Source organism: Allobosea sp. NPDC055594, from assembly GCF_053618995.1.
The window spans coordinates 164474-222144 of sequence record NZ_JBSHIO010000001.1; the positions used below are offsets into that span (position 1 = coordinate 164474).

A 57671-nucleotide genomic window follows, 5' to 3' on the forward strand; every position below is an offset into this window, starting at 1 on the left:
AGGCGCGAATGGCGCGCTCGGTGCGGAAGCAATAGCCCTGGGCCTTGTAGATCTCGTTGCGCTGGTACCAGAGATCCTCGCAGGTCTGGGCCTCGGCCGAGTGGATGATGACGAACGACGACAGGGCGAGGCCTGCGCCGACTGCCAGGAGCAGCGATCTCGGCATGGGACGGCGCGCGTTTTCAGTCACCATTGTGAAAGCCTCCTGCTTCGGGCGAGAATTGTTTTCGCTTCGCCGCCACGACCGCATCATGATCCTGCGGCAAAGGGCTGGCAAAACCGTGAATTGACGCCTCCGTCCGCCAGGAACGACAAGACCGCGAAGCCATGAATGCCGAACCTGCTATCGCCTTCCCACGTCTGCAAGCCCGCCGCCGCCCGGCGCGGACGCTTCGGCGCGTGCTGGTGGTGCTCGGTGGCGCGCTGGCAGCTTTCGCTCCGGCCCATGCCCAGGCCCAGAAGCGCTCGATCGCGCTGATCCGCGATGCCGAGATCGAGCAATTGCTGCGCGACTATGCGACGCCGATCTTCAAGGCGGCTGGGATCAATGCGCGCGGGACCCGAATCATCCTGATCAACGACCGCGCCTTCAACGCCTTCGTCGCCGACGGCAAGTCGATCTTCGTCAATATCGGCGTGCTGATGGATGCCGCGACCCCGAACGAGGTGATCGGCGTGCTGGCGCATGAGAGCGGCCATCTCGCCGGTGGCCATCTCGCCCGGCTGCGCCAGGAGATCCAGGGCGCGCAGATCCTCTCGATCGCCGGTCTGCTGGCCGGCGCCGGCGCCGTCGTCGCCGGCGCGCGCGGCGGCGGTGGCTCGATGGGCAATCCCGGTATCGGCGCGATGGGCGCCCTGACCGGGCCGCAGGAACTCGTCCGCCGCTCGCTGCTCGCCTATCAGCGCTCGGAGGAGCAGGCGGCCGACCGGGCCGCGGTGCGCTATCTCGGCGCCGCCGGCATGTCGGCGAAGGGCATGCTCACCGTCTTCGGGCGCTTCGCCGAGAACAGCGCCTTCCTGACGCGCAGCATCGATCCCTACACGATCAGCCATCCGATGCCGACCGAGCGCGTCGCCCAGCTCGAGACGCTGGCCAAGGCCAGCCCGCATTTCAACAAGGCCGATCCGCCGGAGCTGCAGGCGCGGCACGACCTGATGCGGGCCAAGCTGATGGGCTTCGTCGAGCGGGAATCGGGCGTCGCCCGGCGCTATGGCATGGCCGACCAGTCGATGGCGGCACGTTATGCCCGCGCGATCAGCGATTATCGCTCAGGCCGCATGGCGCAGGCCTTGGTGGCGATGGACAAGCTCAGCGCCGAGCAGCCGCGCAACGCCTATTTCCTCGAACTCAAGGGCCAGGCGCTGCTCGAGGCGGGCCGCGCCCGCGAAGCCGTGCCGGTGCTGCGCCAGGCGGTCGCGCTGGCGCCGCAGGCCGGGCTCATCCGGCAGATGCTCGGCCATGCGCTGCTCTCGACCGGGCAGGCGGGTCTGCTGGACGAGGCGATCCGCGAACTCTCGAACGCCGCTTCGCGCGAGCCCGATTCCGCCGAGGTGCACCAGCACCTCTCCAATGCCTATGCGGCCAAGGGCAACATCGCCATGGCCGAACTCTCGGCGGCGCAGTATGCCTTCGCCAAGGGCGACTGGACGGTCGCGCATACGCAAGCCAGCCGGGCGCTCGGCAAATTGCCGCAGGGATCGCCCGCGGCGCTGCGCGCGCGCGACATCCTCGACTATGTTCCTCCCGACAAGCAACGCTAGCGGCCGCCGGCCGCAGCCCTGAAAGGACCTACACCAATGCTGCTTTCCCCGCTCCGCCGCCTCGCCATGGCCGGCCTTGCCGCGGCCGCGCTCGGCTTCGGCGCCATGCCGGCCAAGGCCCAGGCCCCGGCGCTGACGTCCGAGCAGCGCCAGGCCGTGGTCGATCTCGTCCGCGAGACGCTGCTGAAAAATCCCGAGCTGATCCAGGAGGCGATGGTCGAGCTCGAGCGGCGTAACCAGCTCGCCCAGGTCGAGGCGCAGCGCAATGCGCTCTCGGCCGAGAAGGCGAGCCTCGTCGACCCCGCGACCTCGGTCATCGCCGGCAATCCGCAGGGCGACGTCACCATCGTCGAGTTCATGGATTACAATTGCGGCTTCTGCAAAAGGGCGATGGAAGACGTCAACACGCTCGTCAAGGCCGATCCGAAGCTGAAGGTCGTGATCAAGGACTTCCCGATCCTCGGGCCGGATTCGGTCGAGGCCAGCCGCGTCGCGATCGCCGCCAAGGCGCAGCTCCAGGGTCAGAAATACTGGGACTTCCACCTCAAGCTGATGGGCACCAAGGGCCGCATCAACGGCGCCAAGGCGATGGAGGTCGCCAAGGAGGCCGGCGCCGATATCGAGCGCCTGAAGAAGGACATGGAAGCGCCGGCGACCCGCGCCGTGATCGAGCACACGGTGGCGCTCGGCGACCGGCTCGGCCTGACCGGCACGCCGGCCTTCGTGATCGGCGACGAGGTGGTGTTCGGCGCGGTCGGCGCTCCGGCCCTGAAGCAGAAGATCGAATCGGTCCGCAAATGCGGCAAGGCGACCTGCAGCGGCTGAGCGGCAGGGCAGACCAGCTGGACGGGATCGGAGGCGGCGCCACGCCTTTCTGGGGCGCCGCAGGCGATTTTCGCCGGCAAACGGGGGGAGGCGGTCGCCTTCTCCCTTCCCCTGAACCGCCGTTCCGGCTAAGACCCGCCGACGCGGCGCGGCCGCCGGCTTGATCCGGCGCCATTCATTCGCATATCCGCTTTTCCTTCGGGACGTGCCGTCCCATCCATCGAGCTTACAAAGACGGTGAAGTCCGCCATGGCGACCAAGAGCCCCATCGATCCGGAACTCGTGCGCGAAATGGCGCAGCTGATCAACGAGACGGACCTGACCGAGATCGAGGTGCAGAAGGGCGATCTGCGCATCCGCGTGGCGCGCACCATCACCGCGACCGTGATGGCGCCGGTCGCTTCGGCGCCGGTCATGGCAGCCGCGCCGGCACCTGTCGCCGCCGCGCCGCTCGAGGCCAAGGCCGCAGCCGCGCATCCCGGCACGGTGAACTCGCCGATGGTCGGCACCGCCTATCGCCGGCCCTCGCCCGATGCCAAGCCCTTCATCGAGATCGGCCAGGAGGTTAAGGCCGGCGAGCGCGTGCTGCTCGTGGAAGCGATGAAGACCTTCAACGACATCGTCGCGCCGCGCGCCGGCAAGGTCATCGCCATCCTGGTCGAGGACGGACAGCCGGTCGAATACGGCGAGCCGCTGCTGGTGATCGAGTGAGGCCGGCGCCGGACGGGAGCGGGCTGAAGATGTTCGACAAGATCCTGATCGCAAACCGCGGCGAGATCGCCCTGCGCGTGCTGCGCGCCGCCAAGGAACTGGGCATCGCCACGGTCGCCGTGCATTCGACCGCCGACGCCAACGCCATGCATGTGCGCCTGGCCGACGAGAGCGTCTGCATCGGCCCGCCGCCGGCACGCGAGAGCTATCTCAACATTCCCGCCTTGATCGCCGCCTGCGAGATCACCGGCGCAGATGCGGTTCATCCCGGCTACGGCTTCCTCTCCGAGAATGCCCGCTTCGCCGAGATCCTCGAGCGGCACAACATCACCTTCATCGGCCCCAAGGCCGAGCATATCCGCAGCATGGGCGACAAGATCGAGGCCAAGCGCACCGCCAAGCGCCTCGGCATCCCCTGCGTTCCGGGTTCGGAAGGCGGGGTCGCCGATGACGAGGAGGCGCTGCGCATTATCAGAGAGATCGGCCTGCCGGTCATCATCAAGGCGGCGTCCGGCGGCGGCGGCAAGGGCATGAAGGTCGTGCGCAGCGAGGACGAGATATCCGTCCTGCTCGCCACCGCCCGCAGCGAGGCCAAGGCCAATTTCGGCGACGATGCCGTCTATATCGAGAAATATCTCCAGAAGCCCCGCCATATCGAGATCCAGGTGCTCGGCGACGGCAAGGGCCGGGCGATCCATCTCGGCGAGCGCGACTGCTCGCTGCAGCGGCGTCACCAGAAGGTCTGGGAGGAGGGGCCGTCACCCGCCCTCAATGCCGGTGAGCGTGACAAGATCGGTAATATCTGCGCCAAAGCGATGGCCGATATGGGCTATCTCGGCGCCGGCACGATCGAGTTCCTCTACGAGGACGGCGAGTTCTACTTCATCGAGATGAACACCCGTATCCAGGTCGAGCATCCGGTCACCGAGATGATCACCGGGATCGACCTGGTCAACGAGCAGATCAGGATCGCGGCCGGCGCGCCGCTCTCGATCCGCCAGGAAGACGTGATCATCGAGGGCCATGCCATCGAGTGCCGCGTCAACGCCGAGCATCCGTCGACCTTCCGGCCGTCTCCGGGGAAGATCGCCTCGTTCCACACGCCGGGCGGTCTGGGCGTGCGCGTCGATTCGGCGGCCTATCAGGGCTATGTCATCCCGCCGCATTACGACTCGCTGGTCGGCAAGCTGATCGTGCACGGCCGCAACCGCGACGAATGCCTGATGCGCCTGCGTCGCTCGCTCGACGAGTTCGTCGTCGACGGCGTCGACACGACCCTGCCGCTGTTCCGCACCCTGGTGCGCAACCAGGACATGCTGAACGGCGACTACAACATCCACTGGCTGGAGAAGTTCCTGGCCAATGGCGGCATGGGGCAGCCCATCGAGGGGTGAGCCTTTCCTTCTCCCCTTGCGGGAGAAGGTGGCGCGCAGCGCCGCATGAGGGGTCGCGCCAGGCTTTCCGCTTCGGCATGATGGCGAGATTGCAAGGTCGCGAAACCCCTCACCCCAACCCTCTCCCGCAAGGGGAGAGGGGCTGGTCGCGACCCTGGTTTGACAGGCTGGCGCGCCCGCGCTCCCATCACTGCATGAAGGCCCGTTCCAGACCCGTGCGCGCGCCCATGATCACGCCGGAAATCCTGCTGCGCGCCTATGCCGGCGGGGTCTTCCCGATGGCCGAGAGCGCCGAGGATCCCGGCCTGTTCTGGGTCGAGCCCGAGATTCGCGGCATCATCCCGCTCGATGCCTTCCACGTTCCCGGCAGGCTGCGGCGCACCGTGCGCTCCGATCGTTTCGAGATCCGCGTCGACCACGACTTCGAGCCGGTGATCGCAGCCTGCGCCGAAAGCCGCCCGGATCGCGAGGAGACCTGGATCAACCGGCGCATCCGCGCGCTCTATGGCGAGCTTTTCGCTCTCGGTTTCGTCCACACCGTCGAGTGCTGGCGCGAGGGACATCTGGTCGGCGGCCTCTACGGGCTTTCGCTCGGCGGGGCCTTTTTCGGCGAGAGCATGTTCCATCGCGAGACCGATGCCTCGAAGGTAGCGCTGGTGCATCTCGTGGCGCGGCTGCGGCGGGGCGGCTACCGGCTGCTCGACGCCCAGTTCCAGACCGCCCATCTCGCCCAGTTCGGTACACGCGAGCTGCCGCGGGAGATCTATCGCAGCTTGCTCGAGCCGGCGATCGCCAGCGAGGCGCAATGGTGGAGCTGGCCGCGGGAGAAGCGCGTCAGCGGCAGCGAGGCGCTGGCGGAACTGGAGAGCGTGCCCGGCGCGCACTGAAGATTCGGCAGTCACGGGAAAAGGATGGACTCGCGGCAAGGCGAGGGGCTTGATCTTGGCCATGTCACGCAACATATGAAGTTCCATGAAGCGCGACAGCCGATTGTCCGGGGTGCTGCATGTCCTGCTGCACATGGCGGAACAGGATGGCCCGGTGACCTCCGAAGTCCTCGCCAGGGCGATGGCGACCAATCCCGTGGTGATCCGGCGGGTGATGGCAGGCCTGCGCGACCAGGGCTATGTCCGCTCCGAGAAGGGGCATGGCGGCGGCTGGACCATTGCCTGCGATCTTTCGAAGGTGACATTGTGCGACATCTACGACGCGCTCGGCAGCCCCTCGCTGCTGGCCATCGGCAACCGGACGGAGGCCCCCGGCTGCCTCGTCGAGCAGGTGGTGAACGCGGCGCTCGACCAAGCCTTCGCCGATGCCGAGGCCCTGCTGCTCGCCCGCCTCGGCGAGGTGACGCTGGCCGGACTGAGCGCCGGCTTCCATGAGCGGCTCGTCGCCCGTGGCGGCCGCCACGATCTGGAAGCTTCCCATGGTTGAAGCAGTCTGCCGTCGCCTGGCCGGATGGCAGTGGAGCGCTGGTGCTCGCCGCTTTCAGCAGCCGAAGACGAGGCCGATCTCATGAACGCATCGACGGCGCCATTCTCGGACCCCGCGGCGGTCGCTCGCTATGCGGAAGGCCCGCCGCGCTTCGTGCCCGGCTTTCACGATCTCCATAAGATGACCGGCATCCTGCTGGCGGAACGGGCTCCGGAAGACGCCCGGGTGCTGGTCCTGGGGGCAGGGGGCGGGCTCGAGCTCAAAGCCTTGGCGCAGGCCCGGCCGGGCTGGGTCTTCGACGGTGTCGATCCGGCGGCCGAAATGCTGAAACTAGCCGGCCAGACGCTGGGGCCGCTCGGCAGGCGCGTCGATCTTCACGAGGGCTATATCGAGGATGCGCCGGAAGGGCCGTTCGATGCGGCGACCTGCCTGTTGACCCTGCACTTCCTGGCGCCCGAAGACAGGCGGCGCACGCTGGGCGAGATCCATCGCAGGCTGAAGCCCGGGGCGCCCTTCGTCGCCGCTCATGCCAGCTTCCCGCAGGGGGAGGGCGAGAGGGGACTCTGGCTCTCGCGCTACGCCGCCTTCGCCAAGGCTTCGGGGATGGACCCGGCCAAGGCGGAGAGCGCCCGCGCGGCGGTCGCAGCGCATCTCCAACTGCTCAGCCCCGAGGAGGACGAGGCAATCCTGCGGGATGCCGGGTTCTCGCAGGTCGGCCTGTTCTACACGGGCTTCAGCTTCCGCGGCTGGGTCGGCTACGCCTGATCCTCAGGGGTAGGGAACGCTTCCGGCGCGGGCTGCCAGAGCTCGATCGGATTGCCCTCGGGATCATGGATGCGGCAGAAGCGGCCAACCTCCGAATCCCATTCGGGACGGCTTTCCACCGCGATGCCGGCGGCCTTCAGCGCGGCCATCATCGCGTCGAGATCGTCGACGCGGAAATTCACCATCCATTGCTGCTCAGGCCGGCCGAAATAGTCGCTCGTCGCGGCAAAGGGGCCGAAAATGGTCGGGCCTGCATCCTGGCGCCAGACCGCCTTGGCGAGGTCGTCGATGCCGAGATGACGTTCATACCAGGCGGCGAGAGCCTGCGGGTCACCAGCGCGGAAGAAAAGACCGCCTATGCCGGTGACGCGCGCCATGGTTCAGTTTCCGCCGGTCGGGTCGCGGCCACCGCCGGCCGGGTTGGTCGGGAAGAAGCGCTGCGTCGGGGCGCGCGGCTGCACTGGCACGCCCTGCGGCGGAGCGACGTCGATGCGCTGATTGCTGCCCGGCGCGCCCGGGGGCGGGGTCTCGCGGGCCGGACGCACCGGGCGCTCCGGACGCTGGCCCGCGGTCGGCGGCGGGGTGGCCTCCGGCTCCTTGGGGTCGACGACCAGTTCGGTGCCGCCTTTGCAGTCGGTCAGCCAGACATCGTAGATCGCATGCTCGACGCCGTGCAGGCCGGGGCTCGCCGCATACATCCACCCGGTGAAGATCCGCCGGTATTCGTTGTTGAAGGTGACCTCGTCGACCTCGGTGAAGCTCGTGGTCTGCGGCGCCTCGGTCGGCGGCCGCGTCCAGCAGACGCGCGGCGTCAGCTGCAGGGCGCCGAACTGCACGGTCTCGTCGATCGCGACCTCGAAGGAGATGATCCGACCGGTGATCTTGTCGAGCCCGGCAAAGACCGCGACCGGATTGCGGATGCGGTCGGCCTTGGCCGGGGCCGCCAGCACGAGCGCGGCGCCGGACAGGGCGGCTAAGGCGAGGCTTCTGCGGAGCGAGGGCATGCTGGCTTGCGATTCTCTTCCAGCGCGGCCGAGCCGCGACGGCGCCGGAGTAGCACGGCAATCGCAGCGGAAAAAGGGCGGAAGCCGGGGGCCAGGGTGGCGGCGCCGCGGCCATGCGCATGCGATCGAGGGCGAGTGACCGACGCCCGGCCGGTAGCCTGCGCCTGTGCGGTCGGGTCGGAAGGCTCTTCGGCCAAAGAAAAACGCGCGACCCGCCAGGATCGCGCGCTGCTCGATGGCTTGCGGGCGCTCGTGGGCCGCTCAGCGGCCCGGCGTCCAGGCCTCGTAATCGCCGGTCGCCGGCGGGCGCTCATTCTCGGCCAGGGTCGAGCCGGAGGGGCGATAGGCGAGGGCGGTGCCGGTATGGTTCGGCTGATGCGGCTGCTCCCAGTCGCGCGCAGCGTACTTCTCTTCGGAGGGCGCGATGTCGACGGTGTGGTGCAGCCAGCCGTTCCAGCCGGACGGGATCGTCGAGGCCTCGATCGGGCCGTTATAGACGACCCAGCGGCGCTGGATGCCGAGGGCCTTGTCCTTGGCGCCACCCTTGGTGCGGTAATAGACGTTGCCGAACTGGTCCTCGCCGACCTTCTCGCCGAAGCGCCAGGTGTGGAAGCGCGTGCCGAGGGTCTGGCCGTTCCACCAGGTGAAGATCTGAAGCAGGGTCTGGTTCATCGCTCTTGTCCGGAGGCGCTCGGGCTCGCGCGACTTATGTCGTCCAGCGCCCGCGATGTCCAGTGCGGCCGGGCGCAGCAGGCATGCATGGCTACGGCGCTGCCGCCACGATCCGCCGCAGCAGGCCGATGAAGTCCCGGGTGCGGGTTCCTCTTCGGCTGTTCCCGGATTCGGCTGTCTGGACCACCACCAGGCGCTTGCCCGGGACGATGGCGAGCAACTGCCCGCCATAGCCGGACGCGAGCGCCGCGCCCTTGCCGAAACCGTCTTCCGGCAAGGTCCACCACATATAGCCATAGCCACGCGCCGGCCGATCGGTCGCGGCATGGGAGGTGGTCGATTCGCGCACCCAGGCTGCCGGTACCAGCTGGCGCCCGTCCCAACTGCCGCCATTGGCGAAGAGCACGCCGAAGCGGGCGAGATCGCGCGCGCTCATCCGGAACGGATAGGCCGGGTGCCGGGAGGCAGGCGATTGCGCATAGCGACCATCCGCGGCCGAGAAGTCCTGCATGCCGATCGGCGCGGCGATACGGCGGGCGAAGCTCTCGAAGATGTCCTCGCCGGTGCGCTGGCGATAGATCGTGCCGAGCGCGTTGAAGTCCCAGTTGTTGTAGAACCAGAAGGTCCCAGGCGCGTGGCTGCCGCGGGCCGGCCGCTTCTCCCTGATCTCGGAGGTCTCGTGCGCCGCCGGGAGATAGATGCCGGAGCGAGCGGTCAGCAGGTTGCCGACGGTCGCGCCCTTCTCCTGCTCCGAGAGCCCAGGCGGCTTCTCGTCGATGCGGAGTTCACCGAGCGTCGAGTCGAGGTCGATCCGTCCTTCTGCGACCGCGATGCCATAGAGCGCGCTCAGCAGGCTCTTGCGGACCGAGGCGACGCCGACCTTGCGGGCCGGGTCGCCGAAGGAGGCGATAACGGCGCCGTTCTGCACCAGCAGCAGGGCGGTCGGCTTGCGCAGGTCGGCATAGTCCCGCAATGGCTGCAGCGCGGCTGCGGGCCAGCCTGCCGTGGCGGGATCGGCGGTCCGCCACTCCTTGTGGGGCTCGGCCCGTGCTGGCAACACCCAGAGACAGAGCACGATGATTGCGAGCAGGCGTTGCATCGGTTCGGCTCCTGGTGTCCTGCGCGCATCAGGCGGGGCAATCCCGGCGACTATGCGGTGCCGAAACCGGCCATCCAGACTCAGCGCAGCAGCGAGCGTGCGGTCGGGATGAGGCGGGCGATATCCGGGGAGCGGCCGCCGCCCACCGAAATCTCGCGCAAGGCCGCCTCGAGCGCGGGGATCGTCTGCGAAACCGCTGGCCGTACGAGCGCGACCGCGACGCATTCTCCTTCGCGCACGGGGAGGCGCGCGAATCCGTTCCTGCTGCGGTCGCTGATCATGCTGGCAAGAATCTCGCCGCCTTCCGCGCGAACCGCTTGCGCAACCAGATTTGCGCTCTCGGCCGCTTCGGTGTCGCTACTCGTCGGCGCGAGATGGTGGATGGCGACCAGATGTGTCCGCCCGTCTTGGCGATCGACGGTTCCCGCGGGCAATCGCCCGAGTCCACTTGGGTCGAAGCCAAGGCCGGGTGCGGCAGGCTTTAGCATCAGCGCGTTGTGCCATGCCAGCATGGTCTCGTTCGCGGCGGGGCCGTGCTCCGCCCAGACCGGCCCACCATAGAAGGCGGGGAGGGCGCGGCTGCGGGCGTCCTGATCGGCAAAGCCGCGGAACCAGACGAACTGGTCGGGCGCCGCGGGATCGCGGAACTGCGCCACGACGCTCATCCCGGCCGCTTCCTGCGTCTCGACGAGGTAAGTGTCGAAGACGCGGATCAGGGTTTCTCGTGCACCGGGCTTCAGGCTGTCGCGGCGCAGTTCGAAGACGGTGTCGGTCATGGCGTTCCTTTGGCTGGCGTTCCCCTGGCTGGTGCTTCCGCTAGGCGGAGGGGCAGCCCAACTCCGTCAGCAGCGTCGTCGGAGCCTTCGCCACGATTCGGTCACGGTTCGGGAGGCGTCCGCGGCCGGTTGCGGGTTCGCGCCAGCCGGCCAAGCGTCGCGCGGATTCAAGCACTTGTGGCGGCTGCCGCAGAGAACGCTTCCAGTAGTGGGTCAGGCGGGCCCCGGTTGAGGGCAGGTTAACCATGGTCCGGTGGATTTTAGGGATTTCGCGAGGCGGCGGGTCGTTGCAATCTGGCAACGCAGCGCCGATTCCCCATGCGATTCCTTGGGTTTAGCCGGCTCCTTGAAACTTATCCCCATGATCCACATCTTCCTACCAGATGTCGTGTCCACACTCTTTGTGGCGCACTAATCCTTGACGGCGCGGTCCGATCGGGACTAAATTTTGAGGGTCGCGAGACGGCTGGCGGAGACGCCTTCGATCCCCGCGAACGAGTTCCCAGACGGGTCGAAGTGATCACCGCGGCGCGCCGATATCGGCGACGGCGAACGGCGACCTGCGGCCCGGCTGGTCGCATCCGGAGTTTCGATGGCGGGGTCACACCGCTGCGGGACCCAGGGCATCAAACCGAGTTGGGCTGACATCAGGAGCCGGTGAGCAACCGGCCGCGCGTGGCTTTCCCGAGCCCGCGGCACGCATTGGGGATGAAGACATGCGCATCGAGCGCCGCCACACCGCCGCCGGCCAGTCGCCCTATCAGGCGATCCCGTTCCGCTCGGCCGTCAGCGAGATTCGCAATCCCGACGGTTCGATCGTGTTCCGGCTCGAGGGCATCGAGGTTCCCGAGGCCTGGTCGCAGGTGGCGAGCGACGTGCTCGCGCAGAAGTATTTCCGCAAGGCCGGCGTGCCGGCAGCGCTGAAGAAGGTCGAGGAGAACGACGTCCCGTCCTTCCTCTGGCGTTCGGTTCCCGACGAGGCGGCGCTCGCGGCTCTCCCCGAAGACAAGCGCTACGGCTCCGAGGTCTCGTCCAAGCAGGTCTTCGACCGGCTCGCCGGCTGCTGGACCTATTGGGGCTGGAAGGGCGGCTATTTCTCCTCCGAGGAGGACGCCGCCGCTTTCCATGACGAGCTGCGCTTCATGCTGGCGACGCAGATGGTCGCGCCGAACTCGCCGCAATGGTTCAACACCGGCCTGCACTGGGCCTATGGCATCGACGGGCCGAGCCAGGGCCATTTCTACGTCGACTTCAAGACCGGCAAGCTGGTCAAGTCGAAGTCGAGCTATGAGCATCCGCAGCCGCATGCCTGCTTCATCCAGGGCGTGCAGGACGACCTCGTCAACGAGGGCGGCATCATGGATCTGTGGGTGCGCGAGGCGCGCCTGTTCAAATACGGCTCCGGCACCGGCTCGAACTTCTCGATGCTGCGCGGCGAGGGCGAGAAGCTCGCCGGCGGCGGCCGTTCCTCCGGCCTGATGTCCTTCCTGAAGATCGGCGATCGGGCCGCCGGCGCCATCAAGTCGGGCGGCACGACGCGCCGCGCCGCCAAGATGGTGGTGGTCGACGTCGACCATCCGGACATCGAGACCTATATCGACTGGAAGGTGAAGGAGGAGCAGAAGGTCGCGGCGCTCGTCGCCGGCTCCAAGATCGTCCAGAAGGCGATGAAGGCCGTGATGAAGGCCTGCGTCAACTGCGAGGCCGCGGACGATGCCTGCTTCGATCCCGAGAAGAACCCGGCGCTGAAGCGCGAGATCAAGCTCGCCCGCAAGGCGATGGTGCCGGACAACTACATCAAGCGCGTCATCCAGTTCGCCCGCCAGGGCTATACCGACATCCAGTTCGACACCTATGACACCGACTGGGATTCGGAAGCCTATCTAACCGTCTCCGGCCAGAACTCGAACAATTCGGTCTCGCTGACCGACGATTTTCTGCGCGCCGTCGAGACGGACAGCGAGTGGAACCTCGTCGCCCGTACCACCGGCAAGGTGACGAAGACGCTGAAGGCCCGCGATCTCTGGGAGAAGATCGGCTACGCCGCCTGGGCCTCGGCCGATCCCGGCCTGCACTTCAACACCACGATGAACGACTGGCACACCTGCCCGGCCTCGGGACGCATCCGCGCCTCGAACCCGTGCTCGGAGTACATGTTCCTCGACGATACCGCCTGCAATCTGGCCTCGGCCAACCTGCTGCAGTTCTATGACCGCCAGACCAAGGCCTTCGACGTCGAGGGCTACGAGCATCTCTGCCGGCTCTGGACGATCGTGCTCGAGATCTCGGTCGCGATGGCGCAGTTCCCGAGCCGCGAGATCGCCGAGCTCTCCTATGAGTACCGCACGCTCGGCCTGGGCTACGCCAATATCGGCGGCCTCCTGATGACCATGGGCCTCGGCTACGACAGCGACGAGGGCAGGGCGCTCGCCGGCGCGCTGACCGCTGTGATGACCGGCGTCTCCTATGCCACCTCGGCGGAGATGGCGGGCGAGCTCGGCCCGTTCCCGGGCTACAAGAAGAACGCCAGCCACATGCTGCGCGTCATCCGCAACCACCGTACCGCCGCCCATGGCCAAGCCGACGGCTATGAGGGGCTGCAGGTCACGCCGGTGCCGCTCGACCATGGCACGCTGGCGCGCCTCGGCGGCTCCAGCATCAAGCTCTCCGAGCGCGCCCGCATCGTCTGGGACGAGGCGCTGTCGCTCGGCAAAATGTATGGCTACCGCAATGCCCAGGCGACCGTGATCGCGCCGACCGGCACGATCGGCCTCGTGATGGACTGCGACACCACCGGCATCGAGCCCGACTTCGCCCTGGTGAAGTTCAAGAAGCTCGCCGGCGGCGGCTATTTCAAGATCATCAACCGCGCCGTTCCGGACGCGCTGCGGGCGCTCGGCTATCGCGAGGCGGACATCGCGGAGATCGAGGCCTATGCCGTCGGCCACGGGTCGCTGGCGCAGGCGCCGGGCGTCAACCATGGCTCGCTCAAGGCCAAGGGCTTCCCGCAGGACAAGATCGACGCGATCGAGAAGGACCTTAAGGCCGCCTTCGACATCAAGTTCGTCTTCAACAAGTGGACGCTGGGCGAGGATTTCCTCACCGGCACGCTGAAGGTCCCGGCCGAGAAGCTCGCCGACATGTCCTTCGAGCTGCTGCCCTTCCTCGGCTTCACCAAGGCCGAGATCGAGGCCGCCAATGTCCATGTCTGCGGGGCGATGACGCTGGAAGGCGCGCCGCACCTGAAGAAGGAGCACTACAACGTCTTCGATTGCGCCAACCCCTGCGGGCGCATCGGCAAGCGCTATCTCTCGGTCGACAGCCATATCCGCATGATGGCGGCAGCGCAGCCCTTCATCTCGGGCGCGATCTCCAAGACCATCAACATGCCGAACGACGCGACCGTCGAGGACTGCAAGAGCGCCTATCTGCTCTCCTGGAAGCTGGCGCTGAAGGCCAACGCGCTCTATCGCGACGGCTCGAAGCTGTCGCAGCCGCTGAACTCGGCCCTGATCGCCGATGAGGACGATGATGCCGAGGACGCGGTCGAGGCGCTGCACCAGCATCCCATGGCGGCGCGCGCCACGCAGGTCGCCGAGAAGATCGTCGAGCGCATCGTCGAGCGGGTCGAGCGGGTGCGCGACCGCGAGAAGATGCCGGCGCGCCGCACGGGCTATATCCAGAAGGCGGTGGTTGGCGGCCACAAGGTCTATGTCCACACCGGCGAATATGCCGATGGCCGCCTCGGCGAGATCTTCATCGACATGCACAAGGAAGGCGCGGCCTTCCGGGCGATGATGAACAATTTCGCCATCGCGGTCTCGCTCGGCCTGCAATACGGCGTGCCGCTTGAGGAATATGTCGAGGCCTTCACCTTCACCCGGTTCGAGCCCTCGGGCTTCGTCCAGGGCAACCAGTCGATCAAGAACGCGACCTCGATCCTCGACTATGTCTTCCGCGAGCTGGCGATCTCCTATCTCGGCCGGCACGACCTCGCCCATGTCGATCCCAGCGAGATCGGCCATGACGTGATGGGCGGCGGCGTCGAGCAGGGCAGGGTGGCACCGGACGCCGTCGCGCCGATCACCACGACGCCGCTGGCCTCCTCGGGCTTCCGCCGTGGCAAGCCGATCAACCTGCTCGCCATCCAGGGCGGCTCCGCGGCGAATGACGCGGTCGCCCGCTCGGGCGGCAGCGTCACGGCGCTCGCCACCGCTGGCGCGACCGCGCTGAAGGAGGAGCCGGAGGCCTATGGCGAGGCGGAGATGGCCAAGCTCGGCTTCGCCGCGCCTGCCGCTCAGCCGAGCGCCTCAGAGCGCCGGGCCGAGGCGATCATGAAGGGCTATGTCGGCGACAGCTGCGGCGAATGCGGCAACTTCACCCTGGTCCGCAACGGCACCTGCCTGAAGTGCAACACCTGCGGCTCGACGACGGGCTGCAGCTGATTGGTCCGAGTGGCCTTGTGAAGTGCAGGCGCTCCGGAAGTTCGGTTCGATTCTACCCGAAGCGTGTCCCAATGTGCGGGGAAGTCCGCCTCAACCTAGAAAATGCCCTGCCGCGTTATCGCGGCGGGGCAAAGGATCGAAATAGGGCTTTCATCGGCCCTCCACCCCCAAACTGAGTTCGATCGCCCCTGGGGCTTCAGCACCGTTACGGGAGTCGTATGTCGTTGGAGAAGGAACGTGTCGACGCTGCCGGGGACCTGCTGAAGAGCGTGATACCTCGCGATAGTTTTCGAGCGCCGGAAGTTGTCGAGGCCTTCACGATCGCCAATGGATGGCGCGAACGGCATCTTGATGCGATCAGGCAGATCCGAGCTCAGCTCGCAGCCGCCAATCGCGCGCTACAAACAGGCGGTGTCACAGCCGCGCGTCTTAAGCGCATGCCGGCGATCAGGAGGAAGCTGCGGAGGCTGAGCTACAAGCTCTCCGAACTCCAGGACTTGGGCGGATGCCGGGTCATCCTCCCAACCATCGACGACGTGAAACGCTTCAGTGACCGACTTCAACAGTCCGATCGCCACCAGCTCCGCGAGACCGATGACTACATCCTCCGGCCAAAGAAGGATGGATACCGCTCTCTTCATCTGCTGCTCAATCACGATGATCTGCGTTTCCCAGGGCAGCGGGGGTTGAGAATCGAGCTCCAGGTACGCACCCACCTTCAGCACGCTTGGGCCACCGCCGTAGAAGCGCTCGGCCTTTATCTGAGAGTGAACATCAAGGGCGGTGAAGGGAGTGAGGCATGGCGCCGCCTCCTAATGCTGATGTCCTGTGAATTCGCAGAAAGCGAGGGCTGCGCTCCAGTTCGTGGTGCACCGAGTGGAGGCGAGCGCCGCAGCCTGATCATCGAGCTCGATCGGCAGATTGGAGCTCGAGCTAAGCTGGATAATCTCGCCCATGGATTTCAGATCATCGACCGTTTCGTGTTCGATCGCTACGCAAAGCACCTTCTCCTCCGATACGACCATGCGGCCAAGCGCGTCGATGTCGAGGCGTTCACTGAGGCGCCTGCCAGCACCCGGGTTTACGGGGATATCGAACGCCGACTGGCTGTAGACAGCATCGATGATGAAGATCCATCTAGCGATACCGTCTTGGTCAGCCTGGGGCAGCTCAAGGACTTGAAGAAGGCGTTCCCAAACTATTTCGGCGACGTCCGGGTTTTCCGTGAGCAGCTCGGACACATCTGTCAGGGCCGTGGAGTGGCGACATACAACCTTCCGAAGCAAGCCCTCGCCCCTCCTCGGCCTCGCGAGATGGTCGATCCTGCTTGGCTAAGACGCCCTCGCTTCGACAAGCCAAGCGGCGCATGAGCTATGGAGTGCGCCTCTTGAGGCGGACATGGCGATGGCCAGCAATTGACCGGGAAGCTGGGCTTTCGAAGAATGACCGACCTCGGCCCAGAAGCGCGACTTGGGTCCGTCGTCACCGCCGCCGCGACATCTCCGTCGCAGAAGGATGCCGGCTGATGGGGATCATGCGCTCGACCTGCCACGATAAGCTGGCCGCTAGATCGCCGAGCCTTCCATCGGACGCGGTCACGGTGATCTATCTCATTGTTATCGCATCGGAGTTTTCCGAAAAGTGGATTCCACTTCTCGGTCCGATGCTCTAGCCTGCCCGGGTCGCCAGGAGATGCCGTGCATGCCATTACGCATCATCAATGAGCCGGGCTTAGCGGGGGAGCGTCGCACGGCGCCTGACCCGGTGCTTCCGGAACGGCGTTGAGCGCTCCGATCAGGAGTTCTCCGGCCGTCGCAATCGCAGCAGAATCCCGAGCGCGGAAGACAGTGAATTGCAGCCAGGGCCCCCTCTCCGATGATCAGCAACCCGATCCCCTGGCCGAACAAGGCCCGCTGCGCGGTCGCCTTCACCTTCGACATGGATGCGGAGGCCCTGCTCCACGTCAATTTCCGTGAGCAGGCGCCGGAGCGGGTCGCATTGGCCTCGATGCTGCGCTACGAGCCGCAGGTCGCCGTGCCGCGGCTTCTGGAGATATTCCGCCGTTTCGATCTGAGGCAGACCTTCTTCATCCCGGGCTGGTGCGTCGAGGCCTATCCGGAAAGCGTCGAGCAGATCCTCGCGGCCGGCCACGAGCTCGGCCATCACGGCTATCTCCACAAGCGGCCGAATGCGCAGAGCCGCGACGAGGAGGCGGACAGCCTCGGGCGCGGGATCGAGGCCCTGAAGCGGCTGAGCGGGCAAAGACCGGCCGGCTATCGCGCGCCGGCCTACGCCTTTTCCCGGCACACGCTGGAGCTGCTGCAGGAAAGCGGTTTCCGCTATGACAGCTCGCTCATGGGCGACGACCAGCCCTATCTGATCGGCAACGGCCGCGGCGACCTCGTCGAGCTGCCCACCGACATGTCGCTCGACGACTGGACGCAATATGTCTGCATCAAGGAGTTCGGCTACATGCTGCCGATCGCCTCGCCGGAGCGGGCGATGGAGGTCTTCCGGGCCGAGTTCGACGCCGCCTGGCGCCATGGTGGCCTGTGGAACGCCGTCTGGCATCCCTTCGTCTCGGGCCGGCCGTCGCGTGCCGACGCCTTCGCCGGGCTGATCGAATACATGCAGGAGAAGGGCGGCGTCTGGTTCGCTACCCTTGCCGAGATCACCGCCCATGTCCGCGGCCTCGCCGAACGGGGTATCTGGCAGCCACGGCGCGATCAGGTCCCGTTCTGGCCCGAGCCCCTGCAGGACAGGGAACTCTCCTGAGATCGGGAGCGGCGGCCGCGAGGTCAGGCCAGGATGCGGCCGCGGTTCAGGATTCCCGCCGGGTCGAGCGCGCATTTCAGCGTTCGCATCAAAGCGAGCTCGGAATCGGAGCGGCTATAGCCGAGATAGGGGCGCTTGAGCACGCCGACGCCGTGTTCGGCCGATATGCTGCCCTCGACGTCCCGAACCGTGCCGTACACCAGTTCGGCCAATCCCTCGAAGCCTGCTCCTTCGGGCGGATGGATCGACAGATGCAGATTACTGTCGGCGAGGTGGCCGAACAGGATCAGGGTCGCATCGGGCCTGCTTTGCGCAATCCGGGCATGCAGGAGATCGACGCCCTGCACCATCGCCGCGAGCGGCACACTGATGTCGAAATGCAGACCCGTCGACAGATTCCGGTAGAATTCCGAGCTCGCCTCGCGATAGCTCCAGAAGCGTGCCCGCTCACGACTCGATTGCGCGACGAGCACATCGTCGAGCAGCCCTTCCTCGGCGAGCGCGCCGAGAGCCTCCAGGAAGAGATCCGCATAGGCTTCGCCGGTGGGAAGCGCCGCCTCGACCAGCAAAGTGAGCGCTGGGCCTGATGTGAAGGGCGGCGGCAGCGCCGCATGGGTTTTCGCGGCGGCAAGATAGTCGCGCCACATCGCCTCGAAGGCGAGGAGGCCGCCCGGCAGCTTCGCCTCGAGCCGGTCGAGGACCTGCAGGGCCTCAGCGACGCCCGCGACGGAGCACAGCGCGGTGTGATGGCTCGGCACCGCCGGCTGCAGCGCCAGCAGGACGCGCGTGACGATGCCGAGCGTGCCTTCGCTGCCGATCAGGAGCTGGGTCCAGTCGTAGCCGGCGTTGTTCTTGATCACCTTGACGAGCGAGCTGACGATCCGCCCATCCGGCAGCACCGCCTCGAGGCCGAGCACGTTGCGGCGTGTCATGCCGTAGCGCAGGACCTGCACGCCGCCGGCATTGGTCGCGACATTGCCGCCGATGGTGCAGCTGCCGCGCGCGCCGAGATCGACGCCGTAGAGCAGGCCTGCCTCGGCCGCCCGTTGCTGGATCGCCTCGAGCGGCGTGCCGGCGAGGGCGGTCATCGTCCGGCCGAGCGGGTCGAGCTCCTCGATGCCGTTCATGCGTTCGAGGGAGAGCGCGATCTCGCCTTCGACCGGATGCGCGCCACCGGCGAGCCCGGTCAGGCCGCCCTGGACCACGACCGGCAGGCGGAAGCGGTGGCAGATTGCCAGAGCCGCCGAGACCTCGGCCGTGCTGCGCGGCAAAAGCAGCGCCGCCGGTGCGCAAGGCGGCATTCCGGCGCTGTCGGCGCGGTTGCGCGCGGGTACGGCCTCGCCGAGGCGGATTTGCTCCGCGCCGAGGGCGGCGGTGAGGGCCGCCAGCGCATCCGGGGGCAGGCTCACGCCGCGACGCCCTCGCGGCCATGGCCGAAGACCGCCTTGACCTCGAGGAAGTCCTCGAAGCCGAAGACGCCGCATTCGCGCCCGTTGCCGGACTGTTTGTAGCCGCCGAAGGGCACGGCGCTGTCGAGCGGCGCGCCGTTGAGATGGACCATGCCGGCCCGCATCCGGCGGGCGATGCGGCGGGCGCGCTCACGGTCGCCGGAGGTGATGTAGCTCGACAGCCCGTAGGGCGTGTCGTTGGCGATGGCGATCGCCTCCTCCTCGGAATCGTAGGGGATGATCGCCAGGACGGGACCGAAGACCTCCTCGCGCGCGATCGTCATCTCATTGTTCACGTCGGCGAAGATGGTCGGGCGGACATAGTAGCCGCGCTCCAGCCCGTCCGGCCGGCCGGGGCCGCCGGTGACGAGCGTCGCGCCTTCCGCGATCGCGATGCCGATCAGCTTCTGGATGCGCTCGAACTGGATCGCGCTGACCACGGGCCCCATGGTCGTGCCGGCGGCGTGGGGCGCGCCGACATGCACCGCCTCGGCCGCCTTGCGGGCGAGCGCGACCACCTCGTCATGGCGGGCGCGCGGCACGAGCAGGCGCGTCGGCGCGTTGCAGGACTGGCCGCTGTTGCCGAAGCAGCTGCGGACGCTGCGCGGGACCGCGCTGTCGAAATCGGCATCGTCGAGCAGAATGTTCGGCGACTTGCCGCCGAGTTCCTGATGGACGCGCTTGACGGTGTCCGCCGCCGCCTTGGCGACGAGGACGCCGGCCCGGGTCGAACCGGTGAAGGAGACCATGTCGATGTCGGGATGCCGCGCCAGCGCCTCGCCGGCGCCAGGCCCGTCGCCATTGATCATGTTGTAGACGCCGGCCGGGATGCCGGCGGCATGGACCATCTCGCTGAAGAGCAGCGCCGAGATCGGCGCGACCTCGCTCGGCTTCAGCACCATGGTGCAGCCGGTCGCCAGCGCCGGGCCGACCTTGCAGGCGATCTGGTTCATCGGCCAGTTCCAGGGCGTGATGAAGCCGCAGACGCCGACCGGCTCGCGCGTGATCAGGGCATCGTTGATGAAGTGGTCGAAGCGGTAGTCGCGCAGCACCGCCAGGGCCTGCTGCAGATGGTCGAGACCGGCCGCGGCCTGGGCCCGGCGCGCCAGTTCGATCGGCGCGCCCATTTCCTGCGAGATCGCCTCGGCCATCTCGTCATGGCGCTTGCGGTATTCCTCGATCAGCGCTTCGAGCAGCTCGATGCGTTCCCGGCGGCTGGTGAGCGCATAGCCGTCGAAGGCTCCCCGCGCCGCGGCGACGGCGGCATCGACATCGGCGGCGCTGGCCAGCGCGATCTCGGCGAAGGGCGTTTCGGTCGCGGGATCGATGACCGGCAGCATGGTGGCGCCGGACGCGGCTACCCAGCGGCCGCCGATATAGAACTCGCGATGGGATTTCACGGGGCCTCTCCTTGTGGAGCCTCGGCGAGCCGGCGGTCGTAGTCGAGCACGGCCTGGAGCAGAACCTGCGCGCCGGCGCCGCAATCGTCGAAGGAGGCGTCCTCCGCCTCGTTATGGCTGAGGCCTCCGGCGCAGGGCACGAAGATCATCGCCGTCGGCGCGATGCGGGCGATGTAGGCGGCGTCGTGGCCGGCGCCCGAGACGATGTCGCGCATGCGGTAGCCGAGATTGCCGGCAGCCTGGCGCACCGAGGCGATGCAACGGGGATCGAAGGGCACCGGCGGCGAATCCCAGATCCGCGTCAGCGTGCCGGTGACGCCGTGTTCGGCACAGATTGCCGCCAGGGCCTGTTCGATTGCTTTCTCGGTCCGCTCGAGCGCGCCGGAATCGGGATGGCGCAGGTCGATCGAGAGGGAGGCTGCACCCGGGATGACGTTGCGGGAGCCGGGATGGACCGCGATCGTTCCGACGGTGGCGACGGCGCCGGGGCAGGCGCGCGCCGCAGCCTGCACGGCCAGCACCAGCGCGGCCGCGGCGGGGAGGGCGTCCTGGCGCAACCGCATCGGAGTCGAGCCGGCATGCGACTCGCGGCCGGTGATCTCGACATCGTACCAGCGCATGCCCTGGACGCCGGTGACGACGCCGATCGTGTCGCCCTCGGCCTCGAGGATCGGTCCCTGCTCGATATGGAGCTCGAACATGGCGCCGATAGGCGTCGCCCCGATCGCAACCTCGCCGCGATAGGAGATCGCCTCGATCGCCTCGGCGAAGCTCACGCCGTCGCCGTCCTTGCGCGTATCGGCATAGGTCCGGTCGAACACGCCGGCATGGACGCCGGAGCCGAGCATGGCGGGGGCGAAGCGCGAGCCTTCCTCATTGGTCCAGTTGACCAGCATGACCGGCGCATGGGTTTCGTAATCGGCCGCATGCATGGTGCGCAGGCATTCGAGCCCGGCGAGGACCCCGAGCACGCCGTCGAACTTGCCGCCGGTCGGCTGGGTGTCGAGATGGCTGCCCATCGCGATCGGCGGCAGCGCGTTGTTCCGGCCGGGCCTGATCGCGAACATGTTGCCGACCTCGTCGACATGCACACTGCAGCCGAGGCTCTCGCATTCGGCCCGGAACCAGTCACGGACGCGGCGATCCTCCTCGCCCAGCGTCAGGCGCCGGATGCCGCCCTTGGCCGTGCCGCCGATCTGGGCGGTCTCCATGAGATCGCTCCAGAGCCGCTTCGCATCGATGCTCAGATTGTTCGCGCGCTTGGTCATCACGTCTCTCAGCAGGGGACTTCGATCAGGAACGGGCCGGGCTGGCTAAAGCTCGTCCCGACCAGCTCGATCAGGCGCTCGACGCTGTCAGCGCGGGCGGCTTCCACGCCCATGCCGCCGGCGAGCTTGACCCAGTCGAGATCGGGGCGGCGCAGGTCGAGCATGTCGAGCGCCGTCCGGCCTGGGTTCAGCGCGCCGACATTGAACAGCTCGGTCTCGAGGCTCTGATAGGCCCGGTTGGCGAAGATGATGTTGGTGACGTTGAGATTCTCGCGCGCCTGCGTCCACAGGGCCTGCAAGGTGTACATGCCGCTGCCATCGGCTTGCAGCGCGACCGTGCGCCGCTCGGGGCAGGCGACGGCGGCGCCGGTCGCCAGCGGCAGGCCGATGCCGATCGAGCCGCCGGTGAGCTGCAGCCAGTCATGCGCGGGAGCGCCGGCCGTGTGCCGGTAGCAGAAGCCCGCCGCATTGATGCTCTCGTCGATGAGGATCGCATCCTCCGGCAGCAGGGCGCCGACGACGGCGGCGGCGGCCTCGGCGCTCAGCGCGCCGGTCGGCAGCGCCGGGCGGGCCGACGCCTGCAGGACCGGCGGCGCGCCGGCGCCGATCAGGTCGGCGAGCCGCTCGAGCGCATCCTCGAGGTCGTCCTGCGGCGCTGCGAGCCGATGGACGGAGCACTCCGGCGGCAGCACGAGGCTCGGCTTGCCGGGATAGGCGAAGAAGGCCACCGGCTCCTGGGCGCCGACCAGGATGACGCGGCGCACCTCGCCGAGCTGCGCGAGCGCGTCGGTCACCGGGTAGAAGACGCGTTCGAGCGCGACGCGCCCGGCGCCGCGCGCTATGCGGGCATTGGAGGTCGGCGCCATCAGGCGTGCGCCATGTGTCTGCGCAATCCGGCTCGCCAGTTCCAGCGGCCGGGCACGTAGGGCGCGGCCGCCGACCAGCAGCAGCGTCGGCTCGCCGGAGCGCAGGGCGGCAGCGGCCTCCTTCAGCGCCTCGTCCGAGACTTTCGGGCGCGTCGGCAAGGCCAGGCGCGGCGCCGGGCCGTCGGACTCGTTCCAGGCGGTGTCAGCCGGCAGGATCAGGGTCGCGACCCCGCCAGCGCCGGAGAGCGCCGCTGCAACCGCCTCGGCGCCGTCGCGGGCGACCGCGCGGGCATCCTTCGAGGTCCGGACCCAATCCGACATCGGCCGGGCGACGCCTTCGACATCGGAGGTCAGGGGCGCGTCGTAGACGGCGTGGTGCGTGGCATGGTCGCCGACGATGTTGACGATCGGCGTATTGGCCTTGCGGGCGTTGTGGAGATTTGCGAGCGCGTTGCCGAGGCCGGGGCCGAGATGCAGCAGGGTCGCGGCCGGCTTGTCGGCCATGCGGGCATAGCCGTCGGCAGCGCCCGAGACGACGCCCTCGAACAGCCCGAGCACGCAGCGCATGCCGGGGACACGGTCGAGCGCCGCGACGAAATGCATTTCAGACGTGCCCGGATTGGCGAAACACGTATCGATCCCGCTGGCGATCAGCGTCCTGACCAGGCTTTCCGCGCCGTTCATATCCTGTACTCCCGCCTTGTCCTGCCGGAGGAATGGAGGGGCCGGGCGAGAGCCCGGCCCCGAGTGATCAGAGCGGATCGCGAATCAGCGGCGAGGTCGAGCAGTGGATACCGCCGCCGCCGAGCGCGACCTTGTCGTATTCGACGACGCGCACGGAGATGCCCGCCTTGTCGAACTTCGCCTGCGAGCGCTCGGAGAGGCCGCCGGCCATGATCACCCGGCCCGGGCGCACGGCGAGGCAGTTGATGACCCAGTTGCCGTCATCCGGGCAGACCTCGATCTGGCGGATGCCGAGCTGCTTCAGCCGCTCGAGGAACCAGAAGGGCAGCAGCGTCGGGTTCACGAACGCCGTCTCGGCGTCGATCATCACGAACATGCCGTCGATGTGCAGGCGATAGCCGGTGAGCTCGACCCGCAGCAATTCGACCCCGTGGACACGCAGCACTTCCTCGAGCTGGCGCGCGCCTTCCTCGTTGACGCGGCTCGACAGGCCAATGACCGCGACCTTCGGCGTGATGAAGGCGAAGCTGCCGCCTTCCATCAGGCCGGTGCCGCCGATGGTCCGCAGGATCGGCATGCCGAGCTTGGCGAGGGTGCGCGTGACCGGCAGCTCCTCGCCGCGGCGGATCGGCGGGCCGAGACGGGTGACGATGGCGCCGCCATCGATGGCGATGACGCTGTCGCGGGTGTAGACGGACTTCATCTTGCCCGGCGCGCATTCGTCGAGGAAAACGACCTCGGCCCCTTCCTCGCGCAGCGCGGCGACGAGGTTGTCATGCTGGGCCTGCTGGGCCGGAAGATCCGGGATCGTGTCGCCGCGCCAGTACCAGCCCTGCTCGGGATCGCCGAAGGCGCCGATGTCGGGGATGCGCTTGGCGGGGTCGACGATGTTCAGCTCAGGGCCGGGCCGGTGCATCAGCACCTTGCGGATCTGGCCGACATCGTTGTTGCAGCCCCAGCGCCGCCCCCAGACCTCGACCTGCTCGGACTCGGCCTCGAAGGCCGGCTCGGCCCGTGAGGCGAAGGTCTTGATGAGCATGTTGTAGCGGTATTCGTGTTCCGAAATGATCGACATGGTCTTCTCCTGAATCCGACGCTGAACTGATCTCTCGCAGCTGGGGCTCAGCCGGCAGCGGTCGGAATGGTCCATTCGTCGCCACGGGCGGTGGTGACGTATTCCGGCCAGCGATAATTGACGGGCGCCTCGAAATCGGCCGGCAGCAGCGGCGCGACCCACTTCTCGCCGCCGATGCCGCCGCCGGTGCGCTCCTTGAACTCCGCCTGCGCCGCGGCGAGGCTGGCGCCGTCGGTCAGGAGGTCGACGATGGTGGTGGCGATGACCTTGGCCGCGGTGCTCCACATCGGGTCGATGCAGGCCGGCATGCCGCCCATGGCGTAGCGGGTCCATTCCGGATAGCGGTAGCCGGGCGGGGCCTTGAGGGTCGGGCGGCCGACATAGAGCCGCACCGTCGGCGCATGCCATGTGTAGTCGACATAGTCGTCGGCAGCGAGGTTCTTCTGCCAGGACGGCAATTGCGCGCGGAACGCCTCCTCGCCCTCCCAGGGCGCCGTCAGGCGCTGGATCTCCGGCATGAACGGGTCGTCCATCGGCTCCAGGCCGAGATTGCGTTGGATCTCGCGGCCGAAGTTGCGCGCTTCCTCGCCCCATTGCGGCGCGCCGATCGCGGAAAAATTCCGCCAGGCTGCCTGCGCCATCGCATGGTTCGGCAGGCCGGCGCGGGTACGGGTGATCCAGGCCGGCGTGACCGTGCAGTGGCTCATCGCGGCGCAATGCTCGGCATTGCGGTCGAGCACCGCGAAGACACGCTCGCACATGTCGAGCGTCGGGGCGCGCAGCGAATACTGGATCTGGGCGAGGCCGGGGGCGAGATTGTCGGCGGCGGCATAGCCCGCCTGGATAATGTGTTCGTTGAGCGTCCAGCTGCCGTGATGCGGCAGCATCGACTCCTTCATGTACTTGGACGAAGTGTACATCAGGCAGACCGCGTCGATTGCGCCGGGTGCGCGCGCGGTCGAGTGGCTGTGGGCCACGCCGGCGAAGGCGCCGGTCTGCTGCCAAGTCTCCGGGTTCGGGCACTCGAAGGTGTAGACGCGGCTCCAATAGGGGGCGCTGTGGGTGTCCCAGAAGCAGCTGTTGGCCAGCGCCGGGAACGAGTGCGGGTGGAAGCTGATCGCGGCGTCGAGATCGTTGTAGTAGCCCTTTGCCGCGTGCACCGGCTTGGAGCCGCACATCTTCTCGGCCGGCTCGCCGAAGAACTTGATGCGGCCCTTGATGCCGTGCTTCTGCATGGCGTGCTTGGCGGCGAGGAAGCCGGCGAACGCGCCGATCCCGAGCGCCGAATGCGGATCAGTATGGCCGGCGGCGTGGCGGCTGACGCCCTCGCGCGGCTTGCGGAAGGGCACGGCCTCCTGCGAGGTGCCGGGCACGGCGTCGTATTCGGCATAGCCGCCGATGGTCGGGCCCTCGCCATTCGACCATTCGGCGCAGAACGCCGTCGGCATGCCGCCCGAACCTTCCTCGACGGTGAAGCCCTCGGCGCGCAGCCGCTCGACATACCAGGCGGCGGAGCGGTACTCGCGCCAGGACGGCTCGTGCAGGTCCCAGATCGTCATATGGTCGGCCGAGAGACGCTCAGCGTTCTCTTCCAGCCAGGCGAGCGCGCTCTGCTTGTCGGCGCCAAAATCGCTGATGTCAGACATGGTTCTGCCTTTTCGGATGGTTCAGTTCGCGCGCCGCGAGCGCACATAGGCGTCCGCGCACAGAAGGCTGACGGTGACGGCGATGAGGACCGCCGCGACGGCGGCCATGGTCGGATCGAGCGCCTCGTTGATGCCGTCCCACATGCGGCGCGGCAGGGTGAAGACGGCGCGACCGGCGATGAAGAGGGCGAGGACGAGCTCGTCCCAGCTATGGATGAAGGCGAAGATCAGACCGGAGACGACGCCGGGCATGATGTTCGGGATGATCACCAGGCGCAGCGTCTGGCCCATGCTGGCGCCGAGGCTGAGCGAGGCCTGCTCGAGGCGCGGGTCGAAACCGGCGAGCGCGGTCGAGACCGTGATCACCACATAGGGGACGCCGGTGACGGCATGGGCGATGATCAGGCCGGTATAGGTGTCGAGCAGGCGCAGATCGATCCAGAACTGGTAGATGCCGAGCGCGTAGACGATGGTCGGCACCATGATCGGCACCAGCATCAGCATGCGGACGAAATCGCTGGCCCGGTTGCCGAGGCGCCAGCAGCCGATGGCGCAGAGCGTGCCGGCGACGACGGCGACCGCCGTCGAGACGCAGGCGATGATGAAGCTCTGCAGGATGCTGACGAGCCAGGGGCCGCTGCTGAACAGGTTCCGGTAATACTGGAAGGAGACCTCCGATTCCGGCAGCGAGAGATAGTGCCGGTCGGTCACCGAAACCGCGAAGACCACGGTGATCGGGAGGACGAGGAAGCAGATGATCAGCCACGCGAACGAACGCGTCATGATCGAGATGTTGCCGAAGCCGTTGCCGGTCATGAGCTTAGCCCGCTCCGAAGAGTTTACGCAGATTGACCAGCCGGCTCAGCGCCGCGAGCAGCACGCCGATGACGATCAGCAGCACGGCGGCGAGCATGCTGGCGACGCCCCAGCGCACGACCTCGAGGATCTGGACCTTGATGTATTCGGCGATCATCAGCGTCTTGCCGCCGCCGAGCAGGGCCGGGGTGACGAAGAAGCCGAGCGAGAAGATGAAGACCAGGATGCTGGCGCCGACGACGCCGGGCAGGGACAACGGCAGGAACACCCGCCGGAAGGCCTCGAACCGCGAGGCGCCGAGGCCGCGGGCGGCGGCGATGCAGCGCTGGTCGATGTCGCGCATGTTCGAGAAGATCGGCAGGATGCCGAGCGGAAGCATGTAGTGCACCATGCCGATCATGACGCCGGTCTCGTTCCAGATCAGGCTCAGCGGCGAGTCGGTGACCCCCGTCGCCATCAGCGCGGAATTGATCAGCCCCTCGCGGCGCAACAGCACGAACCAGGCGAAGGCGCGCACCAGCACCGAGATCCAGAGCGGCACGAGTACGCCGAGGAACATCCAGCGCTGGACTCTCGGGGAGGAGTGCACGAGCGCATAGGCGACGACATAGGCCAGCAGCAGCGTGAAGATCGTCGTCAGCACGCTGATGCGGGCCGTGGTCCAGAGCATGCGCTGGATCGAGGCGCTGCTGGCGAGCAGCTCGTAATTGTCGAGCCCCGGGCCCGGCACGGTGACGCTCATCCAGAGCACGCGGCCGATCGGGTAGATGTAGAAGACCCCCATCAGGAGGAGAGCCGGCGCGATCAGCAGCCAGTAGCGCGTCTGAGGCGACGCGAAGAGGCCGAGACCGGCCCGGCTGCGCGCTGAGTCGGCAGGAGCAGTCATCACATGTCCGATCGGGTGGGAAAGTGCCCTCGGGCGCGGTCATGCCCTCCTTTGGAGAGGGCATGACCCGTCGTGCGTCGCGAGACGCGCAGCCGTTACGAGGAGATCAGGTCCAGGAAGCTCTGGAACGTCTTCGAATGGTTGGCCTTGTACCATTCGGCGTTGATCTTGGCCTGGATCGCGGCGTTGGCGGCGTCGGAGGGGTTCTTCTTCTTGAGTTCCGCCGGCACGAGCGCGTCGGCCGCGGGGTTCGAGGGACCGTTGCCCATCGCCGCCAGAAGCTTCACCTGTCCTTCAGGCTGCTGCATCGAGGCGATGGCGCGCATCGCTTCCTTGCCGGCGGGGTTGCCCTTGGGCACGACCCAGAGGCCGGGCTGGAGCAGGCCGTCCTTGAAGGTGTAGGTGACGCGGCCCTGCGTCTCGTCGGCGAGCACGTTGGCGCGGGTGTGCCAGAGCAGGCCCATCACGCATTCGCCGTCGCGCATCAGGCTCTGGCTTTCCGAGCCGCTGTTCCAGAACAGCAGATCCTTCTTGATCGTCGCGATCTTGGCGAAGGCGCGCTTGACGTCGAGCGGGTAGAGCTTGTCCCTCGGCACGCCGTCGGCGATCAGGGCGAGCTCGAGCATCGCCTGCGAGTCCTTGCGCATCATGCGCCGGCCCGGATACTTCTTGGTGTCGAAGAAGTCCGCAAGCGTCGGCTCGCCCGAGACCTTGCTCTTGTCCCAGGCCAGGACCGAGCTGAACATGTAGTTCACCACGCCTTCGTCATAGGCAAAGGTGGGGTCCAGCTTCTTCTTGTCGACGATCGAGTAGTCGATCTTCTCCAGCGCGCCGTGCGGGCCGAGTTCGGCGAGGGTCGTGATGCCGGCGTCGCAAATGTCCCAGGTGACATGGCGCGACTGGACCATGGTGAGGATCTTGCCGTTCAGCGCGCCGCTGCCGTCGAGCACGATCTTGCCACCCTGGGCGGCGAAGGGCTTCACGAAGGCCTCGTCGAAGGCCTTCATCGCGACGCCGCCGAAATTGACCAGCACGACTTCTTTGCCGCTCTGGGCCCGTGCGGCGCCGCCGCCAAGCGCCAGAGCTGCCGGCGCGACGCCGAGCGCGAGCGCGCTGCGGATCAGGTCGCGGCGCGTCTGGCCGCTGCCGAGTTCGGCCGCAAGGGCCCTGCAATCTTCCGCGAAGCTCTGCTTTTCCATCATGATCCCCTGTTCTCGTTGATGATGAAGATGAGGCTTTCCGGTCGTTAGGTCCGGCCGCTAAGCCTCCTGGACTTCCATCCCCGCCCGCGCACTCCAGCCCAGTTCGAGGGATTGCCCGACTTCCGGAGCATTGCCGGCAGTCCAGGCCGGCAAGGAGACGCTGATCGGGCCGCAGCCCGCGGTGTCGACGAGAACGCGGAACTCCGAACCGAAATAGTTCCACTCCCTGACGACGCCGCTCAGCCGGTTGTCGCTTTCGGTGCCGGGGGCGACGATGGAGAGCTTTTCCGGCCGCAGCGCGACCGTGACCTTCGAGCCGATGCCCGGCTTGGCGTCGCGGGCCTTCTGCACGAAGCGCACGCCGTCCCCGGAGAATACGAAACCGTCCCCGACATGGGACTCGACCTTGCCGCGCACGAAATTGCTCTTGCCGAGGAAGTCGGCGACGAAGGCCGTGCGGGGCCGATCATAGAGCTCGCTCGGCGTGCCCTGCTCGACCAGTCGCCCGTCGCTCATCACGACGATGCGGTCAGACATGGACAGCGCCTCGTCCTGGTCATGGGTGACATAGATGAAGCTCAGGCCGACCTTGCGGTGCAGGCGCTTCAGCTCCTCCTGGAGCTCGGCGCGCAGCTTCTTGTCGAGCGCGCTCAAAGGCTCGTCGAGCAGGAGAAGGTGAGGGGTGAAGACGAGCGCACGAGCGAGGGCGACGCGCTGCTGCTGCCCGCCCGAGAGCTGGCGCGGCAGGCGCTCGCTCTGGGTCGTCAGCTTGACCAACTCGAGTGCCGCCTTGACCTTTTCCTCGATCTCGGCGCGCGGGCGCCGGCGCACTTTCAGCGGAAAGGCGACGTTGTCGAAGACCGACAGATGCGGGAACAGCGCATAGCCCTGAAAGACCATGCCGAAATTGCGCGACTCCGGCGGCAGATGCGTGATCGGCTGCTTGTCGAGGTGGATGCTACCTTGGTCGGGCTGCACAAAGCCCGCAATCATCATCAACAAGGTGGTCTTCCCGGAACCGGAAGGACCTAGCATCGTAAGAAATTCACCGCCCTTGATGTCCAGAGAGACGTCTTTGACAGCTTTGAATGTTCCAAATGTCTTCGATACACCAGATATCGACAGGTCATGACCTGGAATCGTTGCCGTCATTGTCAAGGCAGCCCCTCTGTTATATTTATTTCGACCTTGGCTGTCTGGTCGAACGTTTATGGAGCTTAGCTGCCTCAAAATCAGAGTCAACTATAAAAAAAGAGCTCACTCTAAAATTTTTTGAGCTAGGCTCGCGGGGAACAGGAGGGCGTTTTGGCCAGCAAAGTGATCGGACTGAGAGAGCGCAACCGGCAGCACCGCATCGGGCTCATTCTGGGCGCGGCCTCTCGCCTGTTCGCGCAGAGCGGCTATGACAGCACGCGGATCGAGGAGATCGCCGAGGCGGCCGAGGTCGCGCCGGCGACGGTCTATAACTACTTCACCAACAAGGCGAACATCCTGACCGCGCTGGCCGCGCGGCATGCCTACAGCTCCTGGGCCGAGCGTAGCGCCTTCGTGCAGAAGCCGCCGGGCGATCCTATGGAGGCCGTGCAGGGCTTCGAGCGTCTGCTCGCCGACCAGGCGATGCGCACGCTCGGCCGGGAATGCTGGCGGGTCATTCTGTCCGCGCCCTATCTCCAGCCCGGCAGCCGTCTCCACCGCGCCGGGATCATCTTCGGCTGGCTGATCGAACGCCACTATCGGCGCATGCTGCGTACCTTCAAGGAGCGCGACCAGCTCGATGCCGATGTCGACATCAGGGCGCTGGCCGAACTGATCACCGCGATCGGGACCTATCATTTCGGCCGCTTCATCTCGGACGAGACCATGACGCTCGACGCGCTCAAGCACGAGATCGAGAAGCATGTCCTGATCATCTTTCTCGGCGTCGTGCCCAGACAGGCGCGCCCGGACGCTCCGGGCGTGCCAGCTAGACGCTAAGGCAGAGGTATTTGATCTCGAGATAGTCCTCGATGCCGTATTTCGATCCCTCGCGACCGAGACCCGACTGCTTGATGCCGCCGAAAGGCGCGACTTCGGTCGAGATCAGCCCGGTGTTGATGCCGACCATGCCGTATTCCAGTGCCTCGGCGACGCGGAAGATCTTCGAAACGTCGCGCGAATAGAGATAGGAGGCCAGGCCGAACTCGGTGTTGTTGGCCATCGCCACCACCTCCGCGACGGTCTCGAAGCGGAACAGGGGGGCGACCGGACCGAAGGTCTCCTCGCGCGCGACCTTCATCGCGGCGGTCGCGCCGGTCAGCACGGTCGGCTCGAAATAGAGGCCGCCGCGCTGGTCGCGCCTGCCGCCGGTCAGCACCTGTGCGCCTTGCGCGGTCGCGTCGGCGATATGCTCCTCAACCTTGGCCAGCGCCTTGTCCGAGATGAGCGGGCCGGCGAGCGCGCCCGCCTCGAAACCGTCGCCGACCTTGATCTGCCTGACGCGCGCGGCGAGTTTCTGCGCGAAGGCGTCGTAAACTCCGGCCTGGACATAGAGGCGGTTGGCACAGACGCAGGTCTGGCCGTTATTGCGGTATTTCGAGACGATCGCACCTTCGACGGCAGCGTCGAGATCGGCATCGTCGAAGACGATGAAGGGGGCATTGCCGCCGAGCTCGAGCCCGAGCTTGAGCACCTGGTCGGCGCCCTGCCGCATCAGAATCTTGCCGACATTGGTCGAGCCGGTGAAGGTCAGCTTGCGGATCTTCGGATTCTCGCAGAACTCGCGGCCGACGGCGATCGCATCGGTCGAGGGCAGCACGCTGAAGAGCCCGGCGGGCAGCCCGGCGCGCTCGGCGAGCACGGCGAGGGCGAGGGCCGAGAGCGGGGTTTCCGATGCCGGCTTGGCCACCATGGCGCAGCCGGCCGCGAGGGCCGGCGCCAGCTTTCGCGCCAGCATCGCGTTCGGAAAGTTCCAGGGCGTGATCGCCGCCACCACGCCGACCGGCTGCTTGACGACGATGATCCGCTTGTCGGGCTGGTGCCCGGGGATCGTGTCGCCATAGACTCGCTTGGCCTCCTCGCCGAACCACTCGACATAGGAGGCACCGTAGAGGACCTCGCCTTTAGCTTCGGCCAGCGGCTTGCCCATCTCCGCGGTGAGGATCGCCGCGAGATCGTCGGCATTGGCGACGATCAGGTCGAACAGCCGGCGCAGGATCGCCGCCCGGTCCTTGCCGGTGCGAGCCGCCCAGTCCTTCTGTGCCTCCTGCGCCGCGTCGATGGCGGCGGCGGCCTCGGCGCGGTTCAGGTCCGGCAGCGTCGCCAGGACCTCGCCTGTCGAGGGGTTGGTAACGTCGAAAGTCCGTCCGGTTGCCGCCGAGGCGACGGGCCGGCCGGCGATGAAGCCGCATTCGACGGCGAGCGAGGTATCCTTGAGCCGCGCGAGGAGGCTAGCTGCGAGCGCCATCGTCTCAGGCCTCCGCGGCGCATTCGCGCAGGCTGTCCTCGAGGATGTCGAGTGCCTCGGAGAAGGTCTCGTCGCTGATCGTCAGCGGCGACAGGAAGCGGATGACATTGCCGTAGACGCCGCAGTTCAGCAGGATCAGGCCCTTTTCGAGCGCGCGGGCGCGGACACGATTGGTGAAGTCGGGGGCGGGGGTCTTCGTGCCCGGCAAGGTGAACTCGACCGCGTTCATGAACCCGGGGCCGCGAATGTCGGCGATCTCAGGCACATCGGCCGTCAGCGACTGCAGGCGCTGCTTCAGGCGGGCGCCGAGCTGCTCGGCCCGGGCGCAGAGCCCTTCTTCGGCGATGACGTCGAGCACGGCATGGGCCGCAGCGATGCCGATCGGGTTGCCGCCATAGGTTCCGCCGAGGCCGCCGACACCGGGGGCGTCCATGATTTCGGCGCGTCCGGTCACGGCTGCGATCGGGAAGCCACCGCCGAGGCCCTTTGCCATGGTGGTGATGTCGGCGACCACGCCGGCGCGCTCCATCGCGAACATCCGGCCGGTCCGGGCGAAGCCGGTCTGCACCTCGTCGGCGATCAGCAGGATGCCATGCTGGTCGGCCAGCGCCCGCAGGGCCGCCATGAAGGCGCGCGGCGCCTCGTAGAATCCGCCTTCGCCCTGGATCGGCTCGATGATGAACGCCGCGACGCGCGACGGATCGACATCGGCCTTGAACAGCCGGTCTAGGGCGGCCAGCGAAGCCTCGGCGGTGACGCCGTGCAGCTCGACCGGGAACGGAATGTGGTAGACCTCCGGCATCATCGGGCCGAAGCCGACCTTGTAGGGCGCCACCTTGCCGGTCATCGACATGCCCATGAAGGTCCGGCCGTGGAAGCCGCCGGCGAAGGCGATGACGGCCGAGCGGCCGGTGGCGGCGCGGGCTATCTTGACCGCGTTTTCGGTCGCCTCGGCACCGGTGGTGACGAAGATGGTCTTCTTGGCGAAGTCGCCAGGCACGGCCTCGTTCAGCCGCTCGGCCAGGGCGACATAATTCTCATAGGGCACGACCTGATGGCAGGTGTGGGTGAAGCGCTCGAGCTGGGCCTGCACCGCCGCAATCACCCTTGGATGGCGGTGGCCGGTGTTCACCACGGCGATGCCGGCAGCGAAGTCGATATAGCGCTTGCCTTCGGCGTCCCAGAGCTCGGCGTTCTGCGCCCGGTCGGCATAGATCTGCGTGGCGACGCCGACGCCGCGCGAGACGGCCGCAGCCCGGCGGGCTTCGATGGCGGAATTGGACATTGCTTGCTCCCCTCGGATGGCCGTGCCTGCGCCGGCAATTCTTCGAAGATTTTCTTGCAGTTTTTCTGCAAGAAGACAAGATGGCCGCGAGACGCTTTCCTGCCTAGACCGTCGCGCGTCCTATCGGACGCGAAGCGACGATCTAGCTCTTTGTTTTAGCATCGAATTTTTCCGAAAAGTGGATTCCACTTTTCGGCCCGATGCTCTAGGTTTTCGCGCGATCGCCGTGACGATCGGCGCAGCCTGGGACCGGATGTGGAGCCTGTTCGATTTCGCATTACCGAGGCGGCCCGCATGGCGGGCGTCTCGGCCTCGACCTTGCGGCTCTGGGAAGCGCAAGGGCTGATCGAGCCGATCCGGACCGCCTCGGGACAGCGGCTCTACAGCCGTGAGCAGCTCGACCGGCTGCAGGAGATCGCCTGGCTGCGGCGCGAGAAGGGCCTCAACCCGCCGGCGATCGCCGATCGCCTGCGCCGGGAGGACGCCCCCGAGCCGCCGGCGGGGGGGGCGGCTGCGGAGGCGTCAGCGCCGGAGGTTCCGGTCGGGCTGAAGATGCGGCGGCTGCGCCAGGCGGCGCATGAGACGCTGGAGGATGTCGCCCAGGCGACGGCGATTCCGGTCTCGGTGCTCTCGACCTTCGAGCGGACCTCGCTCGGCCTGTCCTTCAAGGCCCTGCACGAGCTCGCCCGTCATTTCGGCACGACGGTTGCGGCGATCAGCGGGCAGGAGGATTACGACCAGCGCGAATCCCTGGTGCGCTCCGGTGCCTGGGCGACATGGCCGCCGACCTCGCCCGGCGTGACCGTGCAGGCACTGGCGCGCGGCCAGACGCTGATGGAATGTCATCGCTTCCAGCTCGCCCCGGGCGCTTCGAGCGAAGGCACCTATGAGCATGAGGGCGAGGAGTTCCTGCACGTCCTCACGGGCAGCCTGGAGATCGTTCTCGACGGGGACAAATTCTTCGTCCTCGAAGCCGGGGACAGCTTCTATTTCGAAAGCCGCAGGCCTCATGCCTGGCGCAATGCCTGCGGGCAGGAAACCGTGGTGATCTGGATCAACACGCCGTCGAGCTTCTGATCGGGAGGTTCAGCCGCGCTGGCGTCGGGTTTGGGGGGCGCCGGCGCTGGCACGGGCTGGAATGCAGCCGCGTTGCGGGGTCTGACGAACAGTAAGGTTGGTGTAAGGCGGGCCGGCATAAGGTCCTCTCACGGAACGAGCCGGCCGCGACGGTCGGATGGATGGAGAGAGGAAGAAGCCGATGACCAAGCAGGACCTGAACAACATCGCCCTGACCGATGAGGAGCTAGAGGCCGCGGCCGGCGGCGCCGGCCAGTGGGTTCCCCCCAGCCGCGGTGAGTGGTGGGTCTGGAAGGAGAGCCACTCCTCCTTCACCGGCAATCCCGCCAACTTCCATGCGACTGCCGGCAGCGGCGGCGGCAACGTGCGCAGCGAGGTGATCGACGGCAAGCGCCACTTCATCAAGTTCGACGGCACCAAGGAGGTCACCGTCGCCATCCGCTGATACGGTCGAGTTTGTCCTTTGATCGCCCGGCTCCCCAGGGAGCCGGGCGATTATGTTTCGAGAAGGAGCGGCGTCGCCGCTGCTGCATTGGCGTACCCGGTCGGCCAGCCGCTCCTTGATCGCCGGTGGTCACGCCATCTGGCGGCGGATCAGCCCGGCGAAGACGCCACCGGCCGCGGCCAGCGTCTCGTAGTCGCCCTGCTCGACGATGCGGCCTTCCGACAGCACATAGATCAGGTCGGCGTCGCGCACCGTGCTCAAGCGATGGGCGATCACCACACGGGTTACGTTCATCTGCGCCAGCGTTGCCATGACATGGGCCTGCGTCGCATTGTCGAGCGCGCTCGTCGCCTCGTCGAGCAGCATGATCCGCGGCCGCCTCGCTATGGCGCGGGCGAGCAGAAGCCGCTGGCGCTGACCGCCGGACAGGGTGGCGCCAGCGTCGTCGACATAGGTGTGCAGTCCCATCGGCATCGCCGCGATGTCGGGACCGAGCCCGGCGAGGCTTGCCGCCTCGAAGGCGGTCTCCAGGCTCAGCGGCGCCGTCCCGGCGATGTTGTGATAGAGGCTGCCGGCCTCGATGCGGCTGTGCTGCAGCACGACGCCGAGCTGGCGCCGGACGGCGCCGCGGTCGAGATCGCGCAGATCATGGCCGTCGAGCAGCACCGCGCCGCTATCGGGCTGCTCGAAGCCGAGGAGCAGGCGCAGCAGCGAGGATTTGCCGGAGCCGGACGGGCCGACCAGGGCGACGAAGGCGCCGGCCGGGATGCGCAGCGAGACGTCCGAGAGCGCGCTCTGCCCGCCGGGATAGCTGAAGCTGATGCGAGACGCCTCGATCTCGCCATGCAGGGTTCCGGGGTGGATGCTGCCGGCGCCGTCCTCGGTCGGCTCGGCCAGGATCGGCCGGGCGCGCTCCCACAGGGGCAGCACCGTCGCCAGCGCCGGGATCAGTCCCGCGAGCGAGAGGATGGCCGAGACGAACTGGCCGGAGACGCCGGAATAGGTGACGTAGTCGCCGAGCGTCATTTTGACGCCGCCCAGGCCGACGAGGCCGATCAGCGCCGCCATGACGAGGATGTTCCAGCCTGCGCCGAAGGCGCCTACCGCGCTGCCGACCACATTCGCCCGGAAGTTCACCGTCTGGTCCACGGCGAAAAGATGCATCCAGCGCGCCAGGAAGCGGTTCTCGGCGGCGGCGACGCGCAGCTTCGAGATGCCCTGGAAGATCTGCACGGTCAGCGTCTGCATCGCCCCGCCATTGGCGAGGGCGCGCCGCTGCAATTGCAGCTCGAACAGGGTCATGCCGACGAGGATCACGAGCTGGACGGCGCAGACCGCGAGCGCGAGCAGAGCTGGCTTCAGCCCGTAGCTCAGCAGCACGACGAGATTGACCGAGGAGAACAGCACGCCGAGCAGGGCCGTGATGCTGGCGACGCCGACGGTCCGGCGGATCTGGTTCACCGCATCGGCGCGCAAGGCGAGGTCGCCGGCGCCGTAGCGGCGGAAGAAGCCGGGCGAGAGCCGCAGCAGCCGGCTCCACAGAGCCCCTTCGACGGCCGAGCCGAGCACGGATTCGACGCGCAGCACGGCGAGGCCGCGCACCAGCTCGAAACCCATCACCCCGAACGCGACCGCGACCATCACCAGGATGAGCTGCAGAATCTCGCTGCGCACCCCGTCGGGGATGACCGATTGCACCAGCATGCCGGACAGGAACGGCGTCGCCATGGCGAGCAGGCCGGCGGCGAGGCTTGCCAGCGCGATCAGCGCCATTTCCCCGCGCACGATCGCGAAGACGAAGGCGGCGAGTGCCCGGCCGGGTCGCTGTTCGCTGCCGGAGAAGCCGCGATAGAGCACATGGGCATGCGGGGTCAGCGAGGCCGCGACGCCGTCGTCGACCCTGACGCGTTCGCCGCTGCCGGGGCGCACCATCCGCCAGCCGCTGCGTGCCGGCAGGAGTGCGACCGGCGTGCCGTCGCGCAATTGCCCGATCATCGCCTCGCCGGCCTGGCGCCACCAGCCCTCCTGCAGCTTGAGTTCGCGCGACCTCAGACCGGCCTTACCGGTGTAGAGCGCGAGGGCGTCGCCGTTCTCGCCGATCGAGCGCAGGCGGTCGAAATCGGCCGGCAACCTGACGCCCATCGCCCGGGCGACCGCACGAACCGCCGCCGCGAGCGGCGGTTCGGCTCCGGGGCCTTCCCGAGCCGTACGCGGTGCGGTTCGCCCCGCGACCCTCGCCATCGCTGCCGATAGTGCCGCTGCATCCGCGTCGGCGACCGTCGCGACATGCTGGCCGAGGGCGGCCATCCTGGTGTCGAACCAGGCCTGCAGCAGCTGGCCGAGTGCATCGTTGAAGCCAGTGAGCGCGGCGAGGAGGGAGCCTTCACGGGCCAGCGCGGCGCTGTCGAACACCTGGATCTCGCTTGCCCGCTCGGCCTGGAGCGGTGCGCCGCGCAGCACGGCGACCGGTAGATCCCGTGGATCGCCACTTCGTCCCCAGACATTGGCGCAGGAGCCGGTCCGTGTCCGGTACCAGAGCAGGGCCTGCGAGCCGCCGGGCACGGCGGTGTCTCCCGCCGCAAGGCTGTGAAGCCCCGGCTCCAGCCGGTGCGGGGCCAAGCCGTCGGCAACACCGGCATGTGCCGGAAGCTCCGCCAGATGCCGTGCGTGTTCGGCCATCACAGCGATCCAGGACTCGGCGGAGCGCGCAAAGACGTCAGGCTTTCCAGCCAGATCGGGGAGGGCGATCGTCTCGATCTCGGTGCCGGCCTGAGGGATTAGGACGAGGTGCACGCCCTGGCCCGCCAGGCCGAAGGCGGTAGCGCCGGCGCCGAGCGTCGCGACATGGCGCAGGCTCCCGGCCTGGCCCTGCTGTGCGACGAAGAGGTCGGCGCCCGCGCCGGCGAGCCGGTAGGCGAAGCCCTCCTCGCAGGCGATACGGGTTGCGGCCTGCTCGCTTGCTGCCGCGGCGCTTTCGAGCACTTCACTCTGCACGGACGAGCTCCGCATAGCGGCCCGCGGCCGCGATCAGCGCCCGATGCGTGCCGCGTTCGACGATCCGGCCGCGGTCGAGCACGATGATCTCGTCGCAATCGCGCACCGTGCTCAGCCGATGCGATATCACCAACGCACTGACGACGCGCCGGCGCAGATTGGCGAAGACCTCCGCCTCGGTGACGGGGTCGAGCGCCGAGGTCGCCTCGTCGAGGACCAGTATGGCCGGGTCGGTGGCGAGGGCGCGGGCGAGCTCCAGGCGCTGGCGCTGGCCGCCGGAGAAATTGAGCCCGCCTTCGGCGACATCGGCGCCATATTGGCCGCGCCGGCGCACGATCTCCTCGTGGACGCCGGCGTCGCGCGCCGCCGCGATGATCCGGGCATCGTCGAGCGAGCCGTCCCAGAGCGCGATGTTGTCGCGGATCGTGCCCTCGAACAGCACGACGTCCTGCTCGACATAGCTGAGCGAGCCCGCGAGTACGCGGCGTGGCACGTCGCCGGCTGCCGTGCCGTCGAAGCTGATGCTGCCTGCGGCCGGTTGCAGCAGCCCTGCGACCAGCCGCGCCAGGGTCGACTTGCCGCTGCCGGAGCCGCCGACCACCGCGACCCATTGGCCAGGCGCGATGGAAAGGTCGAGCGCCTCGATCAGCCCGGCCTGGCCGGGATAGGCGAAACCGAGTCCGCGGATATCGATCCGGCCCGAGAGCCGGGCCTGCCGCGCCGGCCAGTTTTCGGAGACCGCTGCGTCGCCTTGCAGGCGGGAGGCCGGCGCATGGCGCATCGTGTCCTGCACGCGCTCGAGGTCGCCGCGCAGCTCCTGCAGGCCAGCGACGGCGCCGATGAGCGACTGGACCGGGGTGTGGAAGGCCTGGAGCACGGCGAGGAAGGCGATCAGCGTGCCGACCGTCATCTCGCCATCCATCACCTTCAGCGCGCCCCAGCCGAGCAGGGCGGCATAGGACAGGCTCTTGATCACCGAGGGCGCCAGGGTGAGGAAGAGCGTCGAACGCTCCAGCGCCTGCATCATGTTGAGCAATTGCGCCTGCGCGCCCATCAGCCGGGCGAAGAAGGCGTCCTCGGCGCCCGACGCCTTGATCGTCTCGATCGACTGGATGCCGCCGAGCGCGACGCTGGCCAGGCGCGAGCGCTGGACCACCACGCGCCTGACACCCTCGACCCGGATGCGGGTGATGAAGGCGATCGCCGCGATGTCCGCCGTCGCGAAGGCGAAGCAGGCGAGCGCCATCGGCACGTCGTAGACCATCATGATGGCGGCGCTGATCAGCGCGCCCATGATGCTGAAGAGCGCCGAGGAGATCGAGACCACGGCGCTGTGCGACAGGCGGCGCGCCGCCTCCATGCGCGAGGCGATGTCGCCGACATGGCGCTGCACGAAGAAGCCGATCGGCAGCCGCAGCATATGCGCCATCAGGCCTATGGCCGATTGCGTGCCGAGCCGCCGCTGCAGCCGGGCCAGCACCAGACCGTGCAGCCAGGACAGCAGCATCGAGAGCAGGGCCGAGCCGATCAGCGCGACCAGCAGCGGGCGCAGCCAGCTCGTCGCGTGCTGGACCATGATGTTGTCGGCGAAGATCTTGCCGGCGGCCGGCACGAAGATCGGCGGCAGCACGTTGCAGAGCGCGATGATGCCGAGGAAGCCGAGCGCGGCGCGGGTCTCGCCGCCCTTGGGCAGCAGCGCGCGCAGCAGGCGCGGCCGCTCGCCGGCCGGCTCGAAGGCGGGCGTGGGCGCGAAGGTCAAGAGGATGCCGGTGAAGGCACCGTCGAACTCGGCCGCATCGATGCTGCGCCGGCCATGGGCGGGATCGTTGATCTGGACGCGTCCGCGCGAGACGCCCTCGATCACGACGAAATGATTCATCTGCCAGAAGGCGATCGCCGGAAAACGATGCTGTGCCAGCGCCACCGGCTCGACGCGCCAGCCCTTGGCCTCCATGCCGAAGCTGCGTGCGGCGCGCAGCAGCGAGGCCGCAGTGGCACCGTCGCGCGTCACCTGGCAGGCCTCGCGCAGCCGTTCCAGCGGCAGCCAGAGGCCGTGATAGGCCAGCACCATGCCGAGCGCAGCAGCGCCGCACTCGACCGCTTCCATCTGCAGCATGGTCGGCACGCGGCGGGGCCGGCCTGCATTCGGCAGGGGCGGCACGGCCGCGGCGATGGTCGCGCTCTCAGTCATGGCCGGGCGCCCTCACAGCCCGGTCCAGCGGCGCAATGCCGGAATGATCAGGGTGATCGGCGGCGCGCGCCGCACCGTAACGTTCGCCGTGAGCAGCAGGCCGCTGCTGAGCGGGATTTCCTGGCCGCGCTGCGAGGTCCAGGCATAGCCGCCTGTCTCGCCGGGCGCAGTCTCGAGCGTCGCCCGTACCTCGAACGGGGCGCCGTTGCGCGCCATCTGCCGTGCGAGATCCGGATTGCCGAGCCTCTCGGCGATCTCGGCCTGGCCCTCCGGCTGCGGCGAGATCGACACGACCTTGCCGACGACCATGCCGTATTCCTCGCGCGGCGCGATCGAGGGCGAGATCCGCACCTCCATGCCCGGCGCGAGGCGCTTGCCCATGTCGCCGGGCACGAAGAACAGGGCCTCCAGCCGCTCGCCGCCGGTCTCCAGCGTCATGATCCTTTGACCGGCGGTGACCAGGGCGTTCATCGTCACCGGCACCAGAGCTACGGTGCCGTCGCGCGGGGCACGGATCTCGTCGGCGAGCCTGCGGCTCAGCCTCGCCTGTTCGAGCTGTCCCCTGAGGTCGAGGATCTGGCGCTGGCTGGCCTCCAGCTCCTGATCGCGCGCGCCGCCCAAGGCGAGGATCGCACCGTTCAGCGCGGCCAGTTCCGACTGGGTGCGTGACAGGCTGGAGCGTGCGCCGAATAGCCGCTCGCGAGCCTCCTGCACGCGGTCGGTGGTGCCGGCGCCGCGCGAGAACAGCATTTCGCGATTGGCGAGCGTTTCCTCCGCCTCGGCGATCCGGCGGCGCGAGAGGTCGACGGCCTCGTCGAGTTCCGCGCGGCGGCGCTGCTGCGCGACGGTCTCGGCGGCGACGCGAACCTCGTAGCGCTGGGTGATGGCGGTGCGATGGTCTTCGGCCTGGCCGATGCGTCGCTCCAGATCGGCGATGCGCGCATCCTCTTCAGGGGTGGTCAGCGAGGCCACGATCTGGCCCGCGGCGACCTTCTGGCCGGTCGGAACGAGCCCGTCGACCCAGCCCGATTTCGGGGCGTTGAGGCCGATGAAGACGCCGCCGCCGCGCACGAAGATGCCCGGTCCCTCGACCGTCTCGCGATAGCGCGCGAAGCAGGCCCAGACGACGATGCCGATGCAGAGCGCCAGGCAGAGCAGGCCGGCGACCCATTCGACGCGGCCGACCACGCGCAATGGTGCGTGGAAATCCTCCGGCCTGTCGAGCTGCTGCAGGGATTGCTGCCGGAACAGGGTTCCGCCGGCTCGCTGCGGCGTCGGGGCTGAATGAACCTCTGACATCCGCAGCGATCCTGAACTCTCCGTATCCCGGCCAGATAAACTGGCCAAACGTTGAGTATTCGCAAATGCCGGCAGTATTTCTGCCGCGGGGCCACGGATTTGCTCTCGTGCCGGCAGCGCCGGCCCCGGAAGGGGCCGGTGCTCGCTCTATGGGGAGGTCAGGCGGCCTCGAGATGGCCGATGCCGTCCACCAGCATGTTGCAGCCGCGGCTGGCGAGGCCCCACTGGCGGGTGACGACACCGGTCGCGGTGGTCAGGACGCCGCCCGTGGTAAGGGCGATGCCCAGGATCTTCTGGCCGAGGCCGGCGCCGGCCACGGTGTCGAGCTCGTCATCGGTCAGGGCGATGGAGGTGTCGCGGGCGGTGTCGAAGGCGTTGGTGGCGGTCATGCTCGGTTTCCTCTCGCTTCCGGCCGGCGACTGCTTCGTCCGGCCTGGTGAGAGGCATTTGACCGCCCTGCGCTTACAGGCACCTTACAGCTCGCGGGCGGTGTCGGCGGGCGTGCGATCTTCCTTGTCGGACGCGTTTGCGGAGGAGCGAGCGCAGCGGTGGTCCGGGGCTCGCCCTTGGCGTGACGCGCGGCCGGGCAGGGGAACCCCGGCCGAGAATGTCACCTCGCCCCGTCCAGCCCCATCTGCCAGAAATCGGCTTCCAGCCGCGAGGCCTTGCCGAACAGTGCCGCGAGGTCGGCGAAGCGGCGTTCGGTCATGGCACGGGCGGCGAGCTCGTCGAGATGGCGGCGGGCATCGCGGGCGATGCTCTGGAAGGCCTCGCCGGCATATTCGCCGATCCATTCGCGATAGGGGTGGTTTTCGAGCGCCGGGCCGATCTCGGCGGCGAGTCGGGCGCCGATTTCGGCATAGCCGATGACACAGGGGGCGAGTGCGACATGCAGGTCGAGCAGGTCGCCGGACTGGCCGCAATCGAGCACATAGCGGGTGTAGGCGACCGTCGCCTGGTGCTCCGGCGCCGCTTCGAGCTCCTCCGGCGACAGGCCCCAGCGGCCGCAGAGCCGGACATGCAGCTCCATTTCGAGGTCGAGGATCGCCGAGAGGCCGGCCTTGGCCGCCCTCATGTCGGCGAGCGTCCGGCTCTTATAGGTGGCGAGCGCATAGGCGCGCGCGAACTGGATCAGGAAGAGATAGTCCTGGGTGAGATAGGTCCGGAACGCCGCCTGCGGCAGCGAGCCTTCGCCCATCTGCCGCACGAAATCATGCTCGACATAAGTTGCCCAGTCTGCGGCGGCGGCAACTTTCAGCCTGTCGAAAATATCCATGTCGGCACCTCGTTTCCGGAGACGGAATCGCGCGCAGTCATAGCCAGCGCGCGGGCGCCACGGAAGCGCTGCGCCGGACGGGCCGCCTTGCGCGACTACAGCCTGAGCGCGGTCAACGCCTCGTTGATCCACCACCATTCGCGCCCGGGCGCCGCCTCGCCGCGCAGGATCGCGAGCAGCTGCTGGTAGCGCAGCGATCGGTCATGGTGGCGACGGTACTGGTCGAGATGCCAGGTGCGGAAGGCTTCGTCCGGCTGGCGCTTCATCGCCTTGGCCGAGGCGTCCAGCCAATCGCGCGCAATGGACAGGCCGGTCACGGAGCTTGGAGCCTCGTCCTTCGCCATCGCCAGGCGGATGCTGGCAAGGATCCGCCCGGCGGCGGCATGATAGGCGGCCGGATCGAAATCCGCCGTCCACATCGAGGCGGAATCCGTTCTGGCGCTGGCGATGAGGGCCGGGTCGCTCAACATTGCCCGCAGTTCGGCGAAGGCGTCGATCTGCTCCGGCGAAGGGTCTTCCGGCAGCTCCGGGGTTCCGGCAGCCAGGGCTTCGCGCTTCCATTCGGGGCTGATCCCGTCCCCGGTGACCTCCTCGAAGAAGCGCTCGGTCAGGGCGCGCATATCGGCATTGGACAGCAAGGTCATGGTCCATAATCTCCTGATGTCGTCCGGGGAGGGCTCGGGGTGGCGCAGCGCGGCGCGCAGGGTCGCGGCGATGCGCCGCTTGCCGGCGATTTCTGCTTCGAGGGCCGACAGGCGCAGCGCCAGCAGTTCGACGAGCGAGGTCTTGCGCGCGAGCATGCCGCGGATCGCGGCGAGACTGGCGCCCATGGCACGCAGCGCCTGGATCAGTTCGAGCCGCGCCGCATCGGCATCCGAATAGACGCGGTAGTTCGCCATGGTCCGGCTGGCCGGCGGCAGCAGCCCCTTGTCGGAATAGAAGCGGATGCGTCGCACCGGCACGCCGCTGAGCCGGGAGAGTTCGCCGATCGTGTAGCGTTCGTCAGTCATGGCGATGTCGTAGCGTCTCCATCTGATGGAGGGTCAAGCGCTGCGCATCACTCGCCATGCAATGGTTCGAATGCGCGGCAAATGCGCAAGCGCTCCGAAACCTTCCGAGCCGAAATCGCGGGGGGCAGCCCGTTCGCCCGGCCGTCGTCAAGGTCCCTTTAGCTTGTCGTCGCCAGGATCGCGCAGGTGTCCAGCTTGCGAAAAAATCCCGATTTTGAGGCAGGCCCCCCGGCTGCGGAGGGGGCGACGGCGGAGCGGCCCGCCCAGGGGCGGCGCATCGACGGCCTGCATTTCGAGCCCAGGCTGGAGCGCGAATACCGGCTGCATATGCGCGCCGATCAGCGTACCAGCACGCTGGTCTGCCTGATCACGGCGCTGGGTATCTGGCTGATCTTCATCGGTCTCGATCTCTCGCGGCTCGACGGCTGGGCCGCGCTGGCCGAGGGCGACCACGAGGTCGCGCTCGCCATCCTGCTGCGGTTGGCGACGCTCGGGGTGCTGCTGATCCAGATCAGCATGCTGGCGACGCAGCGCCTGCCGCGCGCCTATCACCGGCTGTCGATGCTGGCCCTCGCTCTGATCGGGGCGACCAGCACCTTCATCGCCAACATGTTCAAGCTGCGCGGGCTGCCCCAGGCCGACATCGCGCAGCTCGTCATCATCGCGGCGGTCTTCCTGCCGGTCGGTCTGACCTTCCTCCAGAGCTCCGGTGTCGCGCTCTTCATCGCCCTGTTCACCACGGCGCTCGGCTTCGTGATGCTGAGCGTGCCGGCTCATCTGAGCGAGCATGTCCGGCTTTCGATCCTCTTGTTCTTCGCCGTCTTCGTCGGTGGCGTCGGCGCCTGGCTGCGCGAGCGCGCCCAGCGCGACCAGTTCCTGCTGCGGCGCCTGCTGCAGGACCATGCCATGTCGGACCCGCTCACCGGCATCGCCAATCGCCGCGGCTTCGAGCAGCAGGCCGCCATGGCGCTGGAGCAGGCACGGCTCGATCAGGTCGCGGTGATGTTCGCCATCCTGGATGTCGACCATTTCAAGCGCTACAACGACCATTATGGCCATCATGCCGGCGACGAGACGCTCCGGCTGATCGCGCGCACCATCGCCGAGGCCGGTTGGCGGCCGCTGGACATAGCCGGGCGACTCGGCGGCGAGGAGTTCGGCCTGCTGCTCTATGACGCCGTGCCGGAAGAGAGCGTTCCGCGTCTCCAGGAACTCGTCGCGGCGATCGCGCAACTCGGGATCGAGCATGCGGCGTCGCCGACCGCCGACCATGTCACGGTGAGCCTCGGCGCGACGCTGTTCGACGGGCGCGAAAGCACGGCCGACCTGTACCGACGCGCCGATGCGGCGCTCTATGCTGCCAAGGCGCTCGGGCGCAATCGCGGCGAGTACATTCCCGCCGATGGAGCGGATGCGCTGGCCGCGGAGAGGCGTCGCTGGGCCTGAGGGCCCGTCTTGCGCGCCGGTCTTGCGCGGATGCGCCTGTCTCGCAGCGCCTGAGGCTGCTATGCGGAGCGCCCGCGATCAATGAGGCCTTCCATGTCAGCTCCTGTTTCCATCGGCATCATCGGCGCCGGCATCATGGGCGAGCGCATGCTGCGCGCCGTGCTCGACCAGTCGCCCGATCTCGTCCGCGCCGCCGGCATCTGGGACCCGGCGGCCGAGGCGATGGGGCGAATTGGCAAGGAGCTGCCGCAGGTCGCGAGGCTGGACAGCGCTGATTCGGTGATCGCGGCCAGCGACTGTGTCTATATCGCTTCGCCGCCTTCCTCCCATCTCGGCCATGCCCGCGCGGCGCTCGATGCCGGGCGCAGCATTTTCTGCGAGAAGCCGCTCGCCGTCGACCTCGCCGATGCCCGCGCCTTCGTCGCCGAAGCCGGCGGTCGCGGTGCGGTGAACTTCCCCTTCGCCTCTTCGCCGGCCGTCGCGACGCTGGCGGACTGGATCGCGAAGAGCGAACTCGGCACGCTCCGCAAGGTCTCGATCGAGGTCGCCTTCGCGCGCTGGCCGCGCCCCTGGCAGGCTGATGCCGCCGGCTGGCTCGATCGGCGCGAGCAGGGCGGCTTCACCCGCGAGGTCGTCTCGCATTTCCTGTTCCTGAGCCGCCGCCTGCTCGGCCCGCTGCACGGGCTGAAAGCGAGCGCGAGTTTCCCGGAAGCCGGCCGTTCGGAGCGCGCCATTGCGGCGACGATGCTAGCGGGCGACCTGCCGCTGACGCTGAAGGGCGGCGTCGGCACGACGGCCAAGGACGACCACAACATCTGGCTGCTGGAAGGCGACAAGGGGGCGGTACGGCTCTGCGACTGGTCGCTGGCCGAGCGACGCCTGCCGGACGGCTCCTGGCAGCGCGCCCCCGACGCGCTGTCGCAGCTCGAGGCGAGGCCGGTCGCGCTGAAGCGCCAGCTCGAAGGCGTCGCCCGGCTGACCCGCGGCGAACCGCACCAGGTCGCGACCCTTCGGGAGGCACTCGACGTACAGGAGATCGTCGAGGCTATCCTGGCGAGCTGAGGCGTTCCGCACGGTTCGTTGAGCCGTCGCGGCACGAGCGCTATGATGGGCCGGCCTCCGGAGGCTCGTCCATGCGCCATGCCTTCCTGACCGACGAGCAGATCGATGCGCGTGCCCTGGCGCATCGACGCGGGCTCGGCTTTCGCGACGACAGGGCCATCGACTTTGCCAGGCTGATGGCCCGGCTGAAGGCGCGCTATCCGAATTTCACCTATGAGCGCGTCGGCGATGACGGCCTCGGCGAGGCCGAGGCGCAATGGGATTCGCAGACCAAGCGCCTGCTGATAGCGGACACCGTGTTCGAGGGCGCGGAGCGCGGCGAGGGCAGGGCGCTGATGGCGGTGGCGCACGCCGTAGGCCACGCCTTGCTCGGCCATCAAGGCACGTTCAATCGCAGCCCTTCCGGCAGTCCAGCGGAGCGCTTCTCGCCGAAGCTGCGGTCGATGGAATACCAGGCTCGGCGCTATGCCGCCGCCTTCCTGATCCCCGACACGCCGGCTGTGCGGGCGCTGGACGCGACAGGGCTGAGCCGGCGCTACCATGTCAGCATGAGCGCCGCGATCGTCCGGCACAGCGAGTTGCGCTCGGGCGAGAGTGCCACTGTTTCGTCTTCGCGGCCGGGCGGGGCGGCGGGCTGAGCCGCTTGCGATCCGCGCGCCGGCGGGGCATGGCTCGGCGCAACGCCAATCTCTTCGAGGCCACGCATGACCATTCTAGCATCCGGCGCGCCGCTGGCGCCGAAGCCCGCCGCGCGGGCGGAAGCCGTCGCCCCCTTCATCGTCATGGACGTGATGAATGCCGCCGAGGCGATCGAACGGCGGGGCGGCTCGGTGGTACATATGGAGGTCGGACAGCCTTCGGCGCCGACGCCGGCGAGCATCAGGGCGGCCACGGCGCGGGCGCTCGACGACGGGCGCATCGGCTATACGCAGGCGCTCGGCATCGGCTCGCTGCGCGCCCGCATCGCCCGGCATTATCGCGAGGCCTATGACGTCGAGGTCCCGGCCGAGCGCGTGATCGTCACCACGGGGTCGTCCGGCGGCTTCATCCTTTCCTTCCTCGCCTGCTTCGAGCCGGGCGCGCGTATCGCGATCACGGCGCCGGGCTATCCGGCCTATCGCAACATTCTGATTGCGCTCGGGCTGGAGCCGGTCGCGATTCCGGTCGGGCCAGAGACGCGCTATGCGCTGACGCCCGAGCTGATTGCCAAGGCTCATGCCGAGGCGCCGCTCGCCGGCGTGCTGACGATGAGCCCGGCCAATCCGACCGGCGTGGTGATGACGCCGGAGGCGATCGCCGCGGTCGCGGCCGAATGCCGGCGGCTCGGGCTCTGGTACATCTCCGACGAGATCTATCACGGCCTGACCTATGACCAGCCGGCGACGACGGCGCTTGCCGCCGATCAGGATGCGATCGTCGTCAACTCCTTCTCCAAGTACTACTGCATGACCGGCTGGCGCGTCGGCTGGCTGGTGGTGCCGGAGCGGCTGGTGCGGACGATCGAGCGATTGCAGCAGAATCTCTCGATCTCGGTGCCGATGCTGAGCCAGGTCGCGGGCGAGGCGGCCTTCGACGCGACCGTCGAATGCGAGGCGATCAAGGAAGGCTATGCCGCCAACCGCGCCTATCTGCTCAAGGCGCTGCCGGAGATCGGGCTCGGCGACTTCCTGCCGGTCGATGGCGCCTTCTACATCTATCTCGACATCGGAAAATACTCGAACGATTCCATGAGTTTCTGCCGCGACGCTCTTGAGCAGGCCGGGGTCGCGATTACGCCGGGACTGGATTTCGACGAAGGGCGTGGCGCGCGCACGGTGCGGCTGTCCTTCGCGGGATCGCTGGCGGAGTGCGAGGATGCGGTGGCCCGGCTCGGGCGCTGGCTGAAGACACGTTGATCGCGCTCGCCTAGATGCTTGCCAATCCGGGCCGAGCGGCAGCAATCTGAGCTTACGAGGCAGGGGGACGGAATGCGTCGGAAGTGGATCGGTCCGAGGTTGGCCGCAATGCGCTGGTTCCTGCTGGCGATGATGGCTCTGGCGTTCGCCGGGCCCGCGACGGCGCAGACAAAGGACGCGCCGGCTGAGCCGCTGACCCTGACGCTGCGCGGCGACGAGGCCCCCGAGACGGTCCGCAAGCTCGTCGATGCGCTTTCGGCCGGCGGACGCCGGGTCGAGGTCCGGATCGGTGGGGTACCGGCCGAGGCGCCGGCGCCCGCCGAACCGGCGGGGAAGGCAGCCAAAGCGCCCAAGCCGCCTCCCGCACCGTCGCTTGCCGAGACGACGGACACCCAGGCCGAGGCCCTGGTCGACTATTTCGTCTCGGGTCTCGACTATGGCCGCGCGGCGATTCCGAGCGTCCGCTTCCTGCCGGGGGACTGGCTGCGGAGCTGGTCGCTGAACCGCAATGCTTCGCCGACGACGCGTCTCTTCGTTTCGCTCGCCCTGGCGCTTGGCATCGCCCTGCTGTTCCGCTTCGCCACGGCAAGATGGTTCGCAGCCCGCATGCGGCCCCGGGCAGAGTATTTCACGGCGAGGCTGATCGCTTCCGGCTTCGGCCTGCTGCAGGATCTGCTGACGATCGCGCTCGGTCTGGTGGTGGCGCGGCTCGCCGGCAGCTACTGGCTGCCTTCGGACGATCTTGCAGCCCATGCCCTGCGCGGGATCACCAATGGTACGGCTGTCGGGGCAGCCTATATCGCCACCGGACGATTCCTGCTCGCTCCGGGCGAGCCCGAGCGCCGGCTGATGCCGTTGCCACGGGCGGAGCGGCATTTCCGCCTGCTCTGCGTCTATGCCGTGATCGTGCCGATCTTCATCGTCGCCGCGCTGCTGGCGCAGCGGGTTTCCGGTGGGCCTGAGCCGGTCGCCGGGCTGGTGACGCTCAGCGGCTTCGTGCTCGCCGCCTACAAGGTCTGGTGGTTCGTCGACGCGCGGTACGACCTGACCGCGCTCGTCCTCAGCGGCAGCGCGGAGCCCAGTCACGGTCGCAGGCTGTTGGCGCAGGCGATGCCCTGGATCTATGTCGCGATCGCGGTCGTGCTCTGGATGATCGGCCGCGCGGCGGCGATGATGCCGAATGGCGGCCGTTGGACCGAGGCGGCCGAGCTGACGCAGATCATCGTCGTGCTGGCGCCGATCCTCTCGGTCGGGGTCAACAGCCTCTTGACTTGCCGGCAGGCGCGCCGCGCCGCCATCGCCAAGCCGACGCCGCTGGCACAGGCCCTCGGCCATGCCGTGCGCGCGGCCGCCGGCGGCGTGATGTGGGCCGGCGGCTTCTATCTGGTGGCACGCATCTGGGTTGGCCTGCTTTTCGGCATGAGCTCCGGCCAGTTCGGCCAGGTCTCCCGCCAGTTCGCCAGCATCGCCGTGCTGGCGTTCGTCGGCTGGGTCGTGATGGTCTTCCTGCGCGGCTTCTTCGACGCCTATGCGCCGCGTCCGCGCTCCACCGGTCCCGTCGACGAGGACGTGATGCCGGAGGACAATACGCCGTCGCGGCTGGCGACGGTGATGCCGGTGCTGCGCGGCGTCGTGCTGACGGCGGTGATCGGCCTGACCATCCTGGTGCTCCTGTCGCGCCTCGGTGTCGATATCGGGCCGCTGCTGGCCGGTTTCGGCATCCTCGGTCTCGCCATTTCCTTCGGCTCGCAGGCGCTGGTGCGCGACATCGTCTCCGGCTTCTTCTTCATGCTGGAGGATGCCTTCCGCGTCGGCGAATATGTCGATACCGGGCGCCTCAAGGGCACGGTCGAGAAGATTTCACTGCGTTCGATGCAGTTGCGCCATCAGAGCGGGCAGATCCACACCGTTCCGTTCGGGCAGGTGCAGTCGCTGACCAACGCCAGCCGCGACTGGGCGACGGTGAAGTTCAATGTCCGGCTCGATCACTCCGCCGATATCGAGAAGGCGCGCAAGACGATCAAGAAGGTCGGTCTCGCTCTGCTGGAGGACCCGGAATTCGGGCCGCATTTCATCGCCCAGCTCAAGATGCAGGGCGTCGCCGACATCACGGATGCGGCGATCGTGATCCGGCTGAAGTTCACCTCCAAGCCGACCCAGGCTTCGATGCTGCAGCGCGAGGCCCTGAAGCGGGTCTATCGCGGCCTGCTTGAGGCGGAGGTGCCCTTCGCCTCGACCGCGGTGACGGTACGCGAGGGCGGCGGCAAGGGGGCCGCTGGGGCGGCTGCGATCACGGCGGTGCCGCCGCCATCCCCCCTCGCGCCGGCGGCGGAATAGAGCTCGGCCGGATCAGCGGCCGATCTCGAGCAGGAAGAAGAAACCGAAGCCGATCACCGTCAGCAGTACGCCGAAGCCGGCAGCCAGCCGTGCTGCCGAAAGCTGGCGGCTGAGGAGCGTGCGCTGCTCGGCCCGCTCGCTGGCGTGCTCGGGACCGTGCTTGCGGAACTGGCTGGCATAGAGATCCGGCGTCATCTGCGGGCCGATCGGCAGATTGCCTTCGAGCTCGAAGCGCACCGCGACGAACAGCACGAAGAGGCCGAGCAGGCCGACGCCGAACCAGCCGATCGCTTGCAAGGCGAGCCATGCGAGCCCGACAAGGCCGGCGAGGCACAGAGCCGAGAAGATCAGGCGTTCGGGACTGCGTGGCGGCGGCATAGCGGCTCCGCATGCTGAGGGAGTCCGCGGCCAGTTCCGCATTCCGGCGCCGTCAGGTCAAGATCGGTGCCGTCGGGGCCGTCGCGTCATGACGCCCGTGCAACCTTGCTCCGCTGCTCGCTGTAGAAGATGTGCCGGCCGATCCTGTCCATTTTCTTCATTTTCGCCGCCCAGCGGGGCGACACATAATCGGCATGGTAATGCGTCGCCGCGGCGACGTCCGTGAGATAGACCCGGCCTTCGTAGACGTCGCGTGCGATGCGCTCGGCCGCCAGCCAGGATGCGGGCTCCGTGATCCTCAGCGACTTGCCCTCGCAGGCGAAAGTGAACTGGCAGGCGAGCTTGCGGTGGCGGTTCTGGTAGACGACGCCGCATACAGAGGTCGGATAGATCCCGCTCTTGACGCGGTTGAGCACGACCTGGGCGACGGCGGCGCGACCCTCTTCCGGTTCCGAGCGCGCCTCGAAATAGACCGCTTCGGCGAGGCAGCGCTGCTCGCGCGCCATATCCTCGGCGTTGATCAGCCCGGCATAGAGCTGTCGCGGTTGCTGCTCCTTTCCACCCGTCGGCGTCGACGACGCGGCAGCATGGGCGGTGCGCTCGTCCATCGGCGTCGCCGAGCCTTGCGCCGCGGCTTGAGCCACCATCGGAGTCGCTCCGTCGCCGGTCGGTGGCGCTATCGTCGGCGGCGGCAAGGGGGCCGGCGGATCGGATTCGGTTCTTTGCTCGCCTCGTGGCTGCGGGAGAATGTCGTGCAACGGGCTCCGATGCTCTTCGCCCTTGAGCGCGTCGAAGGATAGGCTCGCGGTGGTCAGCGCAGTCGTGAGATCGGGCTTGCCGAACAGACCGGTCTCGCCGGCATCGACACCGATCAGATGAATCGGCTTACCGGGAAAGGGAAGCAGGTCGCGGTCGATGCCGAGCGGCATTGCGGGGACGGCAGGCAGCGTGGCCGTGGCGGTCTTCGCGGGCAGCGCGACAAAAGCCGCGAGCGCGAGCGACGCCGCCGGGGCGAGGCGCTTCATGGGGAACTCCGGGATCGGGGACAGGCCGAGCCTTTGCCGCGCCCAAGGACGGCGGCAGGATCAGCGGCTCTCTTGACCTGGTCTGTTCGAGGCTTGGGCCGGGGCGCCTGGCGCTTCACCGACCGCGATGAGACGAGCGACCACGCGCCTTGCCGCGCGGCCGTTCTGCGTTCTTGCCGACTGACACTCAGGAGCGCCGCGGATCTGCGATGGGTCGCAGATGGTTCATCGCGGCTGGACCGGGGTAGGCAGTGCGCTCTCGCGCGTCGTCACTCGCAAGCAGTACGGTGACGTAGGCGGGGGACGACCATCTCTCTCGCGATAAGCGGAAAGCAGGTCGTCAGAGAAGCGGCTGCGCTAGCGGTGCGCAATCCAGAGTAGTCAAATGTAAACCCGAAATTCCTTGTAGCGGCTTCTTTGGTCGTTACTTTACGTCAATATTGCTTTTCCTTCTTCGTCTCATTTTTCATGATGATCTACCCTCGCTATGGGGATCGAGTTCGGCGACTTTGTGGCCGTTGCAGATTATTAACGCTTTTCCCGGCGGCGAATTGTCCCATCGGTGCCCTCCGATGGCGGCCCGGTTTCGGGTGTGTCGGGCCTGCTCTCCCGACGGTCATGAAAAAAGCCCGCTGCGGTTGCAGCGGGCTCCTGGTCACTTGCGGCCGGCGAGGCGGTTCCACCAGCCACCGCGCTTCGGGCGATCCGGATCGGGCGGGGTCAGGACCACCGCGACCGGCTCCTCTGCGACGCGCGGTTCTGGCGCGGGCTCCTCGGCCACGGTTTCGACAACCGGTTCGGCTGCGGCCGGGACCGGGACTTCGGGCTCCGCCGCCGGGGCTGCAGGTGCTTCTGGCGCAGCGGCTGCTTCCGGGGTGGCGCCGTCCTCGGTGATCGGGACGACCTTCTTGCGGGCGCGGCTGCGCTTGGGCTTTTCGGCCGGGGCGGCGGCCTCGGCCACTGCCTCGGGCGCGCTCTCGGCCTTGATGGCCTCGGCGGCTTCCGCCGTCTCGGTCACAGGAGCCTCGGCAGCGACAGCCTCGGCCTCGGCCTTCTTGCTGCGTCCGCCGCGACGGCCGCGACGCGGCTTGGCTTCGGCCTCGACCGGTTCTTCGGCCACGGCTTCGACGACGGGCGCCGGGGTCTCCGCGACGGTTTCGATGGTCTCGACGATTTCGACGGCAGGCTCGGATGAGCCCTCGGCTTCCTCGCCGGCCTCATCGTCATCGCCCTGACTATCGCCGGCCTCGTCGTCGCCGCCCTCGAGGTGCTGACCCTCGCCGTCACGCTCGCCGCCACGGCGGCGGCGACGGCGGCGACGGCGCTTGCGGCCACCCTCGCCACGGCCTTCCTCGCCTTCGCCATTGGCCGAACGCGGTCCGGCCTCGGCCTCGCCGCTTTCCTCGCTCTCCGCCTCGAGATCGAGGACCTCGTCCTCCTCGGGTTCCTCGACGATCGCCTCGGCGCGCATGCTGCTGACCGGGATCACGCGGTTCTCGTTGCCGACGAATTCGCCGCGCTCGACCTCGAAATAGCGCGTGCCGAGCAGGGCGGCATCGGCCGAGACGATGATCGCGATGTTGAAGCGCTCCTCCAGATCGCGCAGATGGGCGCGCTTCTGGTTGAGCACATAGAGCGCGACCTCGGGCCGGGTGCGGACCTCGAGATTATGCGAAGCGCTCTTGATCAGGGCTTCTTCGAGGGCGCGCAGGATCTGCAGCGCGATCGAAGGCGTCGAGCGGACGAGGCCGGCGCCGGCGCAGTGCGGGCAAGGCACGGAGGAACTCTCGAGCACGCCGGTGCGGATGCGCTGGCGCGACATCTCCAGCAGACCGAAGGCCGAGATCCGGCCGACCTGGATGCGGGCGCGGTCGTTTTTCAGGCAGTCCTTGAGCTTCTTCTCGACGGCGCGGTTGTTGCGGTTCTCCTCCATGTCGATGAAATCGATCACGATGAGGCCGGCAAGGTCGCGCAGGCGCAGCTGGCGGGAGATCTCCTCCGCCGCTTCGAGATTGGTCTTGAGGGCAGTGTCCTCGATATTGTGCTCACGGGTCGAGCGCCCGGAGTTGATGTCGATCGCGACCAGCGCCTCGGTCTGGTTGATGACGATGTAGCCGCCGGACTTCAGCGTCACGGTGTTTGAGAACATCGCGTCGAGCTGGCTCTCGACGCCGAAGGCGGCGAAAAGCGGGGTCTGCTCGCGATAGGCCTTCACGCTCTTGGCATGGCTCGGCATGAGCATGCGCATGAAATCCTTGGCCTCGCGATAGGCCGCTTCGCCGGCGACGTGAACCTCGTCGATGTCCTTGTTGTAGAGATCGCGGATCGAGCGCTTGACGAGGTTGCCTTCCTCATAGACCAGCGCCGGCGCGACGGAGCCGAGCGTCAGTTCGCGCACGCTCTCCCACATCCGCATCAGATATTCGTAGTCGCGCTTGATCTCGACCTTGGTGCGCGAGGCGCCGGCCGTGCGCAGGATGATGCCCATCCCCTCGGGAACCTCGAGCTCCTGGGCGATCTCCTTCAGGCGCTTGCGGTCCTCGGCATTGGTGATCTTGCGCGAGATGCCGCCGCCCTTGCCGGTGTTCGGCATCAGCACGGAATAGCGGCCGGCGAGCGAGAGATAGGTGGTGAGGGCGGCGCCCTTGTTGCCGCGCTCCTCCTTGACGACCTGGACCAGGATGATCTGGCGGCGCTTGATCACCTCCTGGATCTTGTACTGGCGGCGCGAATGGCGCGGGCGCTCCGGCATGTCGTCCAGCGCATCGCCGCCGCCGAGCTGCTCGGGCTCGTCCTGGTGGTCGTCGCCACCATTGTCGTCATTGCTGCTGTCGTCTCCGCCGTTCTCGTCCTGGCCGCTCTCATCCTGGCCGGACTCGTCGCCGCTCTCGGAGGGGGCGCGCGCTTCCTGGGCCTCAGGCTCGCCGGTGGTCTCGAAGGTCAGCGGCGCGGCGTTCTCGACGACGCTCTCGCTGTCGGACTCGGCGACGGCGGGGGCAAAGTACTCACCGAAGGCCGGAGCGCCTTCGTTGACCATCGCGGCTTCCTTGCCGTCGGTCTCGACATGCTCGGCTTCGCCCTGACCGTTCTCGGCCTGGACCTCGGCGCTGACGGTCTCGTCGCCATTGCTGGCGCGCTTGGCGCGCCCGTCACGGCGGCCGCGGTCGCGGCGGCCGCGCTTCTCGCGCCGCTCCTCGTCGCGTTCCTCCTCGCGCTCGGCGCGCTCTTCCTCGGCGAGCAGCGCCTGCCGGTCAGCGACCGGGATCTGGTAGTAGTCGGGGTGGATTTCGGAGAAGGCGAGGAAGCCGTGGCGGTTGCCGCCGTACTCGACGAAGGCAGCCTGGAGCGACGGTTCGACCCGCGTCACCTTCGCCAGATAGATATTGCCGCGCAGCGGCTTTCGGCTGGCGGACTCGAAATCGAATTCCTCAATGCGGGAACCGCGGGACACCACGACCCGGGTCTCTTCCGGGTGGGTGGCGTCGATCAGCATCTTGTTGGCCATAGGACAGGTCCATCTGCGCGGCAGCCTTTGGTACCCGCCGGGCTGCGGAATTGAATCCGCTGCCGCGGGCAGGGGCGCCGCGCGTCGGCCGGCTCGCGCCGGCATGTTGCAGGGAAGAAAAATCAGCCAAGGAGGGATAGCGGAGGCGAGCGGCGGAACGGGCAGAAAGCCCGTCGCAACCGGAAAGGTCTCGACGAAACACCGAAATGGGAAGCGGCGTCGTATGCCCCGACATCTTACCTTTGACCTGCAGCGCACCCGCCGCAAGGCGAAGCGCACCGCGTTGACACGCTCGCGGAATGCCGAACCCGGCGTCGATTTCTGCCTGACGCCGGCCCGTCCGCGGACGATCTGTTGCTGGCCGCCTTCGCGCCGATCCTGATCGCTTCAAGCGATCGGGCCGGTTGGCTTTTTCGTCGGGCGTCAACGGGTTATTGCGACCCTGCTGCGCGCGGCGGAAGCCATCACGATGCGACCGACTCCATTACAGACAGCTTGCCATATTTGGCAAGGGAGAACGCGCCGGGACAAGAAATCGGCCGGTTTCCGGTGCAGGCTCGCCGTGGTAACCGATTGTCAACGGATCGCGGCGCTATGGTTAAGAATCCTTAAGTATCGTCGCCGGGAATTTAGGAGCCACCCCCCTGCCTCAGGGCCTTCATCTCTGCGCAGTCTCGGTCGCTGTGCGCCTTGCCGGCGCGGTGCGGCGATTCGCGTGTCCGGCGCTGCTGCTGTCGATGCTCTGTCTCGCGGCGGGCGATGCTTCGGCAAATCCGCAGGGAAAGCCGACCAGCGATTTTCCGGTCGCGAGCGAAGCACGCCTCGAAAGCCATGGCGAGGCGGTCCGCCTGACACTCACCCTGTCGCGTCCGGTTGCCGCGAACGCCTTCGTGATGGCCGGGCCGGATCGCGTCATCGTCGACTTGCCGTCAGTGAATTTCCAGATTCCAGCCGCGAGTGCTCGCAAGTCGGCGGGCTTCGTCTCCGGCTTCCGTTTCGGCCTGTTCACGCCGGACCAGGCCCGGCTGATCCTCGATCTGGCCCAGCCGGCCGCGGTCGCGGGCGTATCGGTCAAGCCGCTCCGCGGCGGTTTCGGCGAGCTCGTCATCGAGCTGAAACGGACGGGGCGCGAGGAGTTCGCGGCGTTGGCGCGCGCCGCGGCCGCCGAAGCGCGGCTGCCGCATGTCCCGGTCGAGCCGAAGGCCGAGGGCGATCAGCGCCGGATCGTGGTGATCGATCCCGGCCATGGCGGCATCGATCCCGGGGCCGTCGTCGCCTCGATCGCCGAAAAGTCGGTGGTCCTGGCCTTCGGGCAGAAGCTCAAGGAGCAGCTCGAGGCTCAGGGGCGCTATCGCGTGATCATGACGCGCGCCGACGACAGTTTCGTGCCGCTGGGCGATCGCGTCCGCATCGCCCGCAGCGTCGATGCGCATCTGTTCATCTCGATCCATGCGGATTCGCTGACGCAGGCGCAGGAGGTCCGCGGCGCGACGATCTATACCGGCTCGGAGCGGGCCAGCGACGCGGAGGCGGCGCGGCTCGCCGCCAAGGAGAACCAGGCGGATGCCGTCGCCGGGCTCGACGCCAGCGAGGATGTTCAGGACGTGGCCGGAATCCTGATGGATCTCGCCAAGCGCGAGACGCGCGGCTTCTCGGCGATGTTCGCGCGCAATCTCGTCGAGAAGCTCGGCGGCTCGGTCAAGATGCACAAGGTTCCGCTGCGTTCGGCCGGCTTCAGGGTGCTGACTGCACCCGATGTGCCGTCGGTGCTGATCGAGCTCGGCTACATGTCGAGCCCGAAGGATGCCGAGCTCTTGAATTCCGAGAGCTGGCGGGCCCAGGCGGTGACGGCGGTGCAGGCGGCGGTCGATCAGTATTTCGAGCGCACCCAGGCGCCCGGCAAGGCAGCAGAGAGCCGGCGGTGACGTAGCGGGCGAAGATGAGACCTTGTGGTCTTACAGCCACGGTTCCGCCATTTCCGCCATGTTATAGAGTGAAGTTGAAAGATCGATCACCCGGGCAGGGCATGCTGTCGATTCGAGCGACGCCGCT

The 57671-nt window shown here is 67.8% G+C and carries 46 protein-coding genes (1 of these 46 cut by a window edge); 19 read left to right on the plus strand and 27 right to left on the minus strand.

The genetic code is table 11. The features are described 5' to 3' along the window. On the minus strand, window positions 1-166 hold the 5' portion of the coding sequence (locus ACWGRX_RS00830; RefSeq protein WP_452116031.1) for a YARHG domain-containing protein. The gene continues 116 nt to the left of window position 1, outside the view; 166 of the gene's 282 nt are visible here — the first part of the coding sequence; its start codon is at window positions 164-166; its stop codon lies off the left edge, out of view. Window positions 167-327: 161 nt separating this feature from the next. Between ACWGRX_RS00830 and ACWGRX_RS00835 the strand changes: the two genes are divergently transcribed. From ACWGRX_RS00835 to ACWGRX_RS00865, 7 genes are all read left to right on the plus strand, one after another. Continuing rightward, on the plus strand, window positions 328-1761 hold the full coding sequence (locus tag ACWGRX_RS00835) for a M48 family metalloprotease (protein ID WP_452116032.1): 1434 nt from the start codon (window positions 328-330) through the stop codon (window positions 1759-1761). A 36-nt stretch (window positions 1762-1797) separates the two neighbouring features. After that, window positions 1798-2586, plus strand: a complete 789-nt coding sequence (locus tag ACWGRX_RS00840) for a DsbA family protein (RefSeq protein ID WP_452116033.1) — start codon at window positions 1798-1800, stop codon at window positions 2584-2586. Between the two features lie 249 nt (window positions 2587-2835). Then, window positions 2836-3297: an acetyl-CoA carboxylase biotin carboxyl carrier protein gene (accB, locus tag ACWGRX_RS00845; RefSeq protein ID WP_291649814.1), complete on the plus strand. Its 462-nt coding sequence runs from the start codon at window positions 2836-2838 to the stop codon at window positions 3295-3297. Between the two features lie 29 nt (window positions 3298-3326). Then, window positions 3327-4691, plus strand: a complete 1365-nt coding sequence (gene accC, locus ACWGRX_RS00850) for an acetyl-CoA carboxylase biotin carboxylase subunit (RefSeq protein WP_291637913.1) — start codon at window positions 3327-3329, stop codon at window positions 4689-4691. Between the two features lie 227 nt (window positions 4692-4918). Continuing rightward, window positions 4919-5578 carry a leucyl/phenylalanyl-tRNA--protein transferase gene (gene aat / locus ACWGRX_RS00855; protein WP_452116034.1) on the plus strand — a complete coding sequence of 220 codons (660 nt, stop codon included), beginning with the start codon at window positions 4919-4921 and terminating at the stop codon, window positions 5576-5578. Window positions 5579-5663: 85 nt separating this feature from the next. Further along, a complete protein-coding gene (locus ACWGRX_RS00860) occupies window positions 5664-6125 on the plus strand; it encodes an Rrf2 family transcriptional regulator (RefSeq protein ID WP_452116035.1) in 462 nt (153 codons plus the stop codon). A gap of 81 nt (window positions 6126-6206) precedes the next feature. Next, on the plus strand, window positions 6207-6890 hold the full coding sequence (locus ACWGRX_RS00865; protein WP_452116036.1) for a class I SAM-dependent methyltransferase: 684 nt from the start codon (window positions 6207-6209) through the stop codon (window positions 6888-6890). On the opposite strand, the gene ACWGRX_RS00870 is transcribed toward ACWGRX_RS00865, so the two are convergent. From ACWGRX_RS00870 to ACWGRX_RS00890, 5 genes are all read right to left on the minus strand, one after another. Further along, window positions 6881-7267, minus strand: coding sequence for a VOC family protein (locus ACWGRX_RS00870; RefSeq protein WP_452116037.1), 387 nt, complete (start codon window positions 7265-7267; stop codon window positions 6881-6883). The two genes, ACWGRX_RS00865 and ACWGRX_RS00870, sit on opposite strands and share 10 nt — an antisense overlap. Window positions 7268-7270: 3 nt before the next feature. After that, the gene (locus ACWGRX_RS00875) at window positions 7271-7894 is read right to left on the minus strand and encodes a DUF2155 domain-containing protein (protein ID WP_452116038.1); all 624 of its coding nucleotides are present in this window, start codon (window positions 7892-7894) and stop codon (window positions 7271-7273) included. A gap of 261 nt (window positions 7895-8155) precedes the next feature. Continuing rightward, window positions 8156-8566 carry an NADH:ubiquinone oxidoreductase subunit NDUFA12 gene (locus tag ACWGRX_RS00880; RefSeq protein WP_291637926.1) on the minus strand — a complete coding sequence of 137 codons (411 nt, stop codon included), beginning with the start codon at window positions 8564-8566 and terminating at the stop codon, window positions 8156-8158. A 91-nt stretch (window positions 8567-8657) separates the two neighbouring features. Next, window positions 8658-9665: a serine hydrolase domain-containing protein gene (locus tag ACWGRX_RS00885; protein ID WP_452116039.1), complete on the minus strand. Its 1008-nt coding sequence runs from the start codon at window positions 9663-9665 to the stop codon at window positions 8658-8660. 80 nt (window positions 9666-9745) lie between these two features. After that, window positions 9746-10441, minus strand: coding sequence for an NIPSNAP family protein (locus ACWGRX_RS00890; protein ID WP_452116040.1), 696 nt, complete (start codon window positions 10439-10441; stop codon window positions 9746-9748). Between the two features lie 716 nt (window positions 10442-11157). Between ACWGRX_RS00890 and ACWGRX_RS00895 the strand changes: the two genes are divergently transcribed. The 3 genes from ACWGRX_RS00895 to ACWGRX_RS00905 all read left to right on the plus strand — a co-directional run bounded on the left by ACWGRX_RS00895 (window position 11158) and on the right by ACWGRX_RS00905 (window position 17661). After that, the gene (locus tag ACWGRX_RS00895) at window positions 11158-14886 is read left to right on the plus strand and encodes a vitamin B12-dependent ribonucleotide reductase (RefSeq protein ID WP_452116041.1); all 3729 of its coding nucleotides are present in this window, start codon (window positions 11158-11160) and stop codon (window positions 14884-14886) included. Between the two features lie 218 nt (window positions 14887-15104). Beyond that, window positions 15105-16256, plus strand: a complete 1152-nt coding sequence (locus ACWGRX_RS00900) for a RelA/SpoT domain-containing protein (protein WP_452116042.1) — start codon at window positions 15105-15107, stop codon at window positions 16254-16256. 505 nt (window positions 16257-16761) lie between these two features. Then, entirely contained in the window at window positions 16762-17661 is a 900-nt protein-coding gene (locus ACWGRX_RS00905) for a polysaccharide deacetylase family protein (protein WP_452116043.1), read from the plus strand. A gap of 23 nt (window positions 17662-17684) precedes the next feature. Here ACWGRX_RS00905 and ACWGRX_RS00910 read toward each other — a convergent pair whose 3' ends face one another. From ACWGRX_RS00910 to ACWGRX_RS00955, 10 genes are all read right to left on the minus strand, one after another. After that, a complete protein-coding gene (locus ACWGRX_RS00910; RefSeq protein WP_452116044.1) occupies window positions 17685-19070 on the minus strand; it encodes an FAD-binding oxidoreductase in 1386 nt (461 codons plus the stop codon). Beyond that, window positions 19067-20509: an aldehyde dehydrogenase family protein gene (locus ACWGRX_RS00915; RefSeq protein ID WP_452116045.1), complete on the minus strand. Its 1443-nt coding sequence runs from the start codon at window positions 20507-20509 to the stop codon at window positions 19067-19069. The genes ACWGRX_RS00910 and ACWGRX_RS00915 overlap by 4 nt, the downstream gene beginning before the upstream one ends. After that, a complete protein-coding gene (locus tag ACWGRX_RS00920) occupies window positions 20506-21777 on the minus strand; it encodes a Zn-dependent hydrolase (protein ID WP_452116046.1) in 1272 nt (423 codons plus the stop codon). Before ACWGRX_RS00920 ends, ACWGRX_RS00915 begins: the two co-directional genes overlap by 4 nt. Window positions 21778-21785: 8 nt before the next feature. Beyond that, window positions 21786-23327 carry an acetolactate synthase large subunit gene (locus tag ACWGRX_RS00925; protein WP_452116047.1) on the minus strand — a complete coding sequence of 514 codons (1542 nt, stop codon included), beginning with the start codon at window positions 23325-23327 and terminating at the stop codon, window positions 21786-21788. 67 nt (window positions 23328-23394) lie between these two features. Next, a complete protein-coding gene (locus ACWGRX_RS00930) occupies window positions 23395-24402 on the minus strand; it encodes a dimethylarginine dimethylaminohydrolase family protein (protein ID WP_452116048.1) in 1008 nt (335 codons plus the stop codon). A 47-nt stretch (window positions 24403-24449) separates the two neighbouring features. Further along, a complete protein-coding gene (locus tag ACWGRX_RS00935) occupies window positions 24450-26048 on the minus strand; it encodes a M20/M25/M40 family metallo-hydrolase (protein WP_452116049.1) in 1599 nt (532 codons plus the stop codon). Window positions 26049-26069: 21 nt separating this feature from the next. Further along, entirely contained in the window at window positions 26070-26864 is a 795-nt protein-coding gene (locus ACWGRX_RS00940; RefSeq protein ID WP_291642437.1) for an ABC transporter permease, read from the minus strand. A 4-nt stretch (window positions 26865-26868) separates the two neighbouring features. After that, window positions 26869-27750, minus strand: coding sequence for an ABC transporter permease (locus ACWGRX_RS00945; RefSeq protein WP_452116050.1), 882 nt, complete (start codon window positions 27748-27750; stop codon window positions 26869-26871). Window positions 27751-27845: 95 nt separating this feature from the next. Continuing rightward, entirely contained in the window at window positions 27846-28949 is a 1104-nt protein-coding gene (locus ACWGRX_RS00950) for an ABC transporter substrate-binding protein (RefSeq protein WP_452116051.1), read from the minus strand. A gap of 60 nt (window positions 28950-29009) precedes the next feature. Further along, window positions 29010-30104: an ABC transporter ATP-binding protein gene (locus ACWGRX_RS00955; RefSeq protein WP_452116499.1), complete on the minus strand. Its 1095-nt coding sequence runs from the start codon at window positions 30102-30104 to the stop codon at window positions 29010-29012. 153 nt (window positions 30105-30257) lie between these two features. On the opposite strand from ACWGRX_RS00955, the gene ACWGRX_RS00960 reads away from it, so the two are divergent. After that, a complete protein-coding gene (locus tag ACWGRX_RS00960) occupies window positions 30258-30926 on the plus strand; it encodes a TetR/AcrR family transcriptional regulator (RefSeq protein WP_452116052.1) in 669 nt (222 codons plus the stop codon). On the opposite strand, the gene ACWGRX_RS00965 is transcribed toward ACWGRX_RS00960, so the two are convergent. Both ACWGRX_RS00965 and ACWGRX_RS00970 read right to left on the minus strand, forming a co-directional pair. Then, the gene (locus ACWGRX_RS00965) at window positions 30916-32394 is read right to left on the minus strand and encodes an NAD-dependent succinate-semialdehyde dehydrogenase (RefSeq protein WP_452116053.1); all 1479 of its coding nucleotides are present in this window, start codon (window positions 32392-32394) and stop codon (window positions 30916-30918) included. The genes ACWGRX_RS00960 and ACWGRX_RS00965 overlap by 11 nt on opposite strands. Window positions 32395-32398: 4 nt before the next feature. Next, entirely contained in the window at window positions 32399-33679 is a 1281-nt protein-coding gene (locus ACWGRX_RS00970; protein WP_452116054.1) for a 4-aminobutyrate--2-oxoglutarate transaminase, read from the minus strand. A gap of 255 nt (window positions 33680-33934) precedes the next feature. On the opposite strand from ACWGRX_RS00970, the gene ACWGRX_RS00975 reads away from it, so the two are divergent. Together ACWGRX_RS00975 and ACWGRX_RS00980 are read left to right on the plus strand one after the other, a co-directional pair. Beyond that, the gene (locus tag ACWGRX_RS00975) at window positions 33935-34756 is read left to right on the plus strand and encodes a MerR family transcriptional regulator (protein WP_452116055.1); all 822 of its coding nucleotides are present in this window, start codon (window positions 33935-33937) and stop codon (window positions 34754-34756) included. A 181-nt stretch (window positions 34757-34937) separates the two neighbouring features. Continuing rightward, a complete protein-coding gene (locus ACWGRX_RS00980; RefSeq protein ID WP_291639628.1) occupies window positions 34938-35201 on the plus strand; it encodes a hypothetical protein in 264 nt (87 codons plus the stop codon). Between the two features lie 129 nt (window positions 35202-35330). On the opposite strand, the gene ACWGRX_RS00985 is transcribed toward ACWGRX_RS00980, so the two are convergent. The 6 genes from ACWGRX_RS00985 to ACWGRX_RS01010 form a co-directional block, all read right to left on the minus strand. Then, entirely contained in the window at window positions 35331-38195 is a 2865-nt protein-coding gene (locus tag ACWGRX_RS00985; protein ID WP_452116056.1) for an NHLP bacteriocin export ABC transporter permease/ATPase subunit, read from the minus strand. Beyond that, window positions 38185-40386 (minus strand): NHLP family bacteriocin export ABC transporter peptidase/permease/ATPase subunit, encoded by a 2202-nt coding sequence (locus ACWGRX_RS00990; protein ID WP_452116057.1) that lies wholly within the window; start codon window positions 40384-40386, stop codon window positions 38185-38187. The genes ACWGRX_RS00985 and ACWGRX_RS00990 overlap by 11 nt, the downstream gene beginning before the upstream one ends. A gap of 12 nt (window positions 40387-40398) precedes the next feature. Continuing rightward, on the minus strand, window positions 40399-41685 hold the full coding sequence (locus ACWGRX_RS00995) for an NHLP bacteriocin system secretion protein (protein ID WP_452116058.1): 1287 nt from the start codon (window positions 41683-41685) through the stop codon (window positions 40399-40401). A 158-nt stretch (window positions 41686-41843) separates the two neighbouring features. Then, window positions 41844-42074: a hypothetical protein gene (locus ACWGRX_RS01000; protein WP_452116059.1), complete on the minus strand. Its 231-nt coding sequence runs from the start codon at window positions 42072-42074 to the stop codon at window positions 41844-41846. 221 nt (window positions 42075-42295) lie between these two features. Next, on the minus strand, window positions 42296-42961 hold the full coding sequence (gene tenA / locus ACWGRX_RS01005; RefSeq protein ID WP_291645588.1) for a thiaminase II: 666 nt from the start codon (window positions 42959-42961) through the stop codon (window positions 42296-42298). Window positions 42962-43056: 95 nt separating this feature from the next. Continuing rightward, window positions 43057-43971 (minus strand): MerR family transcriptional regulator, encoded by a 915-nt coding sequence (locus ACWGRX_RS01010; protein WP_452116060.1) that lies wholly within the window; start codon window positions 43969-43971, stop codon window positions 43057-43059. 186 nt (window positions 43972-44157) lie between these two features. On the opposite strand from ACWGRX_RS01010, the gene ACWGRX_RS01015 reads away from it, so the two are divergent. From ACWGRX_RS01015 to ACWGRX_RS01035, 5 genes are all read left to right on the plus strand, one after another. Then, the gene (locus tag ACWGRX_RS01015) at window positions 44158-45417 is read left to right on the plus strand and encodes a GGDEF domain-containing protein (protein WP_452116061.1); all 1260 of its coding nucleotides are present in this window, start codon (window positions 44158-44160) and stop codon (window positions 45415-45417) included. A gap of 93 nt (window positions 45418-45510) precedes the next feature. Beyond that, a complete protein-coding gene (locus tag ACWGRX_RS01020) occupies window positions 45511-46479 on the plus strand; it encodes a Gfo/Idh/MocA family protein (RefSeq protein ID WP_452116062.1) in 969 nt (322 codons plus the stop codon). A gap of 71 nt (window positions 46480-46550) precedes the next feature. Then, a complete protein-coding gene (locus ACWGRX_RS01025) occupies window positions 46551-47117 on the plus strand; it encodes an ImmA/IrrE family metallo-endopeptidase (RefSeq protein ID WP_452116063.1) in 567 nt (188 codons plus the stop codon). Window positions 47118-47183: 66 nt separating this feature from the next. Then, window positions 47184-48374, plus strand: a complete 1191-nt coding sequence (locus ACWGRX_RS01030; RefSeq protein WP_452116064.1) for a pyridoxal phosphate-dependent aminotransferase — start codon at window positions 47184-47186, stop codon at window positions 48372-48374. Window positions 48375-48482: 108 nt separating this feature from the next. Then, a complete protein-coding gene (locus tag ACWGRX_RS01035; protein WP_452116065.1) occupies window positions 48483-50711 on the plus strand; it encodes a mechanosensitive ion channel family protein in 2229 nt (742 codons plus the stop codon). 12 nt (window positions 50712-50723) lie between these two features. Here the strand turns inward: ACWGRX_RS01035 and ACWGRX_RS01040 are convergent, their stop codons facing one another. The 3 genes from ACWGRX_RS01040 to ACWGRX_RS01050 form a co-directional block, all read right to left on the minus strand. Then, window positions 50724-51089 carry a hypothetical protein gene (locus tag ACWGRX_RS01040; RefSeq protein WP_452116066.1) on the minus strand — a complete coding sequence of 122 codons (366 nt, stop codon included), beginning with the start codon at window positions 51087-51089 and terminating at the stop codon, window positions 50724-50726. Window positions 51090-51175: 86 nt separating this feature from the next. Continuing rightward, window positions 51176-52114: a cell wall hydrolase gene (locus tag ACWGRX_RS01045; protein ID WP_452116067.1), complete on the minus strand. Its 939-nt coding sequence runs from the start codon at window positions 52112-52114 to the stop codon at window positions 51176-51178. Between the two features lie 655 nt (window positions 52115-52769). Continuing rightward, the gene (locus ACWGRX_RS01050; RefSeq protein ID WP_452116068.1) at window positions 52770-55619 is read right to left on the minus strand and encodes an Rne/Rng family ribonuclease; all 2850 of its coding nucleotides are present in this window, start codon (window positions 55617-55619) and stop codon (window positions 52770-52772) included. Window positions 55620-56356: 737 nt separating this feature from the next. Between ACWGRX_RS01050 and ACWGRX_RS01055 the strand changes: the two genes are divergently transcribed. Then, the gene (locus ACWGRX_RS01055; protein WP_452116069.1) at window positions 56357-57544 is read left to right on the plus strand and encodes an N-acetylmuramoyl-L-alanine amidase; all 1188 of its coding nucleotides are present in this window, start codon (window positions 56357-56359) and stop codon (window positions 57542-57544) included. Window positions 57545-57671 lie beyond the last annotated feature (127 nt).

Excerpts from the sequence above, each read along its gene's own strand:
- aat (WP_452116034.1), top strand. The coding sequence starts at position 4,919 with ATGATCACGCCGGAAATCCTGCTGCGCGCCTATGCCGGCGGGGTCTTC.
- ACWGRX_RS01055 (WP_452116069.1), top strand. The coding sequence starts at position 56,357 with ATGCTCTGTCTCGCGGCGGGCGATGCTTCGGCAAATCCGCAGGGAAAG.
- ACWGRX_RS00890 (WP_452116040.1), bottom strand. The coding sequence starts at position 10,441 with ATGACCGACACCGTCTTCGAACTGCGCCGCGACAGCCTGAAGCCCGGT.
- ACWGRX_RS00900 (WP_452116042.1), top strand. The coding sequence starts at position 15,105 with ATGTCGTTGGAGAAGGAACGTGTCGACGCTGCCGGGGACCTGCTGAAG.
- ACWGRX_RS00935 (WP_452116049.1), bottom strand. The coding sequence starts at position 26,048 with ATGTCTGACATCAGCGATTTTGGCGCCGACAAGCAGAGCGCGCTCGCC.
- ACWGRX_RS01000 (WP_452116059.1), bottom strand. The coding sequence starts at position 42,074 with ATGACCGCCACCAACGCCTTCGACACCGCCCGCGACACCTCCATCGCC.
- tenA (WP_291645588.1), bottom strand. The coding sequence starts at position 42,961 with ATGGATATTTTCGACAGGCTGAAAGTTGCCGCCGCCGCAGACTGGGCA.
- ACWGRX_RS00950 (WP_452116051.1), bottom strand. The coding sequence starts at position 28,949 with ATGGAAAAGCAGAGCTTCGCGGAAGATTGCAGGGCCCTTGCGGCCGAA.
- ACWGRX_RS00970 (WP_452116054.1), bottom strand. The coding sequence starts at position 33,679 with ATGTCCAATTCCGCCATCGAAGCCCGCCGGGCTGCGGCCGTCTCGCGC.
- ACWGRX_RS00860 (WP_452116035.1), top strand. The coding sequence starts at position 5,664 with ATGAAGCGCGACAGCCGATTGTCCGGGGTGCTGCATGTCCTGCTGCAC.
- ACWGRX_RS00880 (WP_291637926.1), bottom strand. The coding sequence starts at position 8,566 with ATGAACCAGACCCTGCTTCAGATCTTCACCTGGTGGAACGGCCAGACC.
- ACWGRX_RS00905 (WP_452116043.1), top strand. The coding sequence starts at position 16,762 with ATGATCAGCAACCCGATCCCCTGGCCGAACAAGGCCCGCTGCGCGGTC.
- ACWGRX_RS00955 (WP_452116499.1), bottom strand. The coding sequence starts at position 30,104 with ATGACGGCAACGATTCCAGGTCATGACCTGTCGATATCTGGTGTATCG.
- accC (WP_291637913.1), top strand. The coding sequence starts at position 3,327 with ATGTTCGACAAGATCCTGATCGCAAACCGCGGCGAGATCGCCCTGCGC.
- ACWGRX_RS01045 (WP_452116067.1), bottom strand. The coding sequence starts at position 52,114 with ATGAAGCGCCTCGCCCCGGCGGCGTCGCTCGCGCTCGCGGCTTTTGTC.
- ACWGRX_RS00930 (WP_452116048.1), bottom strand. The coding sequence starts at position 24,402 with ATGTCGATCATTTCGGAACACGAATACCGCTACAACATGCTCATCAAG.
- ACWGRX_RS00895 (WP_452116041.1), top strand. The coding sequence starts at position 11,158 with ATGCGCATCGAGCGCCGCCACACCGCCGCCGGCCAGTCGCCCTATCAG.
- ACWGRX_RS00870 (WP_452116037.1), bottom strand. The coding sequence starts at position 7,267 with ATGGCGCGCGTCACCGGCATAGGCGGTCTTTTCTTCCGCGCTGGTGAC.
- ACWGRX_RS00940 (WP_291642437.1), bottom strand. The coding sequence starts at position 26,864 with ATGACCGGCAACGGCTTCGGCAACATCTCGATCATGACGCGTTCGTTC.
- ACWGRX_RS00990 (WP_452116057.1), bottom strand. The coding sequence starts at position 40,386 with ATGACTGAGAGCGCGACCATCGCCGCGGCCGTGCCGCCCCTGCCGAAT.
- ACWGRX_RS00875 (WP_452116038.1), bottom strand. The coding sequence starts at position 7,894 with ATGCCCTCGCTCCGCAGAAGCCTCGCCTTAGCCGCCCTGTCCGGCGCC.
- ACWGRX_RS00965 (WP_452116053.1), bottom strand. The coding sequence starts at position 32,394 with ATGGCGCTCGCAGCTAGCCTCCTCGCGCGGCTCAAGGATACCTCGCTC.
- ACWGRX_RS00980 (WP_291639628.1), top strand. The coding sequence starts at position 34,938 with ATGACCAAGCAGGACCTGAACAACATCGCCCTGACCGATGAGGAGCTA.
- ACWGRX_RS00865 (WP_452116036.1), top strand. The coding sequence starts at position 6,207 with ATGAACGCATCGACGGCGCCATTCTCGGACCCCGCGGCGGTCGCTCGC.
- accB (WP_291649814.1), top strand. The coding sequence starts at position 2,836 with ATGGCGACCAAGAGCCCCATCGATCCGGAACTCGTGCGCGAAATGGCG.
- ACWGRX_RS00920 (WP_452116046.1), bottom strand. The coding sequence starts at position 21,777 with ATGACCAAGCGCGCGAACAATCTGAGCATCGATGCGAAGCGGCTCTGG.
- ACWGRX_RS00995 (WP_452116058.1), bottom strand. The coding sequence starts at position 41,685 with ATGTCAGAGGTTCATTCAGCCCCGACGCCGCAGCGAGCCGGCGGAACC.
- ACWGRX_RS01035 (WP_452116065.1), top strand. The coding sequence starts at position 48,483 with ATGCGCTGGTTCCTGCTGGCGATGATGGCTCTGGCGTTCGCCGGGCCC.
- ACWGRX_RS01030 (WP_452116064.1), top strand. The coding sequence starts at position 47,184 with ATGACCATTCTAGCATCCGGCGCGCCGCTGGCGCCGAAGCCCGCCGCG.
- ACWGRX_RS01050 (WP_452116068.1), bottom strand. The coding sequence starts at position 55,619 with ATGGCCAACAAGATGCTGATCGACGCCACCCACCCGGAAGAGACCCGG.
- ACWGRX_RS00925 (WP_452116047.1), bottom strand. The coding sequence starts at position 23,327 with ATGAACGGCGCGGAAAGCCTGGTCAGGACGCTGATCGCCAGCGGGATC.
- ACWGRX_RS00835 (WP_452116032.1), top strand. The coding sequence starts at position 328 with ATGAATGCCGAACCTGCTATCGCCTTCCCACGTCTGCAAGCCCGCCGC.
- ACWGRX_RS00885 (WP_452116039.1), bottom strand. The coding sequence starts at position 9,665 with ATGCAACGCCTGCTCGCAATCATCGTGCTCTGTCTCTGGGTGTTGCCA.
- ACWGRX_RS01020 (WP_452116062.1), top strand. The coding sequence starts at position 45,511 with ATGTCAGCTCCTGTTTCCATCGGCATCATCGGCGCCGGCATCATGGGC.
- ACWGRX_RS01010 (WP_452116060.1), bottom strand. The coding sequence starts at position 43,971 with ATGACTGACGAACGCTACACGATCGGCGAACTCTCCCGGCTCAGCGGC.
- ACWGRX_RS00945 (WP_452116050.1), bottom strand. The coding sequence starts at position 27,750 with ATGACTGCTCCTGCCGACTCAGCGCGCAGCCGGGCCGGTCTCGGCCTC.
- ACWGRX_RS01025 (WP_452116063.1), top strand. The coding sequence starts at position 46,551 with ATGCGCCATGCCTTCCTGACCGACGAGCAGATCGATGCGCGTGCCCTG.
- ACWGRX_RS00840 (WP_452116033.1), top strand. The coding sequence starts at position 1,798 with ATGCTGCTTTCCCCGCTCCGCCGCCTCGCCATGGCCGGCCTTGCCGCG.
- ACWGRX_RS01040 (WP_452116066.1), bottom strand. The coding sequence starts at position 51,089 with ATGCCGCCGCCACGCAGTCCCGAACGCCTGATCTTCTCGGCTCTGTGC.